We start from the raw sequence: 41719 nt of genomic DNA on the forward strand, positions 1-41719 counted from the left end.
ATTATATAGCAAGTATACTTTATTTACAGGTCAAATATCAAATTTATTCAAGTAATTTGTAAAAACTTGGTAATTTTTAAAAAACTAAACATGAGAATTGGACAATTTCATTCTTTTTTGCGGGAAATTTGACTATAATAAGGAAGAATCTAAGACAAAGAGGGCAATGATATGACACTAAGATCACTTTTTATACAAGAAGAACTGCGTCCTTACTTATTCAATGGACGTTACGGAATCGAACGAGAAGCACAGCGTGCACGTTTAGACGGCAGTTTCGCTGGAACAGACCACCCGGAAACGCTAGGAAATCGTAGTTTTCATCCTTATATCCAAACCGACTTTGCTGAAAATCAGTTAGAGTTGATTACGCCAGTTGCGGAGAGTTCAGAAGAATTGTTTCGCTACCTCGCAGCGATCCACGATGTTGCTTACCGTTCGCTGGCCCCGGAGGAAATGCTGTGGCCATTGAGTATGCCGCCTGCATTGCCGGAGAAAGAAGAAGATATCGTCATTGCGAAGCTGGATCGCTTTGAAGATGTCCTTTATCGCCGCTTTTTGGCAAGGACGTATGGTCGTCGGAAGCAGATGGTCAGTGGGATTCACTTCAATTTTGAATTTGGCGATGACTTTTTGCGAAAGCTATTTGCTAAGTCAGAAGAAACCGATTATCGCAGGTTTAAAACCGAACTTTATTTGAAAGTCACCCGTAATTACTTGCATTACCGCTGGTTTTTGACTTATTTCTTCGGTGCGACACCGCAAACAGAAGCCAATTATTTTATGGCAGGTTCTGGGCCGCAAGAACCTGTTCGCAGCATTCGTAACAGTCATTACGGCTATACGAATCATGAGGACGTCAACGTGTCTTATGCTTCTTTGGAGACTTATTTGGCGGATATTGCAGAGTTGGTCGAGACGGGGAAACTCTCGGAAGAAAAGGAATTTTATGCACCGGTTCGTCTTCGGGGCGGACAGAAAGTTGCTGACTTAGCCATGGCAGGGATTCGTTATATTGAATTGCGCAATATCGATATCAATCCTTTTGAAATGTATGGTATTTCCCAAGATCAAGTCGAGTTTTTACATCTTTTCTTGTTGTATTTATCAACAAAAGAGGAAGGCGCTGACGCGGATGCTTGGGTCGAAGAAGGAAATCGCAAAAACAATCAAGTTGCTTTGGAGCATCCACTGGCTCAAACAGTCTATCGAAAAGAGGCGCAAAGCATTGCAAACGAGTTGCTTGCCTTTGCCAAGGAAATCGCTGCGCCAGCGATGCCGCTATTGGATCAACTGCTGCCAATGTTGGAAGATCCTACCAAAACGTTTTCCGGTCGTTTATACCAATTGAGTAGTACTTCAAGTCAAGCGCAAGTGGCAACTGAACTTGGGGTGTCCTACCATCAAAAGGCGTGGGAGAAACCGTATCAATTAGCAGGTTTTACGAATATGGAATTGTCCACACAAATTTTAATGTTTGATGCAATTCAAAAAGGGATCCATGTTGAAGTGCTAGATGAATCCGATCAGTTTTTGAAGTTATCCAGCGATGAGCAAGTGGAATATGTAAAAAACGCCAATATGACTAGCAAGGATCAGTATATCGTTCCATTGATCATGGCGAATAAAACAGTCACAAAAAAGATTTTGGCTGCAAATGGGTTTCGGGTACCGGCAGGCGCGGAATTTGCGACGTTAGAAACCGCACTGGCAGCTTATCCGCAGTTTGCGGATCAAGGCTTTGTCGTCAAACCAAAGACAACGAATTATGGGATTGGGATCTCGATTTTTAAAGATGGCGCTTCTTTTGAGGATTATCAGGCTGCTGTTCGCTTGGCTTTTGCTGAAGATCAGTCGATTTTAGTCGAGGCTTTTCTTGCAGGAACCGAGTATCGCTTCTTTGTGATTGACGGCCGAGTCGAAGCCATTCTGCTGCGTATACCTGCGAACGTTGTCGGAGATGGGCAGCAGACGATCAAAGAATTAGTCGCTGCCAAAAATACAGACCCATTGCGGGGGACCCATCACCGCACGCCGTTGGAGAAGATCCAATTAGGTGAATTGGAGCAGTTGATGTTGAAAGAACAAGGGTTTCATATCGATTCTGTCCCTGCAGAAGGCCAGATCGTTTATTTGCGGGAGAACTCCAATATTAGTACGGGAGGGGACTCCATCGATGTCACGGATCAGTTTAGTGACGATTACAAAAAAGTCGCCGCGGATGCTGTTACCGCATTACAGGCGCGGATTAGCGGCATTGATCTGATTATTCCGGATAAGGAGAAGCCGGCTACTGATGCAGGCGCCTATGGCATTATTGAAGCAAATTTCAATCCCGCCATGCATATGCATATTTACCCTTACCAAGGAAAAAGCCGTCGTTTGACTATGTCCGTTCTCAAACTGCTTTTCCCAGAACGATTCGTCTAATCGATCCTTCAATTAGGAGAGGTTGTGCAGTGGTCAATTTCATGAAATAAGCCGGAATTTCTGATAATTGCTTCTCAAATTTTTGTGAGGGATGGGCTGATTTCTAAAGAAGCTGTTTTTAACTGCTTGTTCAAAAAAAGGAGCTGTGACAAGGCGTTTGTCGCAGCTCCTTTTGCGGATGTATGGGTAACGACTGAATCAGTGGAAATAAGGCGATGGCATATCTTAACGGAAGAATCGTTCCCAGAAAGGCTTCTTCTCTTTACCTGTTTCTTCTGTGGAAGCCGTCTTCGGATACTTCTCCTCAATGTCGATCACCTTTTCGTTGACTGCTTCATTGGCAACGATCAGTAAGCCAATGCTTTCAGGATCCGCCGTTTGGGCATCAGTGACGATCCGAAAATCCAACTGTTGTTTAGTGACTAATGAGATAAAGGTGGTTTGAAGCGATTCAGACAGCTTGCCATTGATCAAAATCAGGGCCCCTTGGTAGTTAGGCAGAACCGACTGTAACGTTTCTTGGTTGTCCTTTTTCTTCATTTCTGCTACCGTCATACTTAGATAGCAACGTTCTCGAAACGTGCCCAAGTATTTTCTTTGTTCATCTGGATTGATACGAGGCGTTCCATACATTCCTGTATCTAGGCGTTTCTCCAATTCATCGGACATTGAAAATCCTCCTAAGCGTTTTCTTGTATTCTATTATAGCACAAAAAAGAAAGCGCCGATCTGAGGTGCTCAGGTATCCGGGGATAATCAGAAAGAAAGCAGGGATAGACATGGAAATCAAAAAGAATCACTTGTTGGTCTTAGCAGAAAACCAGCAAATCGAAACGCCGCGATTATGGTTGCGTCCTGTGACGATGGCCGATGCCGAAGATTTATTTGAGTATGCAAAAGATGAAGAGACGACGGAATTCGTCTTTCCGACACATCGCTCGCTGGCAGACACGAAAGTAGCGATCGCCACCTATTTTCTAGCAGCGCCATTAGGAAAATATGCTATCGAGGAGAAAGGAAACGGCAAAATGATCGGCACCATTGATCTACGGGTCGATCCGATAAAGGAAGTCGCAGAGTTAGGATATACGTTAAATAAGGCATTTTGGGGGCAAGGGATTGTCCCAGAAGCTGCCAGCATGCTTTTGTATTTGGGGTTTGAAGAATTAGAGTTGGTTCGCATCTATGCGCTTCACGATCAGCGGAATCATCGTTCCGGACGTGTAATGGAAAAAATCGGCATGAAAGTGGAAGCACAAATTCCTGCGGCTCGAAAATTTCGGGGGCAAATCGTGGATGAAGTTATGCGGGGAATCACTCGTGAGGAATGGCAAAAACGAATTATGTAAAGGAGAATGGATATGGCAATAACAATTGATATGGCACCAGCAGCAATAGCAAAAATTTCAGAGATCAAACAGGCGCAGGATCGCATCTATCTTGATTTTGAAGATGGTGTGGGGCCTTTTTCCACTACAGCAATCTCGTGTCGCTTAGATATTAGCTTTCGCTTGATTCTTGTACCAGCGGATTATCCGGAAGAAGGCTTGTCGATTTATGACACCAAACTGGAGACAGCCGTTGGAACGGTTTGGTTAAAACAAGGCGCAGCAATGTATTTGGAAGAACAAACCCGTCTGGTAGTAGATCCAGCGTATCAACGGTTACAGCTGACTGCTGATAGTGGTCTGTTGGCATCGAATGTTCAATTATTGCGGATGGACAAACCGGTGGCAGGAAGCTGATATGGGAAAATTAGCCGTTATCAGCGATTTGCATGTGGATATCAACCATTTCAGTGAAACAGAATTGCAGCTGATCGCTGAACTGCTAACAGCCAATCAGGCGACACACCTGCATTTAGCCGGCGATATGGCGAATAAAGTGGCGACAGCCAAGGCGGTTGTTGCTTTTTTTCAAAAACAGCTGCCCACTACTTTTCACTGGGGAAATCATGAGATGGCTGATTTGCCAGCAGACTTAATCGAAACGTATCCGGATCCAGCTTTCTTGAACTTTCAAACCGTCGCTTTATCGGAAAACACTCTCTTGTTAGGTGTCAACGGCTGGTATGATTACGGCTATTCCGACTTGCAAAGCCCAGAAGAAATCCTTCGTCTCAAGCAGCTTTTTTGGTATGATCGGATGATTCAGCGAACCGGGACCGATCCCAAAATCAGTCATCAGATCAATCAACGACTGCGGCAGACATTGCAGGGGCTTCCTTCAGAAAAAGAGATCATCGTCGCGACTCATTTTGTTCCAAAAGCTGCGTTTATCGTCAAGCAAACAGGGAAGTACATTCGTTGGAATCATTTGAACGCATTTCTAGGTTCACCGGAATTTGGCGCAGTCATTGATGAGATGGACAATGTGCGTCAAGTGGTCTTTGGCCATACCCATCGCCGGTTTGAAGATCAAGTGATTGGGCAGACGATTTATAGCTGTCGACCTTTGGGCTATTACTATGAATGGCAGTTGACACGGCGATTTGTTCTGGAAAATCAGTTGGCAGAAAATTTTCAGCCAACAAAGCTGCGAGGGCTTTTACGCGCAAATCAGGCCGCCTTTGATCAGTATAAAGCCGCCCATCTAAAAGACGAACTCCAACAAGCCATCACATGGATCAACTATTGAAGTCCCTATACACTAATGAAAAGTAGAGCGGGATTGTGACATAAGTCATCATCCAACAAGTGAAACCGAATCATATTTTATTGCGATAGATTCCTCTGACTTTTGCGACGAGGAGCAATAATAGTTACTGTTCGGATAACTTGTAGGAGTCTTATGCCACAGTCCCGCTCTAAGTACATATCAACGGCGAGAGCAGAAGCAACTAGAAATAAGTCGACATACACAAAAATTTACAAAATAATTTCCCTGGCTTCTTGCTTCTTTCTCGGGGGTTACTCCGACTGTTCTGGCCTCTTTGTTTGTATCTGCATTTTTTTCCTTAAAAAAATGCCTAAATAAGCTGCTGCAACGGCTTTGATTACACCAGGCAGAAGAAAGAGCAGGAAACCGCCATTGATTGCCCCAACCCAAGCCATTCCGGTACTCCATTTTAACCAAAGGGTGCCAAAAACCAAAGTCGCTAGTGCCCCGGCGATATTTGCTAAGATGCCTCTCACATAGCTTGTACTGTCTTTTTCCAAGAGTTTCCCTGTTAAGAGTCCATTAAAAATAAAGCCGATCAGATAGCCGCCGGTTGGACCAAATAAGATACCGATGCCGCTTGTTCCTCCAGCAAAAACCGGTAATCCAATCAGTCCCAGTAGTAAGTAAATAATGATCGACACAGTTCCTGTCCGCAAGCCTAGAAAAGTGACTACCAGACCAATAGCGAAGGTTTGTCCTGTTAAGGGAATCAGCCCTAATGGAATCGTTAATTGGGATAACCCGGCGATGATAATGGCAAAAAAAGCGGCATAGATTTGTTCTCGCAATGTTAGTCTCATAAAATCCTTCTTTCGTTAACAGATAATCCAACGGTTGGTTAACGAAAGTATAAATCTTGGTTAACGAAAAGTAAAGAGGAAATCAAGAATTTTTTCTCAAGGCGTGCAATAGTGTACCCGCCAATAATAGATTGAGTGGGATTAAAAAAGCCCTCAAACTCTGGACTGATTGGTCCTCAACAAAACAAGCCCTCGCTGCGTTGTCCAAAGTCAACGCAACGAGAGCCGTGATTATTGGCTGATCAATGTGACGAGGTAATCCCCAAAGGCTTTGGTAGTCAAGCAATGCGCGTCAGTCATCACTGCTGCAAAGTCAGCCGTTACTTTCTTTTCCTTGATTGCTGTTTCGATAGCTGTCGTGATAAGTTCAGCTGCTTCATCCCACTGGATATATTCCAATAACATACAAGCAGACAGCAGCATCGAGCAGGGATTGGCTTTCCCTGTACCAACGATGTCAGGAGCCGTGCCATGAGTTGCTTCAAAAATCGCGGCACCACTTGTGTAATTGATATTTGCTCCAGGAGCGATGCCAATGCCGCCGACTTGAGCAGCTAATGCATCTGAGAGGTAATCCCCATTGAGATTGCAAGTAGCAATTACGGAAAATTTCTCTGGGTACAAAAGGATCTGCTGCAAGAAATTATCTGCGATCACATCATTGATGATGACTTTTCCTGCTTGCTGGGCAGTCGTAAGCGCTGCTTGAGCTGCCTCGCTTCCTTTTTCAGACTTGATGGCTGCCCATTGGTTCATAGTGAAACATTGATCGGCGTAAGTTGTTTCGGCTAATTGATAGCCCCACTTTTTGAAGCCGCCTTCGGTAAATTTCATGATATTGCCCTTATGAACAAGGGTCACCGAAGGCAACTGGTGAGCAATTGCGTAATCGATCGCACTGCTGATCAATCGTCGACTGCCTTCTTCTGAAATTGGTTTGATCCCAATGGCACTGCTTTCTGGAAAGCGAATGTTTTTGACATGGAACTGGGTTTGCAACAACGCAATGAGTTGTTGCGTTGTAGGATCATTTTTTTCAAATTCGATTCCTGCATAAACATCTTCGGTATTCTCGCGAAAGATCACCATATTCGTTTTTTCCGGATGTTTTAAAGGAGAAGGAACTCCGGCAAAATAGCGAACAGGACGAACGCAAGCATAGAGATCTAATGTTTGGCGTAAGGTAACATTCAGTGAGCGAAACCCTTCGCCAATAGGAGTAGTCAGCGGCCCTTTTAGTGCGAGCTTTGCCTCTTGAATGGCTGTCAATGTAGCTGATGGCAGCCATTCGCCAGTGTGTTTAAAGGCTTTTTCACCAGCGAAGACTTCTTGCCAGTGAATCTTTCTTTGCGACCCATAGGCTTGCTTTAAGGCCGCATCAATGACCGGCTGTGCCGCTTCCCAAATTTCTGGACCGATACCGTCACCTGGGATGTAAGGAATCGTGATTACTGAAGGACTAGCGACGAGCGTCTTAGATTGCATGATTTGTTCCTCCTGCTATTTTTTTACGAATGACCATCGGTAAGATTCCTTGATGTTTCCAGTAGCGGATATCCGCTGGTGCATCGAAGCGCAACCGAGTTGGAAAAGTGATCGTTGTTCCATCTGTGCGTTGTGCCGTTACATCAATCTGCTGATTGACCTGCGGCTCTTCAGGCAGTTGGATAGAGAAGGACTCGGAGCCGTCAAGACCTAGGGAAGCGGCGGTTTGGCCAGCAAGGTATTCTAAAGGAATCACACCCATCATCACCAGATTACTGCGATGGATTCGTTCAAAACTTTCTGCCAAGACTACTTTGACCCCTAGAAGCTGAGTGCCTTTAGCTGCCCAATCCCGGGAAGAGCCCATGCCATAATCCTTACCGGCCAAAATAATACAGGACTGTCCATTCTCTTGATAATTCATGGCCGCATCATAGATCGACATCGTTTCTCCTGTAGGGAAATAATGGGTGATCCCACCGCTGCTTCCAGGAACCAGCTGATTCTGCAGGCGAATGTTACCAAAGGTTCCCCGCATCATAATGTGGTGGTTGCCTCGTCGCGAACCAAAGGAATTGAACTCGCGGTAAGGGACCGTTTTACTTTGCAGAAACTTGCCAGCAGGGGAATCTAAGCCGATACTGCCAGCAGGTGAAATATGATCTGTCGTTACAGAATCGCCTAATTTAGCCAACACTTTCAAATGTGACAAACTTGTTTGTCTAGGCAATTCTTTGGTTAAGGCATCAAAATAGGGTGGGTGGGCAATGTAGGTTGACGTATCATCCCAAGCATAGCAATCGCTGATTGTTGTGTCGATGCGGTTCCAGCGTTCATTGGCATCAAATAGATGGGCATAGGCGGCACGAAACGCTTCTGGTCCCACATAAGCTTGAATGTACTCATTGACTTCTTCGTTACTTGGCCAGATATCCGCTAAGAAGATTTCTTGTCCTGCCACAACACCTAGTGGTTCCTTCGTCAAATCTTTCCGGATGGTTCCAGCGATGGCATAGGCGACGACCAGTGGAGGAGAAGCTAAATAATTGGCTTTGATCTGTGGATGGATCCGTCCTTCAAAGTTGCGGTTTCCAGATAAAACAGAGGCAACCAGTAAATTTTCATTCTCGATCGCTTCTGCTACAGGGGCTTCTAGCGGCCCAGAGTTGCCGATACAAGTCGTACACCCATATCCAACTAAATAGAAGCCTAATTGTTCCAGATAAGGCAATAAGCCGCTGGCAGTTAAATAGCTAGTCACGATCTGGGAACCTGGAGCTAACGATGTCTTGACTGATTTTACTACAGTCAGTCCTTTTTCGACTGCTTTTTTTGCGAGCAATCCCGCAGAAAGCATCACGAAAGGATTGCTGGTATTCGTACAGCTAGTGATCGCTGCTAGCACAATGTCTCCTGTCTGCAATGTTTCGGCAGGCTCGTTTGGCCAATTGACTTGGCTGTTTTTTTGCCATTCCTCCTCCGAAAGCCCAAAGCCTTTTGGTCCATTGTCTGCCGTGAGGGAACGATCGAAATCACTGCCAACTTCCGGTAGCAAGATACGGTCCTGTGGGCGCTTTGGTCCAGCTAACGCTGGCTGTATTTCGGCTAAATCGATAGTGACCGTTTTGGTGTAGTCTGGAATCTCTGTCGCATCATAAAAGAGATGATTGGCTTTTGTATAAGCAGCCACCTTATCGATCAGTTCCGAGGAGCGTCCGGTGGTTGCCAAATAGTTGAGGGTCTCTTCATCAATGGGGCAAAAACCGCAAGTGGCGCCATATTCCGGTGCCATATTGGCAAGAGTCGCACGGTCAGCTAAACTTAACCGTTGATAACCGGTTCCAAAATATTCAACGAACTTTCCAACCACTTGTTCCTTTCGCAAGACTTCCGTAACAGTCAGTGCTAAATCCGTTGCTGTCGTACCAGCAGGCATTTCATTCACAAAACAAACCCCGATAACTTCTGGAGTTGGGAAAAATGAGGGCTCCCCCAAAATCGCTGCTTCGGCTTCAATACCTCCTACCCCCCAGCCCAATACGCCCAACCCATTGATCATCGTCGTATGGGAATCTGTTCCTTGCAATGTATCTGGAAACAGAAAGGACTCACCAGCGATGGTCTTTTCTAAGATCACATCTGATAGTGATTCAATATTTACTTGGTGGATGATGCCAGTCTCTGGCGGTACGACTTCAAAGTTGTCAAAAGAGCTTTGGGCCCACTTCAGAAATTGGTATCGTTCTTGGTTTCGTTCAAATTCACGTGCGGTATTGAAAGCCACTGCTTCAGGAGATCCTGCACAATCGACTTGCACCGAATGATCGACAACTAGGGTCACGGGAATCTCCGGATTGATCGTATCCGCAGCGCCGCCTAAAGCAACGATGGCATCTCGCATCGCAGCTAAATCAACGACTGCCGGAACACCGGTGAAATCTTGTAAAACGACACGCTCAGGTTTAAAAGGGACAACGCCAGCTGGCTGAATAGGGTTCCAATTGGCCAAGTGAGCCAAATAAGCCGTAGTAATTTCTTCGTCTTGGTGCCGGGCGACACTTTCGAGTAAAACACGAATCGAATAAGGCAATTTTTTTAAATCAGCGTCAAAATCAGCGGCGACCTTTGCTAAATCCATAAAAGTATAGCGTTGCTCATCCATGTACAGAGTTGTGTGCCAATTCATGTGCATCCTCCTTAAATATCAATATTGAACTATTAGGAATAATTATACGATTATAAAAAGAAAAATCAATTAAAATTATGAAAAACATTTCATTTTAAAAACATCGTGCTATAATGTTAAAAAGTTTTTATTTAAAAATAAACCAATCGTTTAACAATGATAGCTAGAATGTTAGGAGGTAACACGGCTGTGGAAAGATTAGAAAAAGAAAAGAAAATTGCGCAACTTTCATCACTGTGTCAGGAGCATAATCAAATCGATGTGAATCTTTATTCAGAATATGATGTCAAACGCGGATTGAGAGATTTGGATGGGAAAGGGGTCTTAGCTGGCTTGACGACCATCTCTACTATTTATCCAGAGAAAATCGTTGCAGGAAAGCCCGTGGATGCCTGTGGTGAACTGCGTTATCGTGGCATTGATATCAACCAGCTGGTTGCAGGATTTGTTGAAGAAAATCGGTTTGGTTTTGAGGAAATTGCATATTTATTACTTTTTGGTGAATTGCCCACTTCAACTGAATTGCGAAGCTTTCGTCAGCTTTTGGCGGACAAACGGACACTTCCGACGAATTTTGTTCGTGACGTGATCATGAAAGCACCCTCTGCAGACATTATGAATAGTTTGTCTCGCAGCATTCTAACATTAGCCAGTTACGATCCCCAAGCAGATGATGTCCGTATCGAGAATGTCTTGGAACAAAGCTTGATGCTGATCAGTGTTTTTCCATTACTGGCCATCTATGCTTACCATGCTTATAACCATTACAATCAAGGGGAAAGCATGTATATCCATCGCCCTTCAGAAGAGTTAAGTACGGCGGAAACGATCTTGACCATGCTGCGCCCCGATAAAGACTATAGTTTTCAAGAAGCCCAGACGTTGGATATGGCACTAGTCTTACATATGGAACATGGGGGAGGCAATAATTCGACCTTTACGACTCGCGTGGTGACCTCTAGTGGTACGGATACCTATTCGACGATTGCTGCAGCATTAGGTTCATTAAAAGGACCGAAACACGGCGGAGCAAACATCAAAGTAACGGAAATGATGACAGACTTGAAGCAACAAGTGGCGGATTCAACAGATGAAACAGCGATCCGCCGCTATCTGGAAGCAATTTTGGCGAAAGAAGCCTTTGACCATAAGGGATTGATCTATGGCATGGGGCATGCAGTCTATAGTGTCAATGATCCCCGAGCAGCAATCTTTAAAAACTATGTTGCGAAACTTGCGCAGGAGAAAGGAGCCGCTGCTTGGCAGGAATATCAGCTGTATACAACGGTTGAGCGGATCGCTCCGGAAGTCATTGCGCAAAAACGTAAAATATACAAAGGCGTCAGCGCGAATATCGATTTTTTCAGTGGCTTTGTTTACAAAATGTTGGACTTGCCAGAGGAACTTTACACACCGATGTTTGCGATTGCCCGCATCGTCGGCTGGTCTGCGCATCGCATCGAAGAATTAGTCAATGCTCAGAAAATCATGCGGCCAGCTTATAAAGAAGTGTCTTCTGACCGTGAATATAAAGGATTGGATCAGCGCTAGTCTTTAACAGCGGTATTCCTCCATCTCTAGGAAGCGATTGCAGATAATTTCTGGGATCGCTTTTTCTGTTAAAAAAAACAACACTTTTTATTGATTTGCAATAATTTATCCAGTAACAAGTGTTTTTCTTTGTAAAAAAAACAAAAAAATTCTATGCTAATAGAGGAGGGTATTTATACTCGTCGTCTCAGATACTAGTAAAGGGCTGTTGGTTTTGGTTGATCTTTTATTAGAAAAACGTCCTTTTTTAGAAATGTTGGCAGAAGGAGTGTGAAAAGATGGAAAATGAACAAGCAAGCACAGCAGATGCTCTGACATTTGAGGAGAAAGTCTTGCAGACGATCGTGGGCGTGGCTTTGACATCGATCGATGGGTTGATCAGTGCAGATGGAAAATTTCTTTCAGGCATGACGGATGATTTGGCACAACAGAATCACGTCACATCGGGGATCGAAGTCGAAGTTGGCAAAGAACAAGTAGCGATTGATTTAGAGGTGGTTGTTGCTTATGGGAAGGATATTCCGCAGTTGTTTGCCCAGATCCAAGAAGTGGTTTTGCAAGAAGTTGGTCGATTGACTGCGTTGGAAATCAAAGAAATCAACATTCGTATCGTGGATGTCGTCAAACAAGACACGATCGAAAAAATCAAAGATAATCAATAAGAATCCGAAGAAAAATTAGAAAGGAAGAATGATCAATGATTTCACTATACACAACACCTAGTTGTACATCTTGTCGTAAAGCGCGGATGTGGTTGACCGAAAATGAACTACCATTCAAAGAAAGAAACATTTTTAGCGATCCATTGAATAGTGATGAACTACTGGAAATTCTTTCTTTGACGAAAAACGGAACCGAAGATATTATCTCAACCCGCTCAAAGGTGTATCAAAAATTAGACATCGATTTGGACGAGCTGAAATTAGAAGAATTATTGTCGTTGATCGAACAATACCCTAACTTGTTGAAACGTCCAATCATCGTTGATGGTGATAAGTTGCAAGTTGGCTACAATGAAGATGATATTCGCAAATTTGTTCCCCGTAACATTCGGAAAATCATCTTTAAAAAACGCCAGAAAGACTTGCTGCTATTTAATTACCACCAAAAAAAATCATCTGGGGAGTCTGTCGTTAATATCATTTGATTTGTCCCTTTGATTCATTACAAACTGTGTGGTATTTCATTTGGAAAACCAGCACAGTTTTTTGATTGCTAAAAAAAGGTGCCCACAGGGGTCAGCCTCAAAATAAGAAGGAATTTTGGGAAATTACCTTTCTGTTTTTGTAGAACGGTCGGTTCCTGAATAAAGCGCCGAATCGATTAGACAAAAAAAGCTGTGACAAGACTTTTGCCACAGCTTCGATAAAACATCTTATAGTTTTTGGTTGTAGAATTCAACGACTAGTGCTTCGTCAACTTCTGCAGTTAATTCATCACGTTCTGGTAAACGAGTCAATGAACCTTCTAATTTTTCAGCATCAAAACTTACAAATGCAGTACGACCAGTTGTTGCTTCGATTGCATCTTTGATTGTTGAGATGTTTTGTGATTTTTCACGAACGCTGATCACTTGACCAACTTCAACGTGGTAAGAAGGGATATCTACACGTTTGCCATCTACTAAAATATGGCCATGGTTTACTAATTGACGTGCTTGACGACGAGTAGTTGCAAGACCTAAACGGTAAACGACATTATCCAAACGTTGTTCTAGCAAGATCATGAAGTTAACACCGTGTTTACCTTCTTTGATTTTGCTTGCTTTGATAAACAATGTACGGAATTGACGTTCGTTCATGCCATACATATGACGAAGTTTTTGTTTTTCAGTCAATTGCATACCGTATTCTGATTTTTTGCCACGGCTGTTTGGTCCGTGTTGTCCTGGAGCGTAAGGGCGACGTGCCAATTCTTTACCAGTTTCTGAAAGAGAAATTCCTAAACGACGAGAAATTTTCCATGATGGTCCTGTATAACGAGACATAATTTAGTTCCTCCAATAAATATAGTTTGGAGTAAAATAATCCGTTGAAAAATTCACATCCGTGCAGTTCGTTCTTCAATCTTCACCTTTGCAGCCGCGGTTACGCAATTGAACCTTGTAGGCAACGAACTGGTGACGAGCTGTTATTTCCCTGCTGCATTATTTTACACAATGACCATTGTACGATAAAATGGTCTCAAAAGTCAAGGTAAGATTGCATCAATTTATTCTGAAAAATAAATGAATGTTTTCATAAAATGTTACGTTTTTTCAGAAAATGCTTTACAAATAGTTGGTTGGTTATTAAAATATGAAGGTGTTTTGCAATTTATCCTATGCATAATTATCATACCTTAAAAGGAGCAGAAAAATGAACCCAGTATCCCCATTATTTGAGAAAATTGATTCTTCCATTGAAAAGAAAGTTGATTTGATCAAAAGCAGTTATTTGCGTTATGCTGTACGGGCCATGATGGCATGTCTTTTCTTGACGCTAGGAACAGCGATTGCTTTTGCAATTGCTATGAAAGGCGAGGACATTGTACACGGGCTAGGAAAAATGTTGTATGCATTTATGTTTAGTTGGTCGCTTGTCATGATCTTGTATATGAATGCGGAATTAGGTACATCGAATATGTTGTATATGACTGTTGGCGTTTATCGCAAACGTTTGAGTGTTCCTTTGGCTTTGAAGATTTTGTTCACTTGTGTGCTTTTTAATTTGATCGGCGGCGTCATTTTTGGCTCAATCATTTCCTTAACGGGACCTTTCCAAGGGTTGCCTGCGGATAATTTTTTGCTGACTTCGATTACGGCAAAGCTGGATAAATCAACTGTGCAAATCCTTGTTGAAGCAATGTTTGCAAATATTGTGGTGAACACAGCGGTTTTAGTAAGTATGCGGATGAAAGATGATGCAGGGAAAGTCGCTGCGATCATTTTCATTATCTTTATTTTTGCCTTCTTAGGCTATGAACACGTCATCGCCAACTTCCCGGCATTTACTTTGGCATTCTGGGCATCTGGCGGACACTTAGCCGGAATGACAGTGGGCAGCGTGATTCACAACCTGGTCTTTGCTTTTATTGGCAACTACATTGGCGGCGGCTTGGTCATGGGTCTTGGCTATGCTTGGCTCAATCAATCGAAATCAACCTATGTGGATTAAGATACGTGGATTAAGAGAAGCAGCAATGCTTCTTTTTTTTTTGTAAAAGATGATTGACAGCGAAAAATCATTCTGCTATTCTTGTTAAAAATCAATAAGTAAACACGTAGAAAAAGAAAGTAAGATTCTGTGGAATTTCTAACAGAGAGCCCCGGCAGCTGAAAAAGGGTGAAAGAAAGCGAATCTGAAAATGACTTTTGAGTGGGTGCTTCGAGAACGCAGGTTTTAGAAGTGCACGGATGTCCCCGTTAAAAAGATCCCAATATCACGCACAAGCGTCGCATTGGAGTAGAGGCACTCTTCGTAAGAGGGGGGCAAACTAAGGTGGTACCATGTAAGTTTATTACATCCTTAAGAGATGATCTCTTAAGGATTTTTTTTTTATCTAAAAAGGAGGAGAAACCATGTGCCAAGCTATCAATCATTATGAAATCGTAGGAAGTTTTTTGCGCCCGGAGAAGTTGAAGCAAGCAAGGGAGGACTTTGCTGCTGGGAAGATCACACAAGCTGAACTGAAAGAAGTCGAGGATCAAACAATCAGTGAGTTAGTCGCCAAGCAAAAGGAAGTTGGTTTGAAGTTTATCAGTGATGGTGAATTTCGTCGTAGTTATTGGCATTTGGATTTTTTCTGGGGCTTTCAAGGAGTAGAGCATGTTCTAATGGATCAAGGATACTTGTTTCATGGGGAAGAAACCCGAGCAGACTCGGCGCGATTAAATGGAAAAATTGCCTTCAATCCTGAACATCCCGTGTTTGATGAATACCGGTTTGTTGCGGCTCAGGCAGATGGGGTCCCCGTTCGCCAAAGTATTCCCGCACCTGCCCAATTGTTTGTCGAACTTGTTCGAGACAGTAATGAAGAAAAAGTGAACGCTATTTATCCAGATCGAGAAGCGTTGTTTGCTGATATTGGGCAAGCCTATCGGGAAACGATTTTAGCCTTGTACGCGCTTGGCTGCCGCCATCTAAAATTGGATGACTGTACGTGGGGAATGCTGGTGGACAAAAATTACTGGCAGTCAAGGACCAATGATGCATATGACCCACAAAAATTACAAGAATTGTATCTTGAATTGAATAACAGTGCACTGGTGGATCTGCCTGAAGATCTGCACGTGACCACCCATGTTTGCCGTGGCAATTACCATTCGACTTGGGCGTCATCGGGAGGCTATGAGCCAGTTGCGGATTCACTATTGGGGCATGAGGATGTGGAAGCCTTTTTCTTGGAGTTTGACGATGAGCGTTCCGGTGATTTCCAGCCATTGCGGTTTCTACCGGAAGAAAAGAAAATTGTTCTTGGTCTGGTAACAAGTAAAGATGGCGCCTTAGAAGCGAAAGACACCTTGATTGATCGCATCAAAGAAGCCAGTCAATACGTTCCATTAGAACGGTTGAGTTTAAGCCCCCAATGCGGATTTGCTTCAACGGAGGAAGGCAATATTTTGACGGAAGAAGACCAATGGAAAAAACTGCAGTTGATCATTGAAGTGGCAGATGAAGTTTGGGGAACAAAAACAGGAATTCCTCAATAAGAGAAAAAAACAGAACAGAGTGTCTGCTGCTCGAATCGTCCTTCAGTAGTTTTCCTTTCACATGGGCAGGAAGGCTGTGATTCAAGAGATCAACAAATGTGTGCCAAAAAAGCAGGGACAGAAGATTTCGGCAGCAATAAAGCCCAAAACACGCATTCATTGGACCCAATCCCCATAGAAAACTTGGCCGCAAAAAAAACAAAAACAACTTTTATTTAATAGAAGCAATTTTTTTCGGGGCAGTGGCACTTATTGAAATAGCTAACTTTTTATGTTAAGAATAGGGTATGCTTTTTGGAGTAAACCTGCTCCAAAAGTAAAAATTCTTGTTATTTCTTAATAGAAAGAGAGTCTTAGTTTTTTATGGATATGAATCGGAAATTCTTTGCTTTTGATATTGATGGCACGTTACTGGATTCGAACAAGCAACCTTTGGAAAGTACGATTGAAGCATTGGCGCTGTTAAGAAATGCCGGACATTTCGTGACAGTTGCTACAGGCCGCAGTCGTTTTCTCGCAAAAGACATCATCCGCTCCCTCGCTTTTGATAATTACATTTTATGCAATGGTGCGGCTGCATTTTTGGCACACCAGCAAGTGTACAAAAAGCTATTGGATGAAGAACAGCTAAAAGCATTCGTTGCTGAAGCAAACGGCTTGGGAATCGATACAGCTTTTGTGGGAATGGATACGGCAAAACGGGCGTCTTCCTTGAATATTCGTATCATGGATGAAGCGATGCGTTCATTTGGGGCACAGGTGCCTGAATTGGATATCGACTTCCCAGAAGAAAAAGAAGTCTATCAAGCATTGGCTTTTTACGGGGAAAATTACGAAGGTTACTTTGACGATCGCTACAGCAAATTACGTTTTGTCCGTTGGCATGAAAATAGTGTCGATGTCGTGCCGAAAGACGGATCAAAAGCAGCGACGATCCTTTCAGTAGCACAACAGCTTGGTATTTCCCGAGAGAATGTGGTTTGCTTTGGTGATGGCGAAAATGACCGTGAAATGCTGCAAGCAGCCGGCGTTGGTGTAGCAATGGGCAATGCGGCTCCCGAGATCCAAGCAGTTGCAGACAAAGTCACTACCAGCAATGATGACGATGGTATCTGGCAAGCGTTGAAAGAACTAGATTTGATATAACTAAACGGTGTCCTAAGAAACAAACAATCCTGAATGTTTTTGCAATCGACACATCAGAAAGCCCAATCACAGACTAAAAGCGATTCATTAGCAAGCCTGTTTCCGCTTGTTGTACTGCTTATACGATTAACCTGTGCCTTTCTGCCTGAAAATCTGCAAATCCTTCAGAGATCCTGTCTTGTTCTTACGGACACGGTTTCTTTTTTTTTAAAAGAATTGGTACAATAGACAAAAAGGAGGAATGCAGATGAAAATAGCATTGATCGCTCATGACCGTAAAAAAGAATTGATGGTAAAGCTGGTTACTGCTTATCGAGAAATCTTAGCACAGCATCAACTCTACGCCACAGGAACGACAGGAACACGGATTCAAGAAGCCACCGGATTACCAGTCCATCGCTATAAGTCAGGTCCTTTAGGTGGGGATCAACAGATTGGTGCAATGATTTCTGAAGACGATCTGGATATGGTGATTTTCTTACGAGATCCTTTGGCAGCGCAACCACACGAACCAGACGTGACGGCGTTGATCCGTTTGTCCGATGTATATGAGATTCCATTGGCCACAAATATCGGCACAGCGGAAATATTGCTCCGAGGATTAGATGCAGGATTTGTCGATTTCCGCCAAATCATTCATGAAATGGACCACCGCCCCATATCTTTTTAAAGGAAGTGACAGAAGTGAAGGACAAACCGATGATCGACGATTTTTTGCGCTATGCCAAAATCAATACCCGCTCCGATGCGCGGAGCAAGACGATTCCGACGACTGCTGGTCAAGTCGAGTTGGCGCTGTTACTGGGGGATCAACTGCAAGGGATGGGGCTTAGCGATGTGTTGTACCATGAAAAAAATGGCTTTGTGATTGGGCGTTTGGCAGGAGATCCGAATAAAACGGCAGTGGGCTTTATTGCCCATGTGGATACTGCTGATTTTGCGGCGGAAAACATTCAACCCCAGATCCATGAAAATTATGATGGCAACGATATCTGCCTAAATGAGGCATTAGGGATCATGATGACAGTGGCTGAGTTTCCGAATCTCAAAGACTACATAGGTGAGACATTGATCACCACAGATGGAACGACGCTCCTGGGGGCCGACGACAAAGCTGGTATCGCCGAAATCATCGATGCATTGCGGATACTACAAACCATTGATCCACAAGAGCGGGGAGATGTCTGGGTCGCTTTTGGCCCGGATGAAGAAATTGGTCAAGGGGCGGACTTATTCGATCCAGCCGATTTTCCAGTGGCATTTGCCTATACGATGGACAGTGGCCGTGTGGGACATCTGGAATATGAGACCTTTAATGCTGCTCGGATCGATATCCAAATCAATGGAACGAGCGTGCACCCGGGGACTGCTTATGGGCGTTTGGTCAATGCATTAAAAATCGCCAACCAGATCGATGCCGCTTTGCCGCCAGAAGAAGTTCCAGAAAAAACAAAAGAGTACCAAGGGTTTTATTTGCTTCATAATCTTACGGGGCATATCGGGTACGCAGAACTCTCCTATATCATTCGGGATCACGATCAAACACTTTTCCAAAAGCGCAAAGAAAAGATGGTGCAGATCATTGAAGCGCTAAACGAACGCTATGGGGAGCGAATCACCTATCAGCTGTATGATCAATACTACAATATGGGGGATCGAATCAAAGAAAACCCGCAAAGTGTCCACATCGCTCGCCAAGCGATGGCAGACTTAGGGATCACCCCCATCGAAGCACCGTTTCGTGGGGGCACCGATGGCTCAAAAATCACCTACAAAGGGATCCTCACGCCGAATTTGTTTACCGGCGGCGAGAATTTCCATGGGCAATACGAATTTATTACTGTTGAGGCGATGGAAAAAGCCCGGGACTTAATCGTAGCGATCGTCAAGCAAGTCGCTAGCTAATGAGGACTCTTCAAACGACCGCTGTTGTTTGGAGAGTTTTTTTCGGAATGGGGTCTAAAGGGAGCGAAGGCAAGGGCGATAAGCAAAACGCCGGCTGATCCAAGGAAGAGGGCGAGAGGGAATAGCTCTTTTTTTTCTCGTGGAAAACACTTATAATAAAGAAAGATGTTAAAAGAGAAGAGGAAAAAGTGTGCGGGTATTATTTATTGGAGATGTGGTTGGTTCGTTAGGGAGAAATATGTTAACGGAATACGTACCAAAGTTGAAGAAAGCCTACCGTCCGCAAGTGACGATCGCAAATGGCGAGAACGCGGCTGCGGGTCGGGGAATTACGGGGAAAATCTATAAGAAATTTCTTCAAGATGGTGTCGATGTCATCACATTAGGAAACCATACGTGGGACAACCGAGATATTTTTGAATTTATCGGTGAGGCCAAGAAAATGATTCGGCCGGCGAATTTTCCAGAAGGGACGCCCGGTACAGGAATGGTTTTTGTGAAAGTTAATGCCATCGAACTAGCAGTCATCAATATGCAAGCTCGTTCCTTCATGGTCGACATCGATGATCCTTTTCGTAAAATGGACGAGTTAGTGGCTATCGCTCGCAAACGGACCCCATTTATTTTTGTTGACTTTCATGGGGAAACAACTAGCGAAAAACAAGCCATGGGCTGGTACCTGGATGGAAGGGTCTCCGCCGTTGTCGGTACCCATACCCATGTCCAAACCAATGATGCGCGAATTTTGCCTCAAGGAACGGCGTATTTGTCAGATGTCGGGATGACCGGTCCTTATGATGGGATTTTAGGGATGAAGCGAGAACCAATCATTGAAAAATTCCTGACAGCATTGCCGCAACGCTTTGAAGTGATTGAGAACGGCCGGGGAATTTTATCCGCTTGTCTGATCGAGATTGATGAGCAGACGGGTAAAGCCAAATCGATTCGTCCAATCCAGATCAGTGAAGATCGGCCTTTTACAGAATAGGAGAATCATGGATCCATTAGAAAAAGAAACCGCAGTTGCACAAGAATTGGCTGAACTGCAGCAGCTGCTGGCACAACACCCAGTGGTGCAGGAATTCCATACGATCCAGCAGCGGGCACAAAACAATCCGAAGCTGCAGGCGTTAGAAGAAGCCATCAAGCAAACGCAAAAAGAAATCGTTCAGTATGAACATTATGATAAACCGGAAGCCAAAAAGGATGCGTTGCGACGAGTGGCGGAGTTGACGCAAGAATACGATCAGCACCCATTAGTGGTCGCCTACCGAGAGGTACTGCAGGAAGCAGATGAACTGCTGCACTACGTCACAACAGAAATCCAAAAGCAAGTGAATAAAGCCATCGAGGAGGAAGAAGCACATGCCTCAGAAAACTAAAAACACTCCCATGATGGAACAATATTTAAGCATCAAGGCACAATACCAAGATGCTTTTTTGTTCTACCGTCTGGGAGATTTCTATGAATTGTTCAATGAAGATGCGATCAAAGCTGCGCAAATCTTAGAACTAACCTTAACAAGCCGCAACAAGAATGCGGAAGATCCGATCCCAATGTGTGGGGTCCCTTACCATGCCGCCAGTAATTATATTGACACATTGATTGAGCAAGGCTATAAAGTCGCCATCTGTGAACAAGTCGAAGACCCTAAAACCACCAAAGGGATGGTCAAACGAGAAGTTGTCCAATTGATCACCCCGGGGACTGTCATGGATAGCAAAGGGCTGTCTGCTAAAGACAACAACTTCTTGACGGCTGTGATGCAAACAGACCAAGGCTACAGTTTTGCCTATGTAGACTTGAGTACCGGAGAATTGAAAACAGCAATTTTGGAAGACGAAGATGCGGTCTTAAATGAAGCTGCCGCCTTGCAAACAAAAGAAGTCGTTTTATGCAGCGATATTCCTGATTCCTTGCAAGAACTGTTAACGACTCGTTTAAGTGTAGTTTTTTCAAAACAAGAGACCTATGAAGAAAATGCCGAATTCCGCTTCTTGACCAGCGGATTGCCGGAAGCGGAAAAAACGGTCACGGGTAAATTGTTGAGTTACTTAGCGATCACGCAAAAACGCAGCTTGGCGCATATTCAACAAGCGGTGGAATACCAGCCGGATCATTCCTTGAAAATGGATTATTACTCGAAATTCAATCTTGAGCTGAGTCGTTCGATCCGAACCGGCAAGAAACAAGGCACCCTGCTATGGCTCTTGGATGAAACCAAAACAGCGATGGGGGCTCGTTTGCTGAAACAATGGTTGGACCGTCCATTGATTCAGCCAAAGAAAATCGTAGCACGACAAGAAATGGTCCAATCCTTGCTGGACAGCTTTTTTGAACGGGCTGACTTACAAGAAGCACTGACCAAAGTGTATGACATGGAGCGTTTAGTCGGCCGAGTCGCCTTTGGAAATGTCAATGGTCGGGATCTCTTGCAGCTGAAATCTTCTTTGCAGCAAGTTCCTTTGATTGCACAACTGATCCAAGGCATCAACCGGGGAGAATGGAATGAGTTGCTGCTGGAATTGGAACCGCTGGATGACTTAGTGGCTCTGATCGATAGCGCCATCGATGAAGATGCCCCGTTGCAGATCACAGAAGGAAATGTCATCAAAGACGGTTTTCATGAGCAGCTAGACAAGTATCGGGAAGCGATGCGCAACGGCAAGCAGTGGCTTGCGGAGCTGGAAGCCAAGGAGCGCCAAGAAACGGGGATCAAGACTTTGAAAGTTGGCTTCAATCGCGTTTTTGGGTATTACATTGAAATCACCAAAGCAAATCTGGCCGGGCTTGAAGAAGGCCGATATGAACGGAAACAGACCTTAGCGAATGCCGAGCGCTTTATCTCCCCTGAACTAAAGAAACTGGAAACAGTGATTTTAGAAGCCGAAGAAAAATCGGTGGATCTGGAATACCAGCTGTTTTTGGAAGTTCGGGAAGAAGTCAAAAAAAGTATCCTGCGTCTACAAAAACTAGCTAAAGCTATCAGCGCCGTCGATGTGCTGCAAAGCTTTGCGACAATTGCGGAACGCTATCAATATGTACGGCCAATTTTGAAAAAAGAACGCTCCTTGAATATCATTGACGGCCGTCATCCGGTTGTGGAAAAAGTGCTGGGACACCAAGAATATATACCTAATAGCATCGTGATGCATGAAGATACCGATATTTTATTGATCACCGGACCAAATATGTCAGGTAAGAGTACCTATATGCGGCAATTGGCACTGTTAGTGATCATGGCCCAAATCGGTTGTTTTGTTCCGGCACAATCAGCAGAAATGCCGATTTTTGACCGTATCTTTACCCGGATCGGTGCCAGTGATGATTTGATTGCAGGACAAAGTACCTTCATGGTGGAAATGATGGAAGCCAACCAAGCGTTGCGGCATGCGACACCAAACAGTTTGATTTTGTTTGATGAGTTAGGTCGGGGAACCGCCACTTATGATGGGATGGCACTTGCCCAAGCCATCATCGAATATATCCACAAAGAAGTCAAAGCAAAGACGCTGTTTTCAACTCACTATCACGAACTGACGGTGTTGGACGAAGAATTACAACGATTGCGAAACATTCATGTAGGAGCCGTTGAAAAAGATGGCGAAGTGGTCTTCTTGCATAAAATGATGGATGGTCCGGCAGACAAGAGCTACGGGATCCATGTAGCCAAAATTGCAGGGCTGCCGAGCCAATTGTTACAGCGAGCAGCAACGATCTTGAAAGCTCTGGAGGAACATGAACCAACAATCGAAAAGCCTGTGGTAGAAGAAACACAGCAGCTTTCATTGTTTAGCGAGGTATCCACCGAAGAAGTCGGAGTCATCGATCAGCTGAAAAAACTGAATCTCTTAGAAATGACCCCAATGGATGCGTTGAATAAGCTTTATGAATTGCAAAAACGAATCTAGAAAGAAGGAAAACAGATGGGCAAGATCCAAGAATTATCTGAACGTCTAGCGAATCAAATCGCTGCCGGTGAAGTCGTGGAACGGCCAGCCTCTGTTGTCAAAGAACTTGTAGAAAATGCGGTGGATGCCGGCAGCACGCAGATCGATATCTTTATTGAAGAAGCGGGTCTGCGAAAGATCCAAGTCATCGATAATGGCGAGGGAATTGCCGAAGAGGATGTCGTTACGGCCTTTAAGCGGCATGCCACCAGTAAGATCCATAACCGAGATGATTTGTTTCGGATTCGTACATTAGGGTTTCGCGGCGAGGCATTACCAAGTATTGCCTCGGTGTCGATCCTCACAATCGAAACGGCTGTCAAAGATGCCCCTCAAGGTTCATTCCTTCGATTAAAGGGAGGGGCTGTGGAGGAACATACACCGGCAAATTTGCGGCAAGGAACGAAGATCACTGTTGAAAATCTGTTTTACAATACCCCTGCGCGTTTGAAATATGTCAAAACATTGCAGACGGAATTGGCCAATATCGGGGATATCGTGAACCGAATCGCGTTAAGCCACCCAGAGATTGCCTTTCGTTTGGTTCATGAAGGCAATAAGATGCTGACCACCACTGGTAGTGGTGATTTGAAACAAACAGTTGCCGGAATCTATGGAGTTGAAACAGCCAAAAAGATGTTAGCCATCAACAGTGAGGACCTTGATTTCAAGCTGACTGGTTATGTCTCATTGCCGGAAGTGACGCGAGCTAGCCGAAATTATCTATCCACGATCATCAATGGTCGGTACATTCGGAATTTTGCCTTGAACAAAGCTATCGTCGCCGGTTACGGTTCAAAATTGATGGTGGGACGTTTTCCGATTGCGGTACTGGAGATCACGATGGATCCATTGTTGGTGGATGTCAATGTTCACCCCACTAAACAAGAAGTACGCTTATCAAAAGAAGAAGAATTGACCGCATTGATCAGTAAATCCATCAATGAAGCATTACGAGAAGAAAATTTGATTCCGAATGCTGCCGATAATCTGCGTTTTAAGAAAAAAGTCGCCTCGGATCCAGTGGAACAAACAAAGCTGGATCTGGGAACAAGTCCGACAACTTCTTCAGGATTGACTTTCAATCGGGAAACAGGCAAATTCCAAGTTACCTCATCAGGTTATCAACAGACTGTGGATAACTTTGTGGAAAACCCTGTGGAGGAAGGTGGAAAACTTCCAGAAATCCCGGAACAAAGGGAAAGTTCCTTGCCTTTTGCAGAGCATTCTGTGGAAGACCCCGCTCTTTTCGATAGTTTGGAGGACACTTTGCCAAACAAACCCTTACGAGATCCCTTTGCTGCCACAGCTCCGGTGACGGATAGCGTTAAGGAAACCGATCAACTGGCATCTGAGTCGCTTCTTTCAGATGATAGCCAGAATTTGCTGGAGACTCATGCAGAAGAGGCGCAAGAGCGACTTCATCCAGAAGTCCATGCCGGTCAACAAAACTATACAAAGTATGTGGATCGCTTATTAGAAGAAACCCCGGCTAAGCAGCGTTTCCCACAATTAGAATATTTTGGTCAAATGCATGGGACGTATCTATTTGCTCAAAGTGATGAGGGATTGTACATCGTAGACCAGCATGCAGCCCAAGAACGGATCAAGTATGAATATTATCGGGAAAAAATTGGCGAAGTAACCAATGATTTGCAGGAATTACTCGTACCGATCGTCTTGGATTACCCCAATAACGATGCCATCAAGCTGAAGGAACAAAATGAAAAATTGCAAGAAGTTGGGATCCATCTGGAAGATTTTGGCGCCAACAGTTTTATCGTAAGAGCGCACCCCACTTGGTATCCAGCAGGAGAAGAAGAAAGTATTATCCGTGAAATGATCGATATGCTCCTAGAGACCGGAAGCGTTAGTGTCAAGAAATTCAGGGAAGCGACAGCAATCATGATGAGCTGCAAACGTTCGATCAAAGCCAATCATTACTTGAATGAAGCACAAGCGCGGATCCTGTTGGCGGATCTTGCAAAATGTGAGAATCCTTTTAACTGCCCTCATGGTCGCCCAGTATTGATCCATTTTACCAACAGTGACATGGAACGAATGTTTAAACGGATCCAAGATCCCCATCGTGCAAGGAGTGGAATGGAATGATTGTTTTAGCTTCGCAGTCGCCACGGCGCAAAGAGTTATTAGCAGAATTGGTACCTAGGTTTCACGTACAGCCAGCAGATATTGATGAATCTGTAGAAGCTGGAGAAATCCCGGAGGACTATGTGCAGCGAATGGCGCGGGAAAAAGCAGCAGCCGTCGCAGCCGACTTTCCAGCAGAGCTTGTGATCGCCAGTGATACTACCGTAGTGGTTGGCCAGGAGATTTTCGGCAAACCTGTCGATGAGGCCGATGCTAGACAGATGCTGAAAAAGATGAGCGGAAAGACTCATTGGGTCCATACAGCGGTGGTTTTACAAAAACAAGGTCAACGGCAGGAAAGATTGGTTTCCGCACAAGTAACCTTTAGCTCGTTGACGGATCAGATGGTTGCTGATTATCTGAAAACAGGGGAATACCAAGACAAAGCTGGCGGCTATGGGATTCAAGGTGCAGCCAAAGTCTTTGTTGAAGCGATCCAAGGAGATTTTTATGCGATCGTTGGTTTTCCTGTCAATACGGTTGCCAAGTTGTTAAAAGAATATCCGGAGGAACTGGAAAAATGAAGCTATCCGGTACTTGCCTTTGTGGACATGTCACGATTGAGCTAACGGCTATTGATCCCCAAGTGACTGCCTGTCATTGCTCCATGTGTCAGAAATTTCACGGTGGCCCTTTTTTAGCACTTGCCGCCTGTTCCCGTGAGCAAGTCACATTTACCGGCGAATCCTTGATTCAACGGTATAACTCTTCTAATGGGGCGCAACGGGGATTTTGCCGCCAGTGTGGTTCTAGTTTGTTCTATTATGCCAAGGAAACGGCAGTCTTCTTTTTTGCTGCAGGCTTGTTTTCTGAACTGACGGAAGCGGTTCTCACAGAAGAAATCTATACAAAGGACCAACCGTCTTTTTATCATTTTGCAGAATCTACCAGAAGGTGGCCAGAGCTGCCTTCTCCTTAAACAAAGAAGCAAGTTCGTTTACAAACGATGGGAAAAAAGGCAAGATAAGGGAAGAAAGCAGGTGAGAAAAATGTCCGATTCAAAAAAAGAGTTGAAAGAAAAATTGTCACCGATCGAATATGCTGTCACACAAGAAAATGCAACGGAGCGTCCTTTTACAGGGACTTATGATGATTTTTATGAAAAAGGGATCTATGTGGATATCGTCAGCGGCGAACCGCTATTCGCTTCGACGGATAAGTATGATGCCGGTTGTGGCTGGCCTTCTTTTTCAAAACCGATCGACCGCAAAGAGATCAAAGAAAAAGCAGATTTCTCTCATGGGATGCATCGTGTCGAAGTCCGCAGCAAAGAAGCAGATTCCCATTTAGGCCATGTTTTTTCAGACGGTCCCCAAGATAAAGGCGGATTACGTTACTGCATCAATTCCGCTGCCTTGCGATTCGTACCATTAGAAGAAATGGTTGAACAAGGATATGGCGAATATACCTCTTTGGTTGAGTAAAGGAGCAAGTTTTCTTGCTTCTTTTTTTGTCCACTCGTCTATGCTACAATAAAGGGAACGTATGTACAGTTAGATGGATAGAAAGGAACGGCTATGTACGAATATATTATAGGAAAAGTCACAGATATCTTTCCAGCTTATATCGTTGTTGAGACCCACGGTATTGGCTATCAAGTCGCTTTCGGCAACCCTTATGCATTTAGTGGTAAGTTGAATCAAGAAGTAAAGATCTATCTGCATCAAGTAATTAGAGAAGATGCCCATAGTTTATACGGGTTTTCTACATTAGAAGGAAAGCAATTATTTTTAAAACTGATCAGTGTTTCAGGGATCGGTCCGAAAAGTGCCTTAGCAATCATGGCGAATGAAGACCACGCTGGATTGATCACAGCTGTTGAAAATGGCGATGTCACTTATTTGACCAAATTCCCGGGCGTCGGTAAAAAAACCGCGCAGCAAATGATATTGGACTTAAAAGGAAAAGTTGCGGAATTAGTCGGCGAGGAACCTGCAACACCGGTCACTGCGACGAATCCTGCCTTAGATGAAGCGATAGCAGCATTGAAAGCATTAGGCTACAGTGAAAAAGAAGTCAAAAAAGCAGAAAAAGCGTTGGCCCCTCAACCGACTAAAACAACCGATGAGTATTTACGAGAAGCATTGAAATTGATGATGAAAAAATAAGGAGCGAGTTAGGTGACGGATGAACGGATTGTTTCACCGGAAACGAATGAAATCGAAGAATTGATCGAGAAATCATTGCGTCCGCAGTTTCTCGCGCAATATATCGGTCAAAATAAAGTAAAAGAAGAATTGTCGATCTATATCCAAGCAGCCAAAAATCGGGAAGAAGCATTGGACCATGTGTTGCTTTATGGCCCCCCCGGATTAGGAAAAACCACCATGGCCATGGTCATCGCCAATGAAATGGCGGTCAACATCAAGACGACAAGCGGACCGGCCATTGAAAAGCCTGGCGACCTGATTGCAATTTTAAACGAATTGCAGCCGGGGGATGTCTTGTTTATCGATGAAATCCATCGCTTGCCCCGTGTTGCTGAAGAAATGCTCTATTCTGCAATGGAAGATTTTTTTGTGGACATCATGGTTGGTCAAGGAACCACGGCCCATCCTGTCCATTTCCCATTGCCGCCATTTACTTTGGTAGGAGCTACGACTAGGGCAGGGATGCTTTCAGCCCCATTAAGGGATCGCTTTGGGATCATTTCTCATATGGAGTATTATGAAGATCACGATTTGAAGGAAATCGTTTTGCGTTCAGCGGATATTTTTCAAACCGAGATCGTGGAAGAAGGAGCCTTTGAGATTGCTCGGCGGTCTCGCGGCACCCCTCGGATCGCTAACCGCTTGTTGAAGCGGGTTCGAGATTTTGCACAAGTGCAGGCAGACGGGGTCATTGATCGCCAAATCGCAGACAAAGCGTTACTGCTTTTGCAAGTCGATCATGCTGGATTGGATTATGTCGATCAAAAGCTGATTCGAACGATGATCGAGTTATATGGCGGCGGTCCTGTGGGTCTCAGCACATTATCTGTGAATATCGGTGAAGAGACAGAGACCGTGGAAGATATGTATGAGCCTTACCTGATTCAAAGAGGGTTTTTGAAACGAACCCCGCGAGGACGGATCGCCACCACACTGGCCTACACCCATTTTGGTTATGAAAATCATTTTGAAGAGCTATGATACCCTTTTTTCAATAAAATAGTCCCCAAAAGTGAGCTGTGACAAAAGGTTTGTCACAGTTTTTTTGAATCAACGGGTTGCAGATTTTTTGGAAATCAATCGAAAGCTTAAAAAAAATTGAAAAGCCATTGGCAGAAATTCTGCTTCTTTTTTCTTGATGAGCGTTTCTGCCAACAGCATTATTGAATGCCTAACAACCTGGCCTGCTGGTCCTCCTGCGGATAGCTAGGTCTGCTTGGAAGGGCTCTTTTTTTGCGATTTAGTGAAACGTTTTTCTATTGGATTTTTCTGGAAATATTAAATCAGCGGAGTGAGAGAAAGCTTGCAAAACAATAAATGATCGAAGTGAAATAAATGGAAAAGTTGATTTTGATTGCTATTAAAGGGTTTATCTTGTGAAAAACATCTTTATTGGCAGGAGAAGTCAGGCTAAGCCACAAAAGAAAAATGATAAAGTTTTAATGATGTAAAGGCTTGCAATTATTTGAAACGAGATTTATAATCAATTCGTAGAAACGTTTCACTAAAAATAAAAAGATAGGATGAGTATTGAGACGAAAACAGAAGGAGTTTTTGTATATGAGTAAGCTGAAAGAGATATACCGGCAGCGGCAACTGCATTGGATGGTGCTACCAGGCGTAGCATTCATGATCGTATTTAACTACATTCCGATTTATGGAATCATTATCGCTTTTAAGAACTATACGGTCATTGACACGATTTCCTCCGCGCCATGGGTCGGGTTAGAGAATTTCCGCATTATTTTACACGACAGTTTTTTCTGGGAAGCAGTTGGGAATACGTTAGCCATCAGTATGATGAAGTTAGGCTTAGGTTTTGCGATTCCAATTATTCTCGCCATTATGATTTTTGAGATGCGGGACGGAAAATTGAAGAAATTTATTCAAACCGTTTCCTACATCCCTCACTTTTTTTCTTGGATCGTCCTAGGAGGCATGATGATTTCATGGCTGTCTACCAATGGGTTTATCAACCAAGTCTTAATGTCGTTAGGCATGATGGATAAAGGAGTCAATCATTTATTGGATCCTGATAAGTATTGGTGGATCGCTGTTTTATCTGACCTATGGAAAGAAGTAGGCTGGGGAACGATTCTGTATCTTGCCGGCATGTCTCGTATCGATCCAACGTTTTATGAAGCAGCAAGGATCGATGGTGCGACTAAGCTGACTCAGATTCGGACCATCACACTGCCACTTTTGACACCGATCATTTCATTGAATTTGATTTTAAATGTGAGCGGTATCTTAGGGTCCAACTTAGACCAAACATTGGTTTTGATGAACTCGCAAAACCAGAACAAATCGGAAGTCATCAACTCATTTGTTTATAAAATGGGGCTGACACAAGGTGATTTCTCCTATGCCACAGCGGTTGGTTTAGGAATTGCCATCATTTCAGTCATTCTGCTCGTCATCACCGATCGTGTGACACGGAAATTGAACAATGGCAACTCAGTTATCTTATAGGAGGGGTGAACAAGTGATAAAAAGAAGAACGCAAGAAAACAAATGGTTTTATTTCTTTAACACAGTGATCCTCGTTTTGTTTTCGCTGCTGATCATTATTCCCATCTGGAATATCTTAGTTTCCTCGGTCTCTTCTAGTTCAGGATTGGCTGAAAACGGTCTCGTTTTGTGGCCGCGGGGATTTACTTGGGAAAATTATCGGAAAGTATTTTCTGATGACAGTATCCCACGAGCATTTTTGATCTCTGTACTGAAAACATTGATCGGGGCCGTGACTCATACACTGTTTTGTGCCATTGTCGCCTACGGACTTAGCAAATCACGTTTGATTGGCCGAAATATTTACACCACACTAGGCGTTATCACGATGTACTTCGGTGGCGGGATGATCCCAACCTACTTGTTGATCAAATCATTGGGCTTGTTGGATTCATTTTGGGTCTATATCATTCCAGCATTGTTCAGCTATTACGATGTGGTTATCTTGATGAACTTTTTCCGTGAGATTCCACCTTCTTTGGAAGAATCAGCGAAAATCGATGGTGCCAGCGAATTTCAAATTTTTTACAAGATTTTCTTACCATTAACCAAACCAGCATTAGCTACCATCATATTGTTCAATGGTGTCGGACAATGGAACGACTTTATGACCACCAAACTGTATATCACTAAAGAATATCTCTATCCGCTGCAAATGAAGATTTATGAAATCATTGTGCAGTCCAACTTGAGCACGATGACCGAAAGCGGTAGTACCGACTTTGTCGTGCAGGCAACGACTCGCGGGGTGCAATTGGCTACTATCGTTATTACGACCGTACCAATTTTGATTATCTATCCATTACTTCAAAAACACTTCATCGGCGGTATGATGGCCGGTGCGGTAAAAGAATAGAAAGAGGGATCCATATGAAAAAAGTATTAGGCAGTTTATTGGCAGCAACAGCATTACTGAGCTTAGCCGCATGTGGTGGCAGTTCAAAGGATAGCAGCAGTTCAGATTTTTCAATCAAAGATCGTTATGAGCTTGATGAAAAGACACCAGCGTGGAAGCTAGATACTAAAAAAGAACCAACGAAGATCACTTGGTACATCAACTCAGACTGGACAGCATTGCCATTTGGTGAAGATGTCACCACGGCACAGATCAAAAAAGATTTGAATATCGATATCGAATTTATTTCCGGCGACGACTCGAAATTGAATGCACTTATTTCAAGTGGTGATATGCCCGACATCGTGACGTTGATGGATAAAACCAGTCAAGCCGCCACTAAAGCAGATAGCTGGGCCTACTCATTGAATGATTTGGCAAAAAAATATGATCCTTATCTCATGAATGTCGTAACAGAAGATACCTTTAACTGGTTTGCATTAGACGATGGCAAAACCTATGGCTATCCAAACTACTCCAATACAGCAGCCGATTATGAAAGCGGCAATATCCCAGTAAACGATAACTTTGTCATTCGGGAAGATGTCTATGAAGCTCTAGGTAAACCAGACATTTCTAAACCAGAGAATTTTGTCAAAGTAATGGAACAAATCAAAGAAAAATATCCTGATTTAACACCAATGGGCTTCACGACTGTCGGTGATACAGCAGGTCCTTTCTTAGATAAACTGCAAGATTTCTTAGGTGTTCCATTGGAAGACAAATCTGGCAACTATTATGACCGTAACTTAGATGAAGAATACATCAATTGGTTAAAAACGTTCAACAAAGTCTATCGTGAAGGCAACATTAGCGATGACAGCTTTACAGATGATGGTCCTACCTATGATGAAAAAGTCAAACAAGGACAATATGCCACAATGCTTGTAGCCGGAACCAGTGGTCAAGGCGGCAACTTCACCGAATTCATGAAGAATTCTGATACTCGTTACATTGCCATCGATGGACCAGCAAGCACATCCGGACGGAAACCAACATTGAACCAAACCGGTATCTCAGGTTGGTTGATCAACTACATCACAAAAGATGCAGCCGATCCAGCAAAAGTCACTCAACTATTCACTTACTTGATCGATGAACCCGGACAAATCTTGACGAAATTTGGTGTGGAAGGCGTTACTTATAAATACAACGACGATGGCAAGATCGATTACTTACCTGAAGTCAAAGAAATGGAAAAAACAGACAACGAAGGCTACAACAAGAAATATGGCATCAGCCGTTTCAACTACTTCAACAATGACCGTGTCAATGCATTGAAAGTAGAAACAGAAAGCGCATTAACACAAATGCAAGAATGGGGCAAAGGAAAACTTTATCCGCACTTTGTGATTGAAAATATCGATCCAGATGCCGGAAGTGCCGAAGCCCGTTCAAATACGTCTATTAAAACAAAACTAAATAGCACAGTCATCTCCTTGATTCGTTCAAAAGACGAAAAAGCCTTTGACTCAACACTGTCTGATTTTGAAAGCTTCCTAGATTCCAACAATTGGGATGCCATCAAAGAAATCAAATCTGAAAAAATGGCAGAAAACCGTGAAAAACTTAAATAACCAGTTATAGAAAGGATGAAAAGAGGAAAGCGAGAAACCAACGACCTTTCCTCTTTTTGCTTTTCAACACTGCTCTGCGAAGCATGCAAGTTCTTCTTGGCGCTAGACTAGAAGTAACTGTAGGCGAAGCGCAGCGTAGACGAGCAGATGTTGAAAAGTACTAGGCGACCAAAGGGAGCGTAGTAACCTAGAAAAGAAACACTGCGATTGACTTGCGAAGCAAGACAAAGCAGATGTTGAAAAGTACCTAAGCAAAAGGATAATAAACAAGAAATGAGCAAGACAACAAGAACTCAGTAGAAAACTAGAAAGAGGCGGGTGATTGATAATGAAACAAATTTTTTCTTATGAAGGATGGTACTATCGTGTCTTTTCTTTCGCTGCAGACATGATCATAGTAAGCTTTTTGTTCTTGGTTCCTGCGGCTACCATCGTACTGATAGGACCAGCTTTGATTGCTTTGTATCAAACCATCGATCAACTTTACAAAGAAAAAGAAATCCCTGTCTGGCAACGGTATAGCCGAACCTTTTTGGCCAATCTCAAGCGTGGGTTTATCCTGGAAGGAATCATTGTAGGGTATGTTGCTGTAACGGCGGCTATCATTTATGGGTTGATGGGGATCACCACGTATCTCGGGGTCTTTGCCGTCATCCTCAGCAGCTTAGCCGGTTTATTCTTGACGGTGTTTGTCTTACTGTTTTGCTTGTTTTCTTTCTCAGTCAAACAAACTGCACAAGAAACTGCCTATGCAGTGTTGAGCAGTACAGCCAATGCGATTATCTTGTTAGTCATTCCTGTATTCATATTTATTTTGCTGAATAAGATCAATTTTTTCTTATTCGTGTGTTTAGGTATTTCAGGCTTCGCTTATTTGCAAGTGCTGTTCTTTAATAAAGTGTTGGCAAAAGAGGGGGATGTCAATGAATCTCACTGAACGTATACCAAGTCAGGAAGAAATTGATCGTTTTTGGCAGCAGGTCAAACAAGAAATCAAAGAGATTCCGCTGGCCTTTGAACGTCAGCTGCAACCGGCATTGATGAGGGAAATTGATGTTTATCAGATCAATTTCCAAAGTTTATACAATGAAACGATTTACGGCTATCTTTTAATTCCGAAAAATAAACGCCAGCTGCCCATCGTGATCGATTATTTAGGTTATATGAATCATCTGCAGGAACCTTTTCAGTTTGCTCACTGGGCATTAGTGGATTGCGCCTGCTTGGTGATCGATAATCGCGGGCAAGGGGGCCGAACAAAAGATACCCAGCCCTATGAAACAACGCAGCATGGGGCACCGTTTGGACGAGGGATTTTAAAAAAAGAAGATTTTTACATGAAACGCTTGCTTGCAGATAGTCTTCGTTTACTTGAGGTCGCAGCAAAGCTGCCGGAGGTTGATCCTGAGCGAATAATCTTAAGAGGTGGGTCACAAGGGGGCGGGGTGGCGTTGATCGTCAATGCGCTGGCTGAAGTGCCAATCTTTGCGACTTTTGCAGATGTTCCTAGTCATTCGAATATTCCTCATCGTATCGAAAGCAGAACAGGAAGTTATCATGTGATGCAAGAATATATCGATGCTTTTCCAGAAAGCAAAGAAACCATCTATCGCGAGATGGCCTACTATGATTTGAAAAATCTGGCAGCAAAAATCACTGGACCGGTCTTTGCTTCAGTGGGCAGCCAAGATCCAATCTGTCCAATGACCGACTTTTTCGTCAGTTACCACCGCATCCCAACCGTTAAGCAGTTGACGGTCTATTTAAACAAAGGGCATGGTGGTGGCGAAGCCAAACAGATTCGAAAAGAAATGCAGCAGATTCAAAAACTGTTAAAAAGGAAATGAAGAGATGAAAGTAGCAACTTACAATTTACGAGTGGACACGGATTACGATAAAGAGTGGCAATGGTCTTATCGTGCGGACAAAGTCTTAGCATTGATCGATTACCATGATTGGGATATTTTGTGCGTGCAAGAAGTCCGACCAACGCAAGTGGCTGATTTAGTAGGCTTGACGGATTACGCGTCGGTCACTGCTGAACGAGACGGCGATGGAACAGGAGAAGGTATCGGGATTTATTACAAGAAGACGCTGTTTTCTAAAATTGATTCAGGCTCCTTTTGGTTATCTCTGACCCCGGATGTGCCAAGCATTCATCCGGAAGCGGAATACTTGCGGCTGTGCTTGTGGATCGTACTAAGAGATAGACAAGGGCATGATTTTTTGGTGATCGATACGCATCTGGACAATATTTCAGAAATCGCTCGTTTTGAAGGGATGAAAGTTATCTTGGAAGGGTTAGCGGATAAAATCGCCGCTCTACCCGTTTTATTGATGGGAGATCTCAATGCAGAAGCAGTTGAACGCGTCCATGAGTCCTTGCAAAAGATGTTTGTTAACGCCAAAGAGCACAGCGAAAAAGGGCATTATGGGCCTAAAGGGTCCTATCAAAACTTTGACTATCAACGCCCATGGAACCAGTTAGAAGAAATTGACTATATTTATACGAAAGGATTTCAAATCATTAAAACCGGTTGTTTGACGGATTCTTGTGACGGGCGCTTTCCCTCCGATCATTTTCCGCTTGAAGCAGATCTCCGGTTTAATGAGTAAAGGTGAAACCAAAAATGGAAAAAACAAAATTGACGCATTTACTTGAACAAATGACCATCGATGAAAAAATCGATCAATTATTGCAACTAGCTGCTGCGTTTTATTCAGACAAAGCAGAAGAAAAAACTGGACCGATGAGTGATTTGGGATTGACCCAAGAAACCATCAACAACGCTGGAACAACACTAGGCGTTTCCGGTGCCAAAGAAGCAATTCGTGTCCAACAAGACTACATCAAAAACAACCGCCTGCAGATTCCCACGATTCTAATGGCTGATATTATCCATGGGTTCCGAACGATTTTCCCGATTCCATTGGCTTTAGGCAGTTCATGGGATCTGAATGCTGCGGAACAAATGGCCGAAATTTCGGCTAGAGAAGCCGCTGTCTCTGGGTTGCATGTGACGTTTTCGCCAATGGTGGACTTAGTTCGAGATCCGCGTTGGGGTCGAGTGATGGAATCCACTGGAGAAGATCCCTACTTGAACAGCCGTCTTGCTGAAGCTTTTGTGAAAGGCTACCAAGGGGAAGATTTAACCAATGATTTTGAGCGGGTGGCTGCTTGTGTAAAACATTTCGCGGCGTATGGCGCAGCAATTGGCGGACGTGATTACAACACAGTCAATATGTCGGAGCGACAATTGCGGGAAAGTTACTTGCCTGGCTATCAAGCTGCACTTGCAGCTGGTGCCAAACTGGTGATGACTTCCTTCAATACAGTCGATGGGATTCCTGCAACAGCGAATCGCTGGTTATTCCGTGATGTCTTACGAAAAGAATTTGGGTTTGACGGCGTAGTGATCTCTGATTGGGGTGCGGTCAAAGAGATCATTGCTCATGGTGCAGCAGAAGACGAGAAACAAGCGGCAGAATTGGCCATCAAAGCCGGAGTCGATATTGAAATGATGACGACTTGCTACAACGACTATTTGAAAGAATTGATCGAAGAAGGCACGGTTGCAGAATCCTTATTGGATGAAGCGGTATTGCGAATCTTGACCCTTAAAAATGATCTTGGTCTGTTTGAACATCCTCATCGTGGGGCCGATGAAGCTGCCGAAGCACGGGTGGTACTTTCGCAAGAACATCGAACAGCCGCCAGAGAAATCGCTCAAAAATCAATGGTTTTATTGAAGAATGAGAACATCTTACCATTTAAATCAACGGAGACGGTTGCCATCGTTGGACCAGCGGCTCACTCTAAAGACATTTTAGGGGCCTGGTTATGGCAAGGAAAACAAGCAGAAGCCGTTTCGCTCCTCGAGGGCGCCAAGGCAGTTTCAGAGAACATTCTTTATGGAAAAGAACCCTTCGATTACTTTGCGCCAACAGAAGCAGCGATCAATGAAGCTGTTGCATTAGCCAAACAAGCAGATAAAGTGGTTCTTGCATTGGGGGAACAAGACTGGATGAGCGGCGAAGCAGCCAGCCGCAGCGATATTCGCTTGCCGGAAGCACAGTTAGCGTTATTCAAACAATTGCAGGCAGTCAATGAGCAACTAGTTGTGACGTTGTACAATGGTCGACCGCTAGACCTTCAAGGGATTGATCCAGCAAAAGCCATCGTTGAAGCATGGTTCCCTGGAACCGAAGGAGGACAAGCATTAGCGAATATTTTGTGGGGGCAATACAACCCAAGCGGCCGTTTGAGTATGTCTTTTCCGGAAACAGTCGGTCAAGTGCCGGTTTATTACAATACTGAAACTACCGGTCGTCCTTATGAAAGTGCACCAGATGAAAAATATGTCTCAAAATATTTGGATGTCTCCAACTATGCAAAATATCCTTTTGGTTTCGGCTTGAGCTATCACGAGGCTCAGTATAGTGAGTTAAGTTTAGATAAAGCACAATTGTCTACTGAAGAGACGCTAACAGTATCCTTACAAGTCAAAAATAATAGTGACTTTGCCGGTGAAGAGACCGTTCAGTTGTATCTGCGAGACCTCGTTGGTGAAGTTGTCCGACCGATCAAAGAATTAAAAGGATTCCAAAAAGTATGGTTAGAACCCGGGGAAACAAAAGAAGTGAGCTTTTCAATTACAGAAGATATGCTGCGCTATGTTCACAGCAATCAAGAAACAGCCAGCGATGCTGGCACATTCCAAGCCATGGTCGGCAGCAACAGCCGCGACCTGCAGATGGTGACATTCAAATTCGTCAGATAGGAAGGTTTGTATGAAACAATATATTACTCTCGAAAAAAATCAGACTCGGTTAAGGTTTCTAAAAACCGGAGATCTGTTTGAAATAGATAGTCATGGTATGATGATCAATCAATTAAACGGCAATCCGTTAGACGGCAGTTTGAATCAATTGTATTTGCGCGTCTATACATCAGAAGGAATTCGTTGGGCACCGATGATCGGTTCTAATTCAGCCAGTAAGTTTGGCTATTCCCAGCACCAGTTGACTTGGTCAGGCACATTTCTGGAAGTTCAGTATCAAGTGGAGTTGCAACTGGCAGAGGATTGCTGGTTTTGGCGGGTTCAGTTAACAGGTTCTGGAAAAGCGGATATCATTTATGGTCAAGATATCGGCAATGCCTTAAAAGGAGCAGTTCAGTCCAATGAAGCATATGTTTCTCAATATCTGGATCACCATGTGAGTCAAGATAACGAAACAATCGTTGTTTCTTCTCGTCAAAATCAACCGCAATCCGGTAAGTTTCCATTAGTGGAACAAGGAAGTTTCCAGCCTTTGCGAGGTTATTCCACCGATGGTTATCAATTTTTTGGTCGAACATACAAAATGACGGATGTACCCCAAGCTTTGGCACAAGAAACTTTAGCAAATGAAGTATACCAGTATGAATTTGCTTATATTGCTCTGCAGACCGAATCTTATCAGCTGACTGACGAAGCAACAGAAATTGTTTTTTATGCCGCAGTCAAGGCCGATCAGCCAGAAGCCGTCTCTGGTCCGCAAGTTGACCGAGCTTTGTTGGAGGAACGTTTTCAAAAACTGACATTTGAGTCAGTGGCGACACAATCCCTTCCGGCAAAACAACTAGGCGCACCATTGACCGGAGAATCATTAACCGAAGCGGATATTTCTGCACTATTTCCAAAACAGGAAGCTGTGGAGCAGATCGATGGCCAACTCTATTCCTTTTTCACGGAAAACTATCGCCATGTTGTGCTGAAGGAAAAAGAAAGTGCGATGGAACGGGCCCATGGCCATATCCTACTTAGTGGCAGTGATTTAGTGGTAGATCAACCTTTGCTGAGTACGACGGTTTATATGTACGGTATTTTCAATTCGCAGATCGTTCTAGGAAACACATCAATGAATAAATTATTGAGTAACAGCCGTAATGCACTGAATGTCATGAAACGATCAGGACAGCGAATCTATTTGAAAGAACAGGATACGTGGCGTTTATTGACGATGCCCTCTGCGTTTGAGATGGGAATGAATACTGCTACGTGGTATTACAAAACTGCAGATGATTTGATCACGATCACGACGTATACCCTGCTTGACAGTCGTGAAGTGCGGACCACGATCCAAAGCAAAAAGGCTTACTCGTGGGCCATCAGCAATCAATTGTTGATGGGACCAGATGAAGAAGCACCGACAGCTGTGGTAACGAAAGATCAGCAGGTCATCATCACAAGCGAAGAGAATTCCCCCGTAAAAGAAGCGTATCCAGAATTAACCTATTATCTGCAAGCGGATCAACCTTTTGAAGTGACAGATGATTCCTTGTTCTTGCAGGAAAATAGCGATGGCGCACTGACTGTTTTGACCTTTGCGGATCAGTCAGAAATCACCTTTAAGATCCAAGGAACATTAACTGGGGCGCCTTATCAAGAACAAATAACTTCTAAGCAGCAAGAGGAAGAAAAATATGTAGCATTCATTGATTCACTGCTGAATCAATTTGAGTTGGCCCATGAACAGGTGGAGGTACAAACGCTTAATTTACTCTCTCGTTGGTATACCCATAACATGCTGGTTCACTATTTATCACCCCATGGCTTGGAACAGTATGGTGGTGCTGCTTGGGGTACCCGAGATGTTTCTCAAGGTCCAACAGAATTTTTCTTAGCCGTCAATCGGCCAGAAATCGTTGCTTCGATCATCAAACACCTATTTGCCAATCAATTTGCCGACGATGGCAATTGGCCACAATGGTTTATGTTTGACCGCTACGAGCAGCAAAAAGCCGATGAAAGTCATGGGGATGTGATTGTTTGGCCAATGAAAGTCGTCAGCGATTACTTGGAAAAAACTAAGGACTTCGCGATTTTAGAAACGCAATTGCCTTATACAGACCGCGAGACATTCTTAAAGACAAGTCAGACTGCTTCTCTTTATGATCATTTACAAAAAGAGATTGCGTATATTGAAGGGAATTTCTTGGAAGGAACCTATCTTTCTTGTTATGGGGATGGGGATTGGGATGATACCCTGCAACCAAACAATAGTAAATTGAAGAAGCAGATGGCTAGCAGTTGGACAGTGGCATTGACGTATGAAGTGATGAAAAAACTAGCGGTACAGCTGAAAGACTACGATCCGAAGTATGCGGATCATTTGCAAACCATCGTCAGCGGCATTCGCACAGATTTTGAGAAATACATGTTGTCTTCAGGGACGATTCCAGGATTCGTTTACATGGAAGATCCTGAACATGTAGAATTAATGATTCATCCAGAAGACCGAAAGACTGGGATTCAATATCGCTTGCTGCCAATGCAGCAAAGCATGATCGGTGAATTGCTTTCCCCAGAAGAAGCTGTGCACCATTTAGCTATCATCAAAGAACACTTGCAGCATCCAGATGGCGTTCGTTTGATGAATCGTCCGGCAGCCTATCATGGTGGGGTCAGCACGAATTTCAAACGTGCCGAGCAAGCTGCGAACTTTGGACGGGAAATCGGCTTGCAATATGTTCACGCCCACATCCGTTTTGTCGAAGCCATGGCAAAACTAGGACAAAAAGCAGAAACTTGGCAGGGGCTAGGAGTCATCAATCCGATACAGATACAAGAACGTGTACCAAATGCCGAGCTGCGACAAGCCAATGTCTATTTCAGCAGTTCTGACGGCGATTTCAAAACAAGGCTTGAAGCCCAAGAGAATTTTGGTAAACTTAGAGATGGAAGTGTTGGCGTAAAAGGCGGTTGGCGTATTTATTCCAGCGGACCGGGCATCTATCTGAATCAATTGATCAGTAATGTTTTGGGAATCCGGGAAACGGCAGATGCTTTGTTCCTTGATCCTGTTTTGCCAACTGAGTTAGCTGAATTGACCCTTACCTATCGCGTTTTTGATCAGCCGGTTAAATTCACGTTTCACGAAGCAGAAAAAGAACAGGTCTTGATCAATGGCCAGCCAATCGATTATACGTTAGCAGATAATCAGTACCGAGACGGCGCCTTTTGCTTAGACAAGTCAGTTGTGTTGGCGCTGTGCAATCAGGAAATCAATCAAATCGATATTTATCGATAGAAAGGAGAAGCCATGGTAGGGATCAAAGATATTGCTAAAAAAGCCGGTGTGTCTATTTCCACTGTGTCCTATGCGTTGAACGGCAGCCCGAAAGTGACGGAGGAGACCCGCGCCCGTATCCAAGCGATTGCTCGTGACTTGAACTATGTTCCGAACATGGCTGCTCGTACATTGAAACGCCGGCAAACAAACATCATTGGGGTGTATCTTGCAGATTATGCGGGAAGTTTCTATGGTCAGCTGCTGGACGGCATCAAGAAAAGCCTGGAAACCTTTGGATATGAAATGATCGTTTGCAGTGGGAAAAAATCCCATTTGTTTATTCCGGAGCGAATGATTGATGGTGCGATTATTTTGGATTGGACCTTTCCATCAGAAGAAATTGAGCGCTACGCGCAAAGAGGCCATCAAATCGTTGTACTGGATCGAATCCTTCCCCATGAAAACATCCATCAAGTACTTCTCGATAATAAAGGTGGAACAGCATTAGCCATCGATAAGCTGATTTCAGGAGGCAGCCAGCATGTATTTTTACTAGCTGGTCCTAAAAAAAGCTATGATAGCCAGGAGCGTTTGACAGCCAGTATCAAAGAGCTTACTCGGTTTGGGATTTCTTATGACGTCATAGCCGGTGATTTCACCGAGCCTTCGGGTTTTCGTGGAGCAGAAGAAATCTTAGCGAAACAGCCGATGAAGCCGATCGATATCTTTGCATTGAACGATGAAATGGCGATCGGTGTCTACAAGTATGTTCGCCAAACCGACTATAAAATCGGGAAAGATATTCGCATCATCGGGTTTGATAATACCGAGCTAGGGGCGTTTATCCAGCCCCGCTTATCCACCATCTCTTATTCAAAACATCGCTGGGGAATGATTGCTTCTGAAAAAATCGTCAAAGCGATTCAAGGGGAACAAGTAGAAGATGAGCACATCTACACTACCTTTATTGATGGTCCTTCGTTTCCCAATCAGTGAAACTTGACCGATTTTATTGAGGCAGCACCAAAAGAAATACTATGAATCTTTTAAAAAAATAAAACGTACCGATACCAAG

General features: G+C 43.8%; 35 protein-coding genes and 1 other annotated feature. Of the genes, 30 read left to right on the top strand and 5 right to left on the bottom strand.

Going from position 1 to position 41719, the window contains the following annotated elements; translation table 11 throughout:
• Positions 1 to 171: 171 nt before the first annotated feature.
• Positions 172 to 2430 carry a bifunctional glutamate--cysteine ligase GshA/glutathione synthetase GshB gene (gene gshAB, locus Q0A12_RS14270; RefSeq protein ID WP_291293295.1) on the top strand — a complete coding sequence of 753 codons (2259 nt, stop codon included), beginning with the start codon at positions 172 to 174 and terminating at the stop codon, positions 2428 to 2430.
• A gap of 225 nt (positions 2431 to 2655) precedes the next feature.
• On the opposite strand, the gene Q0A12_RS14275 is transcribed toward gshAB, so the two are convergent.
• A complete protein-coding gene (locus tag Q0A12_RS14275) occupies positions 2656 to 3099 on the bottom strand; it encodes a YueI family protein (protein WP_291293296.1) in 444 nt (147 codons plus the stop codon).
• A 110-nt stretch (positions 3100 to 3209) separates the two neighbouring features.
• On the opposite strand from Q0A12_RS14275, the gene Q0A12_RS14280 reads away from it, so the two are divergent.
• The 3 genes from Q0A12_RS14280 to Q0A12_RS14290 are packed head-to-tail and all read left to right on the top strand — an operon-like array spanning position 3210 to position 5067.
• Positions 3210 to 3779, top strand: a complete 570-nt coding sequence (locus Q0A12_RS14280) for a GNAT family N-acetyltransferase (protein ID WP_291293297.1) — start codon at positions 3210 to 3212, stop codon at positions 3777 to 3779.
• A 12-nt stretch (positions 3780 to 3791) separates the two neighbouring features.
• The gene (locus tag Q0A12_RS14285) at positions 3792 to 4175 is read left to right on the top strand and encodes an iron-sulfur cluster biosynthesis family protein (RefSeq protein WP_291293298.1); all 384 of its coding nucleotides are present in this window, start codon (positions 3792 to 3794) and stop codon (positions 4173 to 4175) included.
• Between the two features lies 1 nt (position 4176).
• Positions 4177 to 5067 (top strand): metallophosphoesterase, encoded by an 891-nt coding sequence (locus Q0A12_RS14290; RefSeq protein ID WP_291293299.1) that lies wholly within the window; start codon positions 4177 to 4179, stop codon positions 5065 to 5067.
• Between the two features lie 272 nt (positions 5068 to 5339).
• Here the strand turns inward: Q0A12_RS14290 and Q0A12_RS14295 are convergent, their stop codons facing one another.
• The 3 genes from Q0A12_RS14295 to acnA form a co-directional block, all read right to left on the bottom strand.
• A complete protein-coding gene (locus Q0A12_RS14295; RefSeq protein WP_291293300.1) occupies positions 5340 to 5891 on the bottom strand; it encodes a biotin transporter BioY in 552 nt (183 codons plus the stop codon).
• A gap of 231 nt (positions 5892 to 6122) precedes the next feature.
• Positions 6123 to 7376, bottom strand: a complete 1254-nt coding sequence (gene icd / locus Q0A12_RS14300; protein ID WP_291293301.1) for an NADP-dependent isocitrate dehydrogenase — start codon at positions 7374 to 7376, stop codon at positions 6123 to 6125.
• The gene (gene acnA / locus Q0A12_RS14305; protein ID WP_291293302.1) at positions 7366 to 10062 is read right to left on the bottom strand and encodes an aconitate hydratase AcnA; all 2697 of its coding nucleotides are present in this window, start codon (positions 10060 to 10062) and stop codon (positions 7366 to 7368) included. The genes icd and acnA overlap by 11 nt, the downstream gene beginning before the upstream one ends.
• Before the next feature lie 189 nt (positions 10063 to 10251).
• On the opposite strand from acnA, the gene Q0A12_RS14310 reads away from it, so the two are divergent.
• From Q0A12_RS14310 to spx, 3 genes are all read left to right on the top strand, one after another.
• Positions 10252 to 11613 (top strand): citrate/2-methylcitrate synthase, encoded by a 1362-nt coding sequence (locus Q0A12_RS14310; protein ID WP_291293303.1) that lies wholly within the window; start codon positions 10252 to 10254, stop codon positions 11611 to 11613.
• Positions 11614 to 11891: 278 nt separating this feature from the next.
• Positions 11892 to 12275, top strand: a complete 384-nt coding sequence (locus tag Q0A12_RS14315; protein WP_291293304.1) for an Asp23/Gls24 family envelope stress response protein — start codon at positions 11892 to 11894, stop codon at positions 12273 to 12275.
• Between the two features lie 35 nt (positions 12276 to 12310).
• On the top strand, positions 12311 to 12760 hold the full coding sequence (gene spx / locus Q0A12_RS14320; RefSeq protein WP_291293305.1) for a transcriptional regulator Spx: 450 nt from the start codon (positions 12311 to 12313) through the stop codon (positions 12758 to 12760).
• Positions 12761 to 12988: 228 nt separating this feature from the next.
• On the opposite strand, the gene rpsD is transcribed toward spx, so the two are convergent.
• Positions 12989 to 13600, bottom strand: coding sequence for a 30S ribosomal protein S4 (gene rpsD / locus Q0A12_RS14325; protein ID WP_291293306.1), 612 nt, complete (start codon positions 13598 to 13600; stop codon positions 12989 to 12991).
• Between the two features lie 370 nt (positions 13601 to 13970).
• Between rpsD and Q0A12_RS14330 the strand changes: the two genes are divergently transcribed.
• The 23 genes from Q0A12_RS14330 to Q0A12_RS14440 all read left to right on the top strand — a co-directional run bounded on the left by Q0A12_RS14330 (position 13971) and on the right by Q0A12_RS14440 (position 41640).
• The gene (locus tag Q0A12_RS14330) at positions 13971 to 14768 is read left to right on the top strand and encodes a formate/nitrite transporter family protein (protein ID WP_291293307.1); all 798 of its coding nucleotides are present in this window, start codon (positions 13971 to 13973) and stop codon (positions 14766 to 14768) included.
• Positions 14769 to 14866: 98 nt separating this feature from the next.
• Positions 14867 to 15124: a binding site (T-box leader), on the top strand.
• Between the two features lie 48 nt (positions 15125 to 15172).
• On the top strand, positions 15173 to 16303 hold the full coding sequence (locus Q0A12_RS14335; protein ID WP_291293308.1) for a 5-methyltetrahydropteroyltriglutamate--homocysteine S-methyltransferase: 1131 nt from the start codon (positions 15173 to 15175) through the stop codon (positions 16301 to 16303).
• A 369-nt stretch (positions 16304 to 16672) separates the two neighbouring features.
• A complete protein-coding gene (locus Q0A12_RS14340) occupies positions 16673 to 17449 on the top strand; it encodes a Cof-type HAD-IIB family hydrolase (RefSeq protein WP_291293326.1) in 777 nt (258 codons plus the stop codon).
• Positions 17450 to 17696: 247 nt separating this feature from the next.
• A complete protein-coding gene (mgsA, locus tag Q0A12_RS14345; protein ID WP_291293309.1) occupies positions 17697 to 18119 on the top strand; it encodes a methylglyoxal synthase in 423 nt (140 codons plus the stop codon).
• Positions 18120 to 18148: 29 nt separating this feature from the next.
• Positions 18149 to 19354: a peptidase T gene (gene pepT / locus Q0A12_RS14350; RefSeq protein WP_291293327.1), complete on the top strand. Its 1206-nt coding sequence runs from the start codon at positions 18149 to 18151 to the stop codon at positions 19352 to 19354.
• A 190-nt stretch (positions 19355 to 19544) separates the two neighbouring features.
• Positions 19545 to 20342, top strand: coding sequence for a TIGR00282 family metallophosphoesterase (locus Q0A12_RS14355; protein WP_291293310.1), 798 nt, complete (start codon positions 19545 to 19547; stop codon positions 20340 to 20342).
• Positions 20343 to 20346: 4 nt separating this feature from the next.
• Complete coding sequence (locus tag Q0A12_RS14360) at positions 20347 to 20736, top strand: YlbF family regulator (protein WP_291293328.1); 390 nt, start codon at positions 20347 to 20349, stop codon at positions 20734 to 20736.
• Positions 20720 to 23266, top strand: a complete 2547-nt coding sequence (gene mutS / locus Q0A12_RS14365) for a DNA mismatch repair protein MutS (RefSeq protein ID WP_291293311.1) — start codon at positions 20720 to 20722, stop codon at positions 23264 to 23266. The genes Q0A12_RS14360 and mutS overlap by 17 nt, the downstream gene beginning before the upstream one ends.
• 15 nt (positions 23267 to 23281) lie before the next feature.
• Positions 23282 to 25417, top strand: a complete 2136-nt coding sequence (gene mutL, locus Q0A12_RS14370) for a DNA mismatch repair endonuclease MutL (protein ID WP_291293312.1) — start codon at positions 23282 to 23284, stop codon at positions 25415 to 25417.
• On the top strand, positions 25414 to 25980 hold the full coding sequence (locus tag Q0A12_RS14375; RefSeq protein ID WP_291293313.1) for a Maf family protein: 567 nt from the start codon (positions 25414 to 25416) through the stop codon (positions 25978 to 25980). Before mutL ends, Q0A12_RS14375 begins: the two co-directional genes overlap by 4 nt.
• A complete protein-coding gene (locus tag Q0A12_RS14380) occupies positions 25977 to 26375 on the top strand; it encodes a GFA family protein (RefSeq protein ID WP_291293314.1) in 399 nt (132 codons plus the stop codon). Before Q0A12_RS14375 ends, Q0A12_RS14380 begins: the two co-directional genes overlap by 4 nt.
• 70 nt (positions 26376 to 26445) lie before the next feature.
• Positions 26446 to 26880, top strand: a complete 435-nt coding sequence (msrB, locus tag Q0A12_RS14385) for a peptide-methionine (R)-S-oxide reductase MsrB (RefSeq protein WP_291293315.1) — start codon at positions 26446 to 26448, stop codon at positions 26878 to 26880.
• 93 nt (positions 26881 to 26973) lie between these two features.
• The gene (gene ruvA / locus Q0A12_RS14390) at positions 26974 to 27564 is read left to right on the top strand and encodes a Holliday junction branch migration protein RuvA (protein WP_291293316.1); all 591 of its coding nucleotides are present in this window, start codon (positions 26974 to 26976) and stop codon (positions 27562 to 27564) included.
• 12 nt (positions 27565 to 27576) lie between these two features.
• Positions 27577 to 28587, top strand: coding sequence for a Holliday junction branch migration DNA helicase RuvB (ruvB, locus tag Q0A12_RS14395; protein ID WP_291293317.1), 1011 nt, complete (start codon positions 27577 to 27579; stop codon positions 28585 to 28587).
• A gap of 579 nt (positions 28588 to 29166) precedes the next feature.
• Positions 29167 to 30078 carry an ABC transporter permease subunit gene (locus Q0A12_RS14400; RefSeq protein WP_005470074.1) on the top strand — a complete coding sequence of 304 codons (912 nt, stop codon included), beginning with the start codon at positions 29167 to 29169 and terminating at the stop codon, positions 30076 to 30078.
• A 13-nt stretch (positions 30079 to 30091) separates the two neighbouring features.
• Positions 30092 to 30973 (top strand): carbohydrate ABC transporter permease, encoded by an 882-nt coding sequence (locus tag Q0A12_RS14405; protein WP_291293318.1) that lies wholly within the window; start codon positions 30092 to 30094, stop codon positions 30971 to 30973.
• 14 nt (positions 30974 to 30987) lie between these two features.
• Positions 30988 to 32589, top strand: coding sequence for a sugar ABC transporter substrate-binding protein (locus tag Q0A12_RS14410; protein WP_291293319.1), 1602 nt, complete (start codon positions 30988 to 30990; stop codon positions 32587 to 32589).
• 328 nt (positions 32590 to 32917) lie between these two features.
• The gene (locus Q0A12_RS14415) at positions 32918 to 33526 is read left to right on the top strand and encodes a DUF624 domain-containing protein (protein WP_291293320.1); all 609 of its coding nucleotides are present in this window, start codon (positions 32918 to 32920) and stop codon (positions 33524 to 33526) included.
• Positions 33513 to 34436 (top strand): acetylxylan esterase, encoded by a 924-nt coding sequence (locus Q0A12_RS14420; protein WP_291293321.1) that lies wholly within the window; start codon positions 33513 to 33515, stop codon positions 34434 to 34436. Before Q0A12_RS14415 ends, Q0A12_RS14420 begins: the two co-directional genes overlap by 14 nt.
• Before the next feature lie 4 nt (positions 34437 to 34440).
• Positions 34441 to 35205 carry an endonuclease/exonuclease/phosphatase family protein gene (locus tag Q0A12_RS14425; RefSeq protein ID WP_291293322.1) on the top strand — a complete coding sequence of 255 codons (765 nt, stop codon included), beginning with the start codon at positions 34441 to 34443 and terminating at the stop codon, positions 35203 to 35205.
• Between the two features lie 14 nt (positions 35206 to 35219).
• Positions 35220 to 37370 (top strand): glycoside hydrolase family 3 N-terminal domain-containing protein, encoded by a 2151-nt coding sequence (locus tag Q0A12_RS14430; protein WP_291293323.1) that lies wholly within the window; start codon positions 35220 to 35222, stop codon positions 37368 to 37370.
• Between the two features lie 10 nt (positions 37371 to 37380).
• Positions 37381 to 40662, top strand: coding sequence for a cellobiose phosphorylase (locus Q0A12_RS14435; RefSeq protein WP_291293324.1), 3282 nt, complete (start codon positions 37381 to 37383; stop codon positions 40660 to 40662).
• A gap of 12 nt (positions 40663 to 40674) precedes the next feature.
• The gene (locus Q0A12_RS14440) at positions 40675 to 41640 is read left to right on the top strand and encodes a LacI family DNA-binding transcriptional regulator (RefSeq protein WP_291293325.1); all 966 of its coding nucleotides are present in this window, start codon (positions 40675 to 40677) and stop codon (positions 41638 to 41640) included.
• Positions 41641 to 41719 lie beyond the last annotated feature (79 nt).

It is taken from the genome of Enterococcus sp., assembly GCF_022711995.1.
Taxonomy (GTDB): Bacteria; Bacillota; Bacilli; order Lactobacillales; family Enterococcaceae; genus Enterococcus_D.

Coding starts and splice junctions, on each gene's coding strand:
- gshAB (WP_291293295.1), top strand. CDS start 172: ATGACACTAAGATCACTTTTTATACAAGAAGAACTGCGTCCTTACTTA.
- Q0A12_RS14275 (WP_291293296.1), bottom strand. CDS start 3,099: ATGTCCGATGAATTGGAGAAACGCCTAGATACAGGAATGTATGGAACG.
- Q0A12_RS14280 (WP_291293297.1), top strand. CDS start 3,210: ATGGAAATCAAAAAGAATCACTTGTTGGTCTTAGCAGAAAACCAGCAA.
- Q0A12_RS14285 (WP_291293298.1), top strand. CDS start 3,792: ATGGCAATAACAATTGATATGGCACCAGCAGCAATAGCAAAAATTTCA.
- Q0A12_RS14290 (WP_291293299.1), top strand. CDS start 4,177: ATGGGAAAATTAGCCGTTATCAGCGATTTGCATGTGGATATCAACCAT.
- Q0A12_RS14295 (WP_291293300.1), bottom strand. CDS start 5,891: ATGAGACTAACATTGCGAGAACAAATCTATGCCGCTTTTTTTGCCATT.
- icd (WP_291293301.1), bottom strand. CDS start 7,376: ATGCAATCTAAGACGCTCGTCGCTAGTCCTTCAGTAATCACGATTCCT.
- acnA (WP_291293302.1), bottom strand. CDS start 10,062: ATGAATTGGCACACAACTCTGTACATGGATGAGCAACGCTATACTTTT.
- Q0A12_RS14315 (WP_291293304.1), top strand. CDS start 11,892: ATGGAAAATGAACAAGCAAGCACAGCAGATGCTCTGACATTTGAGGAG.
- spx (WP_291293305.1), top strand. CDS start 12,311: ATGATTTCACTATACACAACACCTAGTTGTACATCTTGTCGTAAAGCG.
- rpsD (WP_291293306.1), bottom strand. CDS start 13,600: ATGTCTCGTTATACAGGACCATCATGGAAAATTTCTCGTCGTTTAGGA.
- Q0A12_RS14330 (WP_291293307.1), top strand. CDS start 13,971: ATGAACCCAGTATCCCCATTATTTGAGAAAATTGATTCTTCCATTGAA.
- Q0A12_RS14335 (WP_291293308.1), top strand. CDS start 15,173: ATGTGCCAAGCTATCAATCATTATGAAATCGTAGGAAGTTTTTTGCGC.
- Q0A12_RS14340 (WP_291293326.1), top strand. CDS start 16,673: ATGAATCGGAAATTCTTTGCTTTTGATATTGATGGCACGTTACTGGAT.
- mgsA (WP_291293309.1), top strand. CDS start 17,697: ATGAAAATAGCATTGATCGCTCATGACCGTAAAAAAGAATTGATGGTA.
- pepT (WP_291293327.1), top strand. CDS start 18,149: ATGATCGACGATTTTTTGCGCTATGCCAAAATCAATACCCGCTCCGAT.
- mutS (WP_291293311.1), top strand. CDS start 20,720: ATGCCTCAGAAAACTAAAAACACTCCCATGATGGAACAATATTTAAGC.
- mutL (WP_291293312.1), top strand. CDS start 23,282: ATGGGCAAGATCCAAGAATTATCTGAACGTCTAGCGAATCAAATCGCT.
- Q0A12_RS14375 (WP_291293313.1), top strand. CDS start 25,414: ATGATTGTTTTAGCTTCGCAGTCGCCACGGCGCAAAGAGTTATTAGCA.
- Q0A12_RS14380 (WP_291293314.1), top strand. CDS start 25,977: ATGAAGCTATCCGGTACTTGCCTTTGTGGACATGTCACGATTGAGCTA.
- msrB (WP_291293315.1), top strand. CDS start 26,446: ATGTCCGATTCAAAAAAAGAGTTGAAAGAAAAATTGTCACCGATCGAA.
- ruvA (WP_291293316.1), top strand. CDS start 26,974: ATGTACGAATATATTATAGGAAAAGTCACAGATATCTTTCCAGCTTAT.
- Q0A12_RS14400 (WP_005470074.1), top strand. CDS start 29,167: ATGAGTAAGCTGAAAGAGATATACCGGCAGCGGCAACTGCATTGGATG.
- Q0A12_RS14410 (WP_291293319.1), top strand. CDS start 30,988: ATGAAAAAAGTATTAGGCAGTTTATTGGCAGCAACAGCATTACTGAGC.
- Q0A12_RS14415 (WP_291293320.1), top strand. CDS start 32,918: ATGAAACAAATTTTTTCTTATGAAGGATGGTACTATCGTGTCTTTTCT.
- Q0A12_RS14420 (WP_291293321.1), top strand. CDS start 33,513: ATGAATCTCACTGAACGTATACCAAGTCAGGAAGAAATTGATCGTTTT.
- Q0A12_RS14425 (WP_291293322.1), top strand. CDS start 34,441: ATGAAAGTAGCAACTTACAATTTACGAGTGGACACGGATTACGATAAA.
- Q0A12_RS14430 (WP_291293323.1), top strand. CDS start 35,220: ATGGAAAAAACAAAATTGACGCATTTACTTGAACAAATGACCATCGAT.
- Q0A12_RS14435 (WP_291293324.1), top strand. CDS start 37,381: ATGAAACAATATATTACTCTCGAAAAAAATCAGACTCGGTTAAGGTTT.
- Q0A12_RS14440 (WP_291293325.1), top strand. CDS start 40,675: ATGGTAGGGATCAAAGATATTGCTAAAAAAGCCGGTGTGTCTATTTCC.